Annotated in this window: 57 protein-coding genes and 1 tRNA gene (2 of these 58 running past the window's edge); 29 read left to right on the top strand and 29 right to left on the bottom strand. The window is 63.4% G+C overall.

What is annotated here, in order from left to right:
* From BMI89_RS08510 to tsaD, 5 genes are all read right to left on the bottom strand, one after another.
* A protein-coding gene (locus tag BMI89_RS08510) for a CbiX/SirB N-terminal domain-containing protein (RefSeq protein ID WP_078570596.1) crosses the window boundary here: on the bottom strand, window positions 1-470 show its 5' portion. It extends 238 nt beyond the left edge of the window; the window shows 470 of its 708 coding nt (coding positions 1-470); the start codon lies at window positions 468-470; its stop codon lies off the left edge, out of view.
* 249 nt (window positions 471-719) lie between these two features.
* Window positions 720-1142, bottom strand: coding sequence for an EVE domain-containing protein (locus tag BMI89_RS08505; RefSeq protein WP_078570595.1), 423 nt, complete (start codon window positions 1140-1142; stop codon window positions 720-722).
* Window positions 1142-1411 (bottom strand): YciI family protein, encoded by a 270-nt coding sequence (locus BMI89_RS08500; RefSeq protein WP_078541482.1) that lies wholly within the window; start codon window positions 1409-1411, stop codon window positions 1142-1144. Before BMI89_RS08500 ends, BMI89_RS08505 begins: the two co-directional genes overlap by 1 nt.
* Window position 1412: 1 nt before the next feature.
* Window positions 1413-2369 carry an NAD(P)H-dependent glycerol-3-phosphate dehydrogenase gene (locus BMI89_RS08495; protein ID WP_078570594.1) on the bottom strand — a complete coding sequence of 319 codons (957 nt, stop codon included), beginning with the start codon at window positions 2367-2369 and terminating at the stop codon, window positions 1413-1415.
* A complete protein-coding gene (gene tsaD / locus BMI89_RS08490) occupies window positions 2366-3460 on the bottom strand; it encodes a tRNA (adenosine(37)-N6)-threonylcarbamoyltransferase complex transferase subunit TsaD (RefSeq protein WP_078570593.1) in 1095 nt (364 codons plus the stop codon). The genes BMI89_RS08495 and tsaD overlap by 4 nt, the downstream gene beginning before the upstream one ends.
* Window positions 3461-3533: 73 nt before the next feature.
* Between tsaD and BMI89_RS08485 the strand changes: the two genes are divergently transcribed.
* The 4 genes from BMI89_RS08485 (at window position 3534) to BMI89_RS08470 (ending at window position 7483) form a co-directional block, all read left to right on the top strand.
* On the top strand, window positions 3534-4259 hold the full coding sequence (locus BMI89_RS08485; RefSeq protein ID WP_078570592.1) for a uroporphyrinogen-III synthase: 726 nt from the start codon (window positions 3534-3536) through the stop codon (window positions 4257-4259).
* 68 nt (window positions 4260-4327) lie between these two features.
* Window positions 4328-5827, top strand: a complete 1500-nt coding sequence (locus BMI89_RS08480; protein ID WP_078570591.1) for a hypothetical protein — start codon at window positions 4328-4330, stop codon at window positions 5825-5827.
* A gap of 10 nt (window positions 5828-5837) precedes the next feature.
* Window positions 5838-7355, top strand: coding sequence for a heme biosynthesis HemY N-terminal domain-containing protein (locus tag BMI89_RS08475; RefSeq protein ID WP_078541476.1), 1518 nt, complete (start codon window positions 5838-5840; stop codon window positions 7353-7355).
* A gap of 52 nt (window positions 7356-7407) precedes the next feature.
* Window positions 7408-7483 (top strand) — tRNA-Thr (locus BMI89_RS08470).
* 82 nt (window positions 7484-7565) lie between these two features.
* Here BMI89_RS08470 and BMI89_RS08465 read toward each other — a convergent pair.
* The 5 genes from BMI89_RS08465 to BMI89_RS08445 form a co-directional block, all read right to left on the bottom strand.
* Window positions 7566-8663: a flagellar basal body P-ring protein FlgI gene (locus BMI89_RS08465; protein WP_078570590.1), complete on the bottom strand. Its 1098-nt coding sequence runs from the start codon at window positions 8661-8663 to the stop codon at window positions 7566-7568.
* The gene (locus BMI89_RS08460) at window positions 8663-9664 is read right to left on the bottom strand and encodes a flagellin (protein ID WP_078570589.1); all 1002 of its coding nucleotides are present in this window, start codon (window positions 9662-9664) and stop codon (window positions 8663-8665) included. The genes BMI89_RS08465 and BMI89_RS08460 overlap by 1 nt, the downstream gene beginning before the upstream one ends.
* 1 nt (window position 9665) lies before the next feature.
* Entirely contained in the window at window positions 9666-11120 is a 1455-nt protein-coding gene (flgK, locus tag BMI89_RS08455) for a flagellar hook-associated protein FlgK (protein WP_078570588.1), read from the bottom strand.
* Between the two features lie 30 nt (window positions 11121-11150).
* Window positions 11151-12485, bottom strand: a complete 1335-nt coding sequence (locus BMI89_RS08450; RefSeq protein ID WP_078570587.1) for a flagellar hook-basal body complex protein — start codon at window positions 12483-12485, stop codon at window positions 11151-11153.
* A 119-nt stretch (window positions 12486-12604) separates the two neighbouring features.
* On the bottom strand, window positions 12605-13453 hold the full coding sequence (locus BMI89_RS08445; RefSeq protein WP_078570586.1) for a flagellar motor protein MotB: 849 nt from the start codon (window positions 13451-13453) through the stop codon (window positions 12605-12607).
* A 144-nt stretch (window positions 13454-13597) separates the two neighbouring features.
* Between BMI89_RS08445 and BMI89_RS08440 the strand changes: the two genes are divergently transcribed.
* From BMI89_RS08440 to BMI89_RS08425, 4 genes are read left to right on the top strand one after another with little or no spacing between them, the layout of a single operon-like run.
* Complete coding sequence (locus BMI89_RS08440; RefSeq protein ID WP_246831995.1) at window positions 13598-14212, top strand: paraquat-inducible protein A; 615 nt, start codon at window positions 13598-13600, stop codon at window positions 14210-14212.
* A complete protein-coding gene (locus BMI89_RS08435; RefSeq protein WP_244176661.1) occupies window positions 14209-14823 on the top strand; it encodes a paraquat-inducible protein A in 615 nt (204 codons plus the stop codon). The genes BMI89_RS08440 and BMI89_RS08435 overlap by 4 nt, the downstream gene beginning before the upstream one ends.
* Window positions 14820-16844: an MlaD family protein gene (locus tag BMI89_RS08430; RefSeq protein ID WP_078570584.1), complete on the top strand. Its 2025-nt coding sequence runs from the start codon at window positions 14820-14822 to the stop codon at window positions 16842-16844. The genes BMI89_RS08435 and BMI89_RS08430 overlap by 4 nt, the downstream gene beginning before the upstream one ends.
* Window positions 16845-16856: 12 nt before the next feature.
* The gene (locus BMI89_RS08425) at window positions 16857-17420 is read left to right on the top strand and encodes a PqiC family protein (protein ID WP_168173847.1); all 564 of its coding nucleotides are present in this window, start codon (window positions 16857-16859) and stop codon (window positions 17418-17420) included.
* 16 nt (window positions 17421-17436) lie between these two features.
* On the opposite strand, the gene BMI89_RS08420 is transcribed toward BMI89_RS08425, so the two are convergent.
* The 5 genes from BMI89_RS08420 to BMI89_RS08400 all read right to left on the bottom strand — a co-directional run bounded on the left by BMI89_RS08420 (window position 17437) and on the right by BMI89_RS08400 (window position 20444).
* Window positions 17437-17970: a flavin reductase family protein gene (locus BMI89_RS08420; RefSeq protein WP_246832009.1), complete on the bottom strand. Its 534-nt coding sequence runs from the start codon at window positions 17968-17970 to the stop codon at window positions 17437-17439.
* A gap of 80 nt (window positions 17971-18050) precedes the next feature.
* Window positions 18051-18518 (bottom strand): DoxX family protein, encoded by a 468-nt coding sequence (locus BMI89_RS08415; protein ID WP_078570582.1) that lies wholly within the window; start codon window positions 18516-18518, stop codon window positions 18051-18053.
* On the bottom strand, window positions 18515-19288 hold the full coding sequence (locus tag BMI89_RS08410; RefSeq protein ID WP_078522703.1) for a DNA-binding domain-containing protein: 774 nt from the start codon (window positions 19286-19288) through the stop codon (window positions 18515-18517). The genes BMI89_RS08415 and BMI89_RS08410 overlap by 4 nt, the downstream gene beginning before the upstream one ends.
* Window positions 19272-20114: a DUF692 domain-containing protein gene (locus tag BMI89_RS08405; RefSeq protein WP_143593864.1), complete on the bottom strand. Its 843-nt coding sequence runs from the start codon at window positions 20112-20114 to the stop codon at window positions 19272-19274. Before BMI89_RS08405 ends, BMI89_RS08410 begins: the two co-directional genes overlap by 17 nt.
* Before the next feature lie 57 nt (window positions 20115-20171).
* On the bottom strand, window positions 20172-20444 hold the full coding sequence (locus BMI89_RS08400; RefSeq protein WP_078522705.1) for a DUF2282 domain-containing protein: 273 nt from the start codon (window positions 20442-20444) through the stop codon (window positions 20172-20174).
* A gap of 126 nt (window positions 20445-20570) precedes the next feature.
* On the opposite strand from BMI89_RS08400, the gene BMI89_RS08395 reads away from it, so the two are divergent.
* Window positions 20571-21146: a sigma-70 family RNA polymerase sigma factor gene (locus BMI89_RS08395; protein ID WP_232621676.1), complete on the top strand. Its 576-nt coding sequence runs from the start codon at window positions 20571-20573 to the stop codon at window positions 21144-21146.
* Window positions 21143-21772 carry a DUF1109 domain-containing protein gene (locus BMI89_RS08390; protein WP_078570581.1) on the top strand — a complete coding sequence of 210 codons (630 nt, stop codon included), beginning with the start codon at window positions 21143-21145 and terminating at the stop codon, window positions 21770-21772. Before BMI89_RS08395 ends, BMI89_RS08390 begins: the two co-directional genes overlap by 4 nt.
* Before the next feature lie 3 nt (window positions 21773-21775).
* On the opposite strand, the gene BMI89_RS08385 is transcribed toward BMI89_RS08390, so the two are convergent.
* The 3 genes from BMI89_RS08385 to BMI89_RS08375 all read right to left on the bottom strand — a co-directional run bounded on the left by BMI89_RS08385 (window position 21776) and on the right by BMI89_RS08375 (window position 25457).
* The gene (locus BMI89_RS08385; protein WP_078570580.1) at window positions 21776-22561 is read right to left on the bottom strand and encodes a 3'(2'),5'-bisphosphate nucleotidase CysQ; all 786 of its coding nucleotides are present in this window, start codon (window positions 22559-22561) and stop codon (window positions 21776-21778) included.
* Entirely contained in the window at window positions 22548-23897 is a 1350-nt protein-coding gene (locus BMI89_RS08380; RefSeq protein ID WP_078570579.1) for a metallopeptidase TldD-related protein, read from the bottom strand. Before BMI89_RS08380 ends, BMI89_RS08385 begins: the two co-directional genes overlap by 14 nt.
* A gap of 69 nt (window positions 23898-23966) precedes the next feature.
* A complete protein-coding gene (locus BMI89_RS08375) occupies window positions 23967-25457 on the bottom strand; it encodes a DUF2125 domain-containing protein (RefSeq protein WP_168176785.1) in 1491 nt (496 codons plus the stop codon).
* A gap of 118 nt (window positions 25458-25575) precedes the next feature.
* Between BMI89_RS08375 and BMI89_RS08370 the strand changes: the two genes are divergently transcribed.
* A complete protein-coding gene (locus tag BMI89_RS08370; protein ID WP_078570577.1) occupies window positions 25576-26193 on the top strand; it encodes an enoyl-CoA hydratase/isomerase family protein in 618 nt (205 codons plus the stop codon).
* Between the two features lie 60 nt (window positions 26194-26253).
* On the opposite strand, the gene BMI89_RS08365 is transcribed toward BMI89_RS08370, so the two are convergent.
* The 4 genes from BMI89_RS08365 to BMI89_RS08350 all read right to left on the bottom strand — a co-directional run bounded on the left by BMI89_RS08365 (window position 26254) and on the right by BMI89_RS08350 (window position 29114).
* Window positions 26254-26595 (bottom strand): DUF2853 family protein, encoded by a 342-nt coding sequence (locus tag BMI89_RS08365; protein ID WP_078522711.1) that lies wholly within the window; start codon window positions 26593-26595, stop codon window positions 26254-26256.
* Between the two features lie 100 nt (window positions 26596-26695).
* On the bottom strand, window positions 26696-27040 hold the full coding sequence (locus BMI89_RS08360) for a TraR/DksA family transcriptional regulator (RefSeq protein ID WP_078570576.1): 345 nt from the start codon (window positions 27038-27040) through the stop codon (window positions 26696-26698).
* A gap of 99 nt (window positions 27041-27139) precedes the next feature.
* On the bottom strand, window positions 27140-28531 hold the full coding sequence (gene ahcY / locus BMI89_RS08355; RefSeq protein WP_078570575.1) for an adenosylhomocysteinase: 1392 nt from the start codon (window positions 28529-28531) through the stop codon (window positions 27140-27142).
* Between the two features lie 73 nt (window positions 28532-28604).
* Entirely contained in the window at window positions 28605-29114 is a 510-nt protein-coding gene (locus BMI89_RS08350; RefSeq protein ID WP_078541456.1) for a hypothetical protein, read from the bottom strand.
* Window positions 29115-29244: 130 nt separating this feature from the next.
* On the opposite strand from BMI89_RS08350, the gene BMI89_RS08345 reads away from it, so the two are divergent.
* Window positions 29245-30201 (top strand): glycosyltransferase family 8 protein, encoded by a 957-nt coding sequence (locus BMI89_RS08345; RefSeq protein ID WP_078570574.1) that lies wholly within the window; start codon window positions 29245-29247, stop codon window positions 30199-30201.
* Window positions 30198-30782, top strand: a complete 585-nt coding sequence (locus tag BMI89_RS08340; RefSeq protein ID WP_078541454.1) for a hypothetical protein — start codon at window positions 30198-30200, stop codon at window positions 30780-30782. The genes BMI89_RS08345 and BMI89_RS08340 overlap by 4 nt, the downstream gene beginning before the upstream one ends.
* A 55-nt stretch (window positions 30783-30837) precedes the next feature.
* Here the strand turns inward: BMI89_RS08340 and BMI89_RS08335 are convergent, their stop codons facing one another.
* The 3 genes from BMI89_RS08335 to BMI89_RS08325 all read right to left on the bottom strand — a co-directional run bounded on the left by BMI89_RS08335 (window position 30838) and on the right by BMI89_RS08325 (window position 32499).
* Window positions 30838-31146, bottom strand: a complete 309-nt coding sequence (locus tag BMI89_RS08335; protein WP_078541453.1) for an H-NS histone family protein — start codon at window positions 31144-31146, stop codon at window positions 30838-30840.
* A gap of 71 nt (window positions 31147-31217) precedes the next feature.
* On the bottom strand, window positions 31218-31772 hold the full coding sequence (locus BMI89_RS08330) for an ActR/PrrA/RegA family redox response regulator transcription factor (protein WP_078522717.1): 555 nt from the start codon (window positions 31770-31772) through the stop codon (window positions 31218-31220).
* Window positions 31773-31836: 64 nt separating this feature from the next.
* Entirely contained in the window at window positions 31837-32499 is a 663-nt protein-coding gene (locus BMI89_RS08325; protein WP_078570573.1) for an SCO family protein, read from the bottom strand.
* A 105-nt stretch (window positions 32500-32604) separates the two neighbouring features.
* Here BMI89_RS08325 and BMI89_RS08320 point away from each other — a divergent pair, with 105 nt between their 5' ends.
* The 8 genes from BMI89_RS08320 to trxA all read left to right on the top strand — a co-directional run bounded on the left by BMI89_RS08320 (window position 32605) and on the right by trxA (window position 44574).
* The gene (locus tag BMI89_RS08320) at window positions 32605-33987 is read left to right on the top strand and encodes a sensor histidine kinase RegB (RefSeq protein ID WP_078570572.1); all 1383 of its coding nucleotides are present in this window, start codon (window positions 32605-32607) and stop codon (window positions 33985-33987) included.
* 100 nt (window positions 33988-34087) lie between these two features.
* Entirely contained in the window at window positions 34088-35692 is a 1605-nt protein-coding gene (locus BMI89_RS08315) for a PAS-domain containing protein (RefSeq protein ID WP_078570571.1), read from the top strand.
* 40 nt (window positions 35693-35732) lie between these two features.
* Window positions 35733-36227, top strand: a complete 495-nt coding sequence (gene tsaE, locus BMI89_RS08310; RefSeq protein ID WP_078570570.1) for a tRNA (adenosine(37)-N6)-threonylcarbamoyltransferase complex ATPase subunit type 1 TsaE — start codon at window positions 35733-35735, stop codon at window positions 36225-36227.
* The gene (locus BMI89_RS08305; protein ID WP_078570569.1) at window positions 36220-37215 is read left to right on the top strand and encodes a phosphotransferase; all 996 of its coding nucleotides are present in this window, start codon (window positions 36220-36222) and stop codon (window positions 37213-37215) included. The genes tsaE and BMI89_RS08305 overlap by 8 nt, the downstream gene beginning before the upstream one ends.
* Complete coding sequence (locus BMI89_RS08300) at window positions 37191-37874, top strand: nucleotidyltransferase family protein (RefSeq protein ID WP_078570568.1); 684 nt, start codon at window positions 37191-37193, stop codon at window positions 37872-37874. The genes BMI89_RS08305 and BMI89_RS08300 overlap by 25 nt, the downstream gene beginning before the upstream one ends.
* Window positions 37867-40818, top strand: a complete 2952-nt coding sequence (addB, locus tag BMI89_RS08295) for a double-strand break repair protein AddB (RefSeq protein ID WP_078570567.1) — start codon at window positions 37867-37869, stop codon at window positions 40816-40818. The genes BMI89_RS08300 and addB overlap by 8 nt, the downstream gene beginning before the upstream one ends.
* Window positions 40815-44198: a double-strand break repair helicase AddA gene (gene addA / locus BMI89_RS08290; protein WP_078570566.1), complete on the top strand. Its 3384-nt coding sequence runs from the start codon at window positions 40815-40817 to the stop codon at window positions 44196-44198. Before addB ends, addA begins: the two co-directional genes overlap by 4 nt.
* Before the next feature lie 55 nt (window positions 44199-44253).
* Window positions 44254-44574, top strand: coding sequence for a thioredoxin (gene trxA, locus BMI89_RS08285; protein WP_078522726.1), 321 nt, complete (start codon window positions 44254-44256; stop codon window positions 44572-44574).
* 47 nt (window positions 44575-44621) lie between these two features.
* Here trxA and BMI89_RS08280 read toward each other — a convergent pair whose 3' ends face one another.
* Window positions 44622-45527 carry a hypothetical protein gene (locus tag BMI89_RS08280; RefSeq protein ID WP_078570565.1) on the bottom strand — a complete coding sequence of 302 codons (906 nt, stop codon included), beginning with the start codon at window positions 45525-45527 and terminating at the stop codon, window positions 44622-44624.
* A 93-nt stretch (window positions 45528-45620) separates the two neighbouring features.
* Between BMI89_RS08280 and hslV the strand changes: the two genes are divergently transcribed.
* The 4 genes from hslV (at window position 45621) to BMI89_RS08260 (ending at window position 49696) form a co-directional block, all read left to right on the top strand.
* Window positions 45621-46178, top strand: a complete 558-nt coding sequence (gene hslV / locus BMI89_RS08275) for an ATP-dependent protease subunit HslV (protein ID WP_078522728.1) — start codon at window positions 45621-45623, stop codon at window positions 46176-46178.
* Window positions 46171-47232 (top strand): hypothetical protein, encoded by a 1062-nt coding sequence (locus BMI89_RS08270; RefSeq protein WP_078570564.1) that lies wholly within the window; start codon window positions 46171-46173, stop codon window positions 47230-47232. The genes hslV and BMI89_RS08270 overlap by 8 nt, the downstream gene beginning before the upstream one ends.
* A gap of 3 nt (window positions 47233-47235) precedes the next feature.
* Window positions 47236-48543 (top strand): ATP-dependent protease ATPase subunit HslU, encoded by a 1308-nt coding sequence (hslU, locus tag BMI89_RS08265; protein WP_078570563.1) that lies wholly within the window; start codon window positions 47236-47238, stop codon window positions 48541-48543.
* Between the two features lie 61 nt (window positions 48544-48604).
* Complete coding sequence (locus BMI89_RS08260) at window positions 48605-49696, top strand: alpha/beta fold hydrolase (RefSeq protein ID WP_078570562.1); 1092 nt, start codon at window positions 48605-48607, stop codon at window positions 49694-49696.
* On the opposite strand, the gene BMI89_RS08255 is transcribed toward BMI89_RS08260, so the two are convergent.
* Genes BMI89_RS08255 through BMI89_RS08245 form a run of 3 tightly spaced genes read right to left on the bottom strand, consistent with a single transcriptional unit; the run spans window position 49693 to window position 51835 of the window.
* Entirely contained in the window at window positions 49693-50286 is a 594-nt protein-coding gene (locus BMI89_RS08255; protein ID WP_078570561.1) for a Smr/MutS family protein, read from the bottom strand. The genes BMI89_RS08260 and BMI89_RS08255 overlap by 4 nt on opposite strands.
* On the bottom strand, window positions 50283-51170 hold the full coding sequence (locus tag BMI89_RS08250) for an MltA domain-containing protein (RefSeq protein WP_246831994.1): 888 nt from the start codon (window positions 51168-51170) through the stop codon (window positions 50283-50285). The genes BMI89_RS08255 and BMI89_RS08250 overlap by 4 nt, the downstream gene beginning before the upstream one ends.
* Before the next feature lie 5 nt (window positions 51171-51175).
* The gene (locus BMI89_RS08245) at window positions 51176-51835 is read right to left on the bottom strand and encodes a Tim44/TimA family putative adaptor protein (RefSeq protein WP_078570827.1); all 660 of its coding nucleotides are present in this window, start codon (window positions 51833-51835) and stop codon (window positions 51176-51178) included.
* A 118-nt stretch (window positions 51836-51953) separates the two neighbouring features.
* Here BMI89_RS08245 and BMI89_RS08240 point away from each other — a divergent pair, with 118 nt between their 5' ends.
* The 4 genes from BMI89_RS08240 to BMI89_RS08225 all read left to right on the top strand — a co-directional run.
* Window positions 51954-52481 (top strand): FxsA family protein, encoded by a 528-nt coding sequence (locus BMI89_RS08240; protein WP_078570560.1) that lies wholly within the window; start codon window positions 51954-51956, stop codon window positions 52479-52481.
* A 59-nt stretch (window positions 52482-52540) separates the two neighbouring features.
* Window positions 52541-53053, top strand: a complete 513-nt coding sequence (gene secB, locus BMI89_RS08235) for a protein-export chaperone SecB (protein WP_078522734.1) — start codon at window positions 52541-52543, stop codon at window positions 53051-53053.
* Window positions 53054-53188: 135 nt separating this feature from the next.
* Window positions 53189-53716, top strand: coding sequence for an NUDIX domain-containing protein (locus BMI89_RS08230; RefSeq protein ID WP_143593863.1), 528 nt, complete (start codon window positions 53189-53191; stop codon window positions 53714-53716).
* A gap of 227 nt (window positions 53717-53943) precedes the next feature.
* Window positions 53944-54479 carry the beginning of an autotransporter assembly complex family protein gene (locus BMI89_RS08225; RefSeq protein ID WP_246831993.1) on the top strand. It continues 1144 nt past the right edge of the window, so 536 of the gene's 1680 nt are visible here — the first part of the coding sequence; its start codon is at window positions 53944-53946; its stop codon lies beyond the right edge, outside the window.

Below are 54479 nucleotides of genomic sequence, written 5' to 3'. Positions count from 1 at the left end.
ACATGAATCTCCGGCATCGCGGGATTGCGGCCCAAGGTCTCGGCCATGTCATAGACCGAATTGCGCGATTTTCGCGATATTTTCGACCCGTGTGCCACGAGAATCAGGGGCGAGTCGGCGGGGATGTCCTCCGAGGCGCGCGCCTCGAAGATCACTCTGGTCAGCAGATCGGGCAGCGCAGGGTCGACGCCAAACGGCTCCAACTGGCGCGCTTGCGAGCGCGCCGCCTCCAGCCGCCGCGGAAGTTCGGTCTTGGTGAACCAGCCCTGCGCCATGAAATAGGGATAGATCACCGGATCTTCGTGCCGCGCCAAGGCGGCCTCCAACGATCCCGGTTTTGCAAGGGTCGCGGCGTCTATCTTGCGGCCCGGCATCTCCTCCGAGACCTTATTGGCCAAGGAAAACAGAGCCTTCTCCTGAATTTCAGGCTCGGACGGGGATCCATGGGCGACGAGAATGACCGGCTGCATGCCCCTAGATTAGCGCGGCGGCGCGCTATGGCAATCACGCGTTTTCGACGTGAGTTTTCGGTTAACGCCCTGAATTTTAGGAATATTGTCCGTAGATGCCATTTGCGCGACCGCATCTTTGCATATACGCATAAGGCAGAGGCCAGGATGGCCAGACCCGAGATTTAGTTTCACGTGTGGTGCGTAGGGGTGCACGTGGGTGAAGGAGGGTTCTGGCTGGGGTGCCGGAACCCTCCTGTTTTATCCGGTTCAGGTCGGATCGGTCTCGCCCATCTCGCAGACGATCTTCCATTCCTCTTCGGTGACCGGCTGAACCGACAGCCGCATCGAGGTCACAAGCGACATCTCCGAAAGGCGCGGCTCGCCTTTCACATCGGCCAGCGTGACCGGCTTCGTGAAGGACCGCACCGCCTTGAGGTCCACGCAATCCCAGCGCGGATCGTCGGTGGTGGAATCCGGGTGGCTCTCGGCCACGACCTCGCAGATGCCGACGACCTCCTTGCCGATATTCGAATGGTAGAACAGGCCGCGATCGCCGATCTTCATCTCGCGCATGTTGTTACGCGCGAGATAGTTGCGGATGCCGTCCCATTCCTCGCCCGCATCGCCCTTGGCGACCAGATCGTCCCAGGAAAACTTGTTGGGTTCCGATTTGAACAGCCAGTACCGCATCAGCCGATCACCTTTTTCCACGCCTTGACCTGCACATCCTCGAACAGCCCCGCCTTGGCATAGGGATCGTTCGCGGCCCAGTCCTGCGCGGCTTCGAGGTTGTCGACCTCCACGATCACGAGCGAGCCGACCATCTGGTCATTCTCGATAAACGGGCCCGCCATGAAGACCACGCCGGTTTCTTCGATATAGGCGAGGTGCTTCTCGCGGTTGTCCATCCGGGTTTGCAGAGCGCCGGGCTTGTCGCGGCAGATCACGGCAAAATACATCTCATTCCTCCTTCAAGGGGCGGGCGAGCAGAGCCTGCATCGCCTCATCCACGCTGATTGACTGTTCGGTAAGCGCCATAACCATCGCGGCGACCGGAATTTCCAGACCGCGCGTATGGGCCAGCTTGTTCAGGGCCTGCGCGGTCGCGGCCCCCTCGACGGTGATCGAGGGATCGAAGACCTCGCCCGAGCCAATCGCGCAGCCCAGCCGAAAATTGCGCGATTGCGCCGAGGTGCAGGTCAGCACCAGATCGCCGAAGCCGGACAGGCCCGACAGCGTCTCTGGCCGGGCGCCCAATTCCGTCGCGATCCGCAACATTTCGGCGAAACCGCGGGTCATCAGGGCGGCGCGCGCGGAATCCCCAAGCCCCGCGCCGATCACGGTACCCGCTGCGATCGCGTAGACGTTCTTCAGCGCGCCGCCGAGTTCCGCCCCCGTCGTGTCGGTCGTGCGATACAGCCGCAGCGTCGGCGTCGACAGTTCGGCCTGCAGTTCCTCGGAATGATCGGCGCAGGCAAGCGTCAGCGCAGTCGGAAGGCCGCGCGCGATATCGGCGGCAAAGCTCGGCCCGGTCAGCACGGCAGCCCGCGCGCCCGGCACTTTCGCGCGGATCAGGGCCGTCGGCCCCTGGCCGGTGGAGAGGTCGATGCCTTTCGAGCAGGAGACGAGGGTCTTACCCGCAAGCGTGTTGGAATGCGTATCGAGAAACCCGGCCATCTTCTGCATCGGCATCGCGAGAAGCAGCGTCTCAGCCTGCAGCGCATCCGCGATTTCCGCCGAAACAGTGACGTTTTCGGGCAGTTTTACACCCGGAAGGCGGCGCGAGTTTTCACGGCTCTCGCGCATGGCCTGCACTTGCTCGGCATCGCGCGCCCAAAGGGTCACCGGCCCGTTTTGCGACAGCGTCACCGCCATCGCCGTGCCGAAAGCGCCCGCGCCCAGAACCGAAATACTCATGCCTTGGCCCCCTTCTTTCCCGATCCAAGAAGCGGGGCGGCGCTGCGATCCAGCGGCCAGCGGGGGCGGGCGGTCAGGTCCATCCCGTCTTGCGCGCCACTGCGGAACCGCTCGATCCCGGCCCATGCAATCATCGCCGCGTTATCGGTGCAAAGCTTTAATGGCGGGGCTACGAATTCGGCGCCCATTTCACGTGAAACAGTCTCTAATCCAGCCCGAATAGCCTGATTTGCCGCGACACCGCCTGCGACCGCGAAGCCGGGGTTGGCGGGTGCAAGTTTCAGGTATTCCGCCAAGGCACGCCGTGATTTCTCGATCAGGACATCCGCGATCGCCTGCTGGAAACCGGCGCAAAGATCGGCACGGATCTGGCGCGGCAGCCCGCCATGCTCTGCCACCACCTGATCGCGGGCGCGCAGCAGCGCGGTCTTCAACCCGGAGAAGGACATATCGCAACCCGGCCGATCCAGAAGGGGCCGCGGAAAGGCAAAAGCTTTGGGGTCGCCCTTGCGCGCCTCGGCCTCGACGGAGGGTCCGCCGGGTTGGGGCAGAGCCATCAGCTTCGCCGCCTTGTCGAAGGCCTCACCCGGCGCGTCGTCGATCGTGCCGCCGAGCCGCGAGAAATCTTCCGGCCCTTTCGCGATCAGGAACTGACAATGCCCGCCGGAGACCAGCAGCATCAGATAGGGAAAAGCGAGCCCATCGGTCAGGCGCGGGGTCAGAGCATGGCCCGCCAAGTGGTTCACACCGACCAGCGGCAGACCCGCCCCGGCGGCGAGGCCCTTGGCGCACATCACGCCCGACATCACCCCGCCGATCAGCCCCGGACCCGCCGTCACCGCAATGCCATCCAGCGCGTCGAGCCCAAGCCCGGCCTCTTCCAGCGCCTCTTCGACGCAGAGATCGAGCTTTTCGGCATGAGCGCGCGCGGCGATTTCGGGGACCACGCCGCCGAAGGCCGCATGCAGATCGGTCTGCCCGGCGACGACGCTCGAGAGGATCTCCGGCTTGCCATCCGTCAGGCGTACGATCGCCGCTGCCGTATCGTCGCAGCTCGATTCCAGCCCGAGAAAGGTCAGCGTATCGGTCATCGGGGCGCCTGTTGCGTGGGTTATCCAACGCAGGTAACACCGGGGAAGCGTTCGCACAATCCCGGGGCGGTGGATGGACAGCCAGCCTGAGAGACCGATTCTCCTCGTCACGCGGCCCGCCGTCGCGGCAGAAGGATTCGTCGCGGCATTCCGCACCAGGTTTGGGCATGATTGGCCTGTCATCGTCTCTCCGCTCACGGAGATCGAGCCTTTAGACACGCCGATACCCGAGTTTCAGACCGCAGTCTTCACCTCGCAAAATGCCGTGGCCGCGTACCGACGACTGGCTCAGGGACAAGGCCGCCGCGCCTATTGCGTGGGGCAGCGCACGGCGCAGGCGGCGCGCGAGGCCGGGTTCGACGCCATCGCCGGGCCGGGCGATGCGGAGGCGTTGAGCGAAATGATCGCGCAGCGGGAGCTCGGCGGAAAACTGCTGTTTCTGAGGGGAGAGCAGGTCGCCTTCGATCTCGAAGACCGGCTGAATTCCGCCGGAATAGAGACTGAATCTGCGATCATTTACCGCCAGGTCTCACGCCCGTTGAGCGATGAGGCGCAGGCGATACTGCGCGCATCGCACCCTGTTTTAGTGCCGATTTTCTCGCCAAACGCGGCGGATCGCTTCCTAAATTCCATGCCTGACGCGCCGAAGCCGCCGCTCTTTGTCGCAGCCATGAGCGAGGCAGTGGCGTCTCGCCTCAAAAGCGCTAGCTTGTGCCATCTGGAAGTTGCCCCGCATCCCGATGCGCAAGGGATGCTCGATGCGCTTGCCGTCTTGCTGCAAAGGCAAAAGGCGGGTTGAGCAGTCGCGGACTGACTTCTAAGTTGATGTGAACGCGCAATTTGGTGCGGCAGTGGAGGGCTTTGACGATGGCGAAACGGACAACCGGGAAATCTTCCGATACGAGCAAGCCGGAAGACGCGAAATCGACGACCGAGTCCGAGACCAAATCCGACGCAACCTCTTCGCAAACCCCGAAGGATAGCAAGGCCGCCACGACTCCCGAGGCGACGGATAAGTCGAGCGCGGCCGCGTCCAGCAAGCCCGCTACGGCATCGAAGTCGAGCACGCCTGCGAAGTCGTCCCCCACGTCTACGCCTGCGACCAAAGCGGATACGTCCAAGAGCACGACCGAGACCGCCAAGCCGACCTCCACGCCGGCAACCAAGGCGGAGATCCCTGCGAAATCCGATGCGGCGCCGAAGTACGGCGCCACGCCTGAGAAGACCGAGACGACCTCGACCCCGGCCACGACCAGTGCAAAACCGGAGGCCGAGCCGGAGAAGTCGACCGCAAGCGGCACATCGGAAGATAAAGCGCAGGCCACGAAGCCAGCGAGTGCGGCAACGACCAGCAGCGCCACGACCACCGACAAGACCCCGCCGAAAAGCGATACGGCAAAGGCGAGCACCTCGTCCCAGCCGGTGATCGAAAAGCGCGGCGGGTTCGGGTCCGCTTTCCTGGGCGGTGTGATCGCGGCTGTGATCGGCGCAGGCGTCGCGATCTGGGCGATCCCCAATCTGCCGCCGCAGCTTGCGGGATTGCTGCCGACCGCGCCGGCCCCGGTGGACGAGGCGGCCATTCAAGCCAAGCTCGATGACCAATCGAAGCAAATCGGCCAACTCTCCGAAGAGATTGCGACCCTGAAATCGTCGCAGCCGCCTGCGCCGGACCTGTCTGGTGTGCAAAGCGCGCTCGATCAGGTCAATGCGGAGATCCGGGCGAATAAATCTGCGCTGGAAGATCTGAAAACGCAGATCGCGTCGCTGCAGACCGACACTGGCGGCAGCGCGGCGCAAGCCGAGATCGAAGCGGCCGCGAAAGCCGCCGAAGCCCGGATCAAAGAGGCTGAAGCGCAGGCGCAGAGCCTGAAATCGCAAAGCGAAGCGGCCGCCAAGGCGGCGATGACGCAGGCTGCGGCGGCGCGCGTGAAAGCGGCGCTGGATGCGGGCACCTCGCTCGATGCACCGCTGGCCGATCTGCGCGACGCGGGTGTCGAAATCCCTGCGGCGCTCAGTGGTGACATTCCGAGCCTGCAGTCGCTGCAATCGAGTTTCCCGGATGCCGCGCGGGCAGCGCTTCAGGCAGCGCGCCGCACCGAGACGGGCGGCTCGATCGGCGATCGCGTCGGCGCCTTCCTTCTAGCTCAGACAGGGGCGCGCTCGGTCGCGCCGAAAGAGGGCGATAGCGCAGATGCGGTCCTGTCGCGTGCGCAGGCCGATGTCGACCGGGGGGCTTTGTCCGAGGCGCTCGACGAGATCGCGAAACTGTCCGACCCCGCGCAGGAGGCGATGTCCGACTGGGTGAACCAGGCGAAAGCACGGGTGGCTGCGATCGACGCGGCCAACCAGCTTGGCGCGACGCAATAAGGAGACAGACATGATCTGGTCATTCATCAAAATCGCGCTGTTTCTGATTGTCGTCGCCGCGGCGACCCTAGGCCTCGCGCATCTCGCCGAGATGACGGGCGGTCTGCGGATCACGACGCTCGGCATGGAATTCACCTTGGGCCCGCTGCAGGCGGTGATCGCGGCGATCATCCTTTTCATCGCGATCTGGATTGTGATCCGGGTCGTCGGTCTGGTGGTCGCCTTCCTGCGCTTCCTTGCGGGCGACGAAACCGCGATCACCCGCTATTTCGACCGGCATCGCGAGCGCAAAGGCTATCAGGCTTTGTCCGAAGGGCTGCTCGCGGCCGCATCCGGCGAGGGCAAGCTCGCCATGTCGAAAGCGGCGAAGGCCGAGCGCTATCTACAACGGCCGGAGCTGACCAACCTTCTCACTGCGCAGGCGGCGGAAGCCTCGGGCGACTCGAAGAAAGCGACCGAAGTTTACAAACGGCTCCTCGCCGATGACCGCACGCGGTTCGTGGGGATTCGCGGGCTGCTGCGCCAGAAGCTCGAAGAGGGCGATACCGAAACGGCGCTGAAGCTCGCGCAGAAAGCTTACGCGATCAAACCGCGCCACCGTGAAGTTCAGGATACGCTTCTGGGGCTGCAGACTGAGACGGGCGACTGGAAAGGCGCGCGGGAGATTTTGCAGGCGAAGATGCGTCAGGGCGAATTGCCGCGTGACGTCCATAAGCGCCGCGATGCTGTCCTCGCGCTGCAAGAGGCCAAGGGCGTCTGGCAGGAAGGCGCGAGCGTCGAGGCGCGTGAAGCTGCGATTTCGGCCGCCAAAGCGTCGCCCGATCTGGTGCCTGCCGTCGTCATGGCGGCGCGCGCCTATATCGACAAGGGCAAGAAAGGCGCGGCGGAGCGCATCCTGCGCAAGGCTTGGGAAGTGCGGCCGCATCCGGATCTTGCGACCGCTTTCGCGGAGATTACCCCGGATGAAACGCCGGAAGCACGGCTGAAGCGATTCTCGAAGCTGCTTTCGAGCCGTCCCGATCATGAGGAAACCCGCCTTCTGAAAGCGGAACTGAACATCGCGGCCGAAGATTTCCCTGCGGCGCGCCGGGCGCTGGGCGATCTCGTCGAGACACATCCGACGGCCCGATCGCTGACGATCATGGCGGCGGTCGAGCGCGGTGAAGGGGCGGAGGATGTCGTCGTGCGCGGGTGGTTGGCCCGGGCCCTGACTGCACCGCGCGGTCCGCAATGGTGCTGCGACAAATGTCAGAACATTCAGTCCGAATGGACGCCGATCTGTGACAATTGCGGTGGCTTCGACACGCTCAGCTGGCGCGAGCCGCAACAGGCGCAGTCGCCGCTGCCGCATGGGGCGGAGATGCTGCCCTTGATCGTGGGCAAGCCGAGTGCCGAACCCTCGCCCAAGAAAGAAGATGAAGCCGAAGACGCCCCCATTCAGGACGCGGAAATCGTCGATCCGCCGAAGGAGGAAGGCGAGGCTGCAAGTGCATCGAAGGAGACGCAAAGCGGAACTGCGACAGCTTGATCATTTTGGGGCTACACATCCCCGAAAGAGCATGGTAATCGCCCGCCACAGTGCCGGTGTAGCTCAGCTGGTAGAGCACGTCATTCGTAATGATGGGGTCGTAGGTTCGAGTCCTATCACCGGCACCACTTCCTGAAAGTTCAGGCGCAGAGGCGGAACCGCAAGGTTCCGCTTCGCTTGTTTCAGGGCAGTCGTTCTCGAGGCTTCAGGTCAATTCACGACAAATTCTGCATGCAACGCGCCCGCGGCATTGATGCTCTTGAGGATGTCGATCATGTCGCGCGGGCTAACGCCGAGCGCGTTGAGCCCCGCGACCAATTCCGCTAGCGAGCTGCCCTGGGGGACTTCGGCCATGCGAATGCCTGGCTCTTCTGTGAGAGTCGCCTGCGATCTGGGGACGACAACCGTATCTCCTTGCGAAAACGGGTTGGGTTGCACCACGAGGGGGCTTTCCTCCACTTTGAGGGTCAGGTTCCCCTGGCTGACGGCAACGCGCGAAATCCGCACGTCTTCCCCCATGACGATCGTACCCGAACGCTGGTCGACCACGACCCGGGCGCGCTGTTCTGGTTCGACACTGAGATTCTCTACCCGGCCGATCGCATGCGCGACCGAGCGCGCGCGGGTCTCGCGAATGTTCAAAGCGACAGTGCCGCCGTCGAGCATTTCCGCGACGCGCCGGCCGTATTCGCGGTTAATGGCGGTTTCAATTCGGCTTGCAGTGGTGAAGTCGGGCGTGCGCAGCGCGAGGCGCACCGTATTGAGGTCGTTAATATCGAAGGCGATTTCGCGCTCGACGCGCGCGCCCGACGGAATATTTCCCGAGGTCGGAACGCCTTGAGTCACCGAAGCGGCGTTTCCCTGTGCCACAGCGCCGCCGGCAATGATCGCTCCCTGCGCGACCGCATAGATCTCGCCATCTGCCGCTTTCAAAGGGGTCATCACGAGGGTGCCGCCAAGAAGGCTTTTGGCGTCACCAATTGCAGAGACGGTGATGTCGATTTGGCTTCCGGCACGCGCGAAGGGTGGCAGGCTTGCGGTGATCATCACGGCGGCGACGTTCTTCGGTCGAAACTGTTCCCCGGTAACGTTAACGCCGAGCCGTTCGAGCATGTTCGACATGATCTCTTCGGTAAAGGGAGCGTTACGTAATCCGTCGCCCGTGCCGTTCAATCCAACCACCAGACCATAGCCGACGAGATCGTTCCCGCGCACTCCGTCGAATTCGACCAGATCCTTAATGCGGATCGGGGCGCAAAGAGCGATCTGCGGAAGGAAAACGAGGGCAACTAGCAACCAGCGCCACATCACATGTAATCCGTCATCGAGAGGTTGGCGAGCCGGCTTGTCAGAAGATAGAGCGTCTCGATCTGGGAGCGTACCGCTTCGAGCGCGGTTGCCGAGGCGTACGGGTCGGCGCCGATGAGTTTCGTCCGTGCAATTTCAAGGCTGACGCGTTCAGTATCGTTTCGCGTGGCTGCTGAGGCGACTTTGCCTTCGAACGAACCGACTTCCGCGGCGAGTTCGACAGTTGCGAGAGATCCCGAGTGAATTCTCTCGCCCGCTTCCTTCGCAAGCGCACTTCGCTGGGCCAAGTCACCGTCGAACAAACCTCGGTCCAAAAGCGTGCCTATGGCGTAGCCCTTGATCGCATCTTTGACGCGTGGGTCATTTGCGGTGACATTGATCGCGGCGGTTTCGCCCTCTGCGATGTAGAATTTGCCCCTGGCTTCGCCACCTTGATAGGAGGTTGCGCTGAAACCGCTTGGGTCGGCGAACCACGTATCGAGGGTCGCGAGTACATCCGTCGCATTCGTCGCCCCTGAAATCTCCGCAGACAGGGACGTGATGATCGTTTCGGTATCGGACAGCGGGGCCGTATCTCCTTGATCGCCCGAAAATATGTAGCGTCCGACAGAATTCGTGTTCAGCGTTGCGATCAGCGCGTCGAACTTTTCGGCTGTCGACGCGACGGTCGCGTCGATCATTATCTTGCTGGAGGTGGTCGCCGCGGACATGAGGGCCGTACTGATGCCGTCGTCGAGGTTGCCGATCCGCTCGAGGCTGCGTTGCATCGCGTCTGCATATTGGCTCGCCTCGGTAGTGGCGAGGTCGAATGCGTCGAACAATCTCAGGCTCCGATCGATCGCGGAGAGCGCGCCGAAGTCGCCTGATACGGCGGCGCCGAGATCGGATTTTATGCCAGACGTCACTTCCTGGGTAAGGGTCGCCAATTTCGTATCCAGCGCTGCATTGTGGCGTCGCATCTGGAAATTCAGCGCCATGTCTCCAACAGAGAGATAGTTCATCTTAAATCTCCAGAAGCTGTTTGATCAGTGCGTCGACTGTTTGAATGACGCGTGCATTGGCGCTGTAGAGTTCTTCAATTTGTAGAAGTTTCTGCATTTCATGATCAGTATCGACGCCCTCGGCGAGCGCTTGCTCTTTCAATGTGTCGTAGCGGGTCGTCGCATAGGTTTGAGTCGCCTCGTTGCTTTGACGATCGCTCGTGACTTGGGACAAGAAGTTTGCGAAAAGCTCTGCGCTTGAATGAAGCGACGGGCCAAAATTTCCGGACGCGGGTGCGGACGCGGTTGTTAACGCTGAGGCGAGTGACAAAAGATTTTCTGCGTTGCTCACGGGGCCAGGGGTAGATGCGCCGAACCCGTCACGCAGCAGCGAGAGCGAGCCTCCTTGTGCAGGGTCCGCGAGCGGGTTGATGACGATCCGACCGGCGAGGCCTGTTTCGTTGAGCGGGTCGAGCGGGCCCCCGCCATCTGTAAAGAGACCGGCTGCGCCGCCACTGAGTGTTGGGTCGACCGCCGGGTCGCTGACTCTCTCGATCAGGTTGCGGGAGAGTGCGTCGATCTGAACCTGCAAGTTTGGAGCGAGCGTATCACGGATGGCGAAAAGGGCGCCAAGCGTGCCGCCGCCGAAGAACCCGTCATCGTCACTTGAGACGGCGTTTCCGTTGAGCGTCAGGCCTGAGAGGACCCCTCCGTCGTGGGTCATGTCCGGCGTAATGATTCCGCGCGCCGTGAACCCGATCTCCACTGGGTTGCCTTCGAGAAGGACGGCACCGCTTGTGGTGAAGAGTGCAATTTGATCGTTTTCGCGCGGGACTTGGCGGGTTGGGGCGATGCTGGAAATCCGGTCGACCAGCGTTTGACGTTGGTCCTTGAGCGCATTGGTGTCATGGCCTGCGGCCTTTCCGGCCAAGATCGATGCGTTGAGTTCATCGACCTGCGCGAGTGCGCTGTTTAGGGCGTCGACCTGCGTCGCGATTTTCCGGTCTGCGTCCATCCGGCTGTCCTGCAATTCTGCGGAGAGCGTATTCAAGTGTCCGGTAACCTCGCGGGCGGCGCTCAGCACTGTGGACAGGCGGGCTTCGCTTTCTGGGCGGCTACCAGCTTCGACGAGCGAGGCTTCGAGCTCTGCGAATTTGGAGGATAGGGAGTTCGCATCCTCTGGCGTGCCGATGCGAGCTTCGAAGGTTGAAAGAAAGTCGCCGCGCAGCGATGCGTTTTGGGCCGCAGCATCGGAGAGGCGGAGATCGCTGCGGAGGGTTTCGTTGACGATGCGGTCGACGCTCAGCACGCGAACACCGGCACCTTGCTGGCCGACGACCTGCGCGCCGAGTGAAATCTTGCGCCGGACGTAGCCGTCGGTGAGCGCGTTGGCGGTATTGGAGGCGACGACCTCGGCCATGCGAGAGGCCGCAGTGAGGCCCGACAAGGCATTGGATAGCGTTTGCGAGATTCCCATTGCGACCTCCCGTCGCCGATCCGATCAGGATCAGCGTTTGATATTGGTGGTTTCCTGCAGCATCTCGTCGACCGTCTGGATTACCTTGGCGTTGGACGAGTAGGCGCGCTGCGTCTGGATGAGATTGGTCAGTTCTTCTGCAACATCGACCGTCGAGCCTTCGCGAGCGTAGCCTTCGATCGACCCGGTCGGACCGTCACCGGCATTCCACAGGAAGAAAGAGCCGGAGTTCGAGGAGACTTCGAAAATCTGATTGTCGAGCGCGATCAGGCCGTTCTGATTGGGAACATCCACGAGGGGGATTTGATAGACGGTGCGGATGAACCCGGTGTCGTAGGTCGCTTTGATGTAGCCATCCTCATCGATTTCGACGGCCGTGAGATTGCCGACGGGCGAGCCGTCCTTCGTGATCGATGTCGGCGAGAAACTGTCGGAGAGCTGCGTCAAACCATTGGTGTCGCCGATCTTGCCGATGGTGACGCTCAGCGGACCGCCGGCGACGGAGAGATCGAGCGTGCCGGTCGAGGCATCGTAGGCGCCACCCGCGATGACGTTGACCGAGGCGAGCGTGCCGCCGCTGCTGCGGCTGTCGTCGAAGGTCAGGACATAGCGACCGATGACGCTTTCATCGGTCGCGGGGGTGCCCGGGTCATCCACCGTGGCGCTGTCGCGAATGACCATGGCCCATTCGTTCGATGCGCCGGTGGCCGGGACCGTGGGATGGAACGTGATGTCCAGGGTTTCGGATGTTCCGAGATTTCCGAAATATTCGACGGAAAGTGGTAGCGTATCACCCGCAGATCCGGCTTCGGTATCTGTTGCGGGCAGATTGACCCCGAGATTAAGCGTGGTCGTGGGGTCGCCGGCCGTCTGGTTGGCGTTGATCACCACCGGTTCCATTCCGGACATGGTGTCGCGCGCGAAGGTCGGAATGGTGCCATCGGCACTGGCGGGCCAACCGAGCAGAACAAGCCCGGATTCGGTCATTAATGTCCCGTCGACATCAGTGCGAAACGCGCCGGTCGTGGTCATCTTCAAAGGTTCGTCGCCAGTCGAATTATCGAGCGCCACGGCCGTCATGACGGGCAGCATACCGCGTCCGGAAACCGCGATGTCGAGTGCGTTCGAGGTGGAGACCAGCGAGCCTCTCTCTTCGATGAGGCGACTCGTGGAGGCACGGACACCGCCAGCCGAATAGGAGCCAGTCTTCGCCGCCTGATTGATCACCATGCTTTCGAATTCGGTGACGGCGCGCTTGTAGCCGTATGTACTCGAATTCGCGATATTGTCCGAGATCGTGGCAAGACGTGTGGCATTCGCGGCCAAGCCGGCCACGCCCGCATTGAGCGAGGAAGAAATGGACATGGATGCGCCTTTCTGCTGCTGCGTCCGAAGTTCTTCCTACCTTTGCGCCCGGGTGTTTAAGATCGCCCTAACAGGTCTGCCTTTTTCGACCCGTGGTTACCATTTCGCTAAGACGCGCCTCACCGGCCATTGCGTAGCACGATCACTTCTAGACGGTTGTTGCGCAGGTCCATCGCACGCTCGACCTTGGGCTTGCGATCGGCGAAGCCGCTGACGCGCTGCATCCGATCGGGGGGGAAGCCGGCCTCGTCCAGCAATGTCCGCATCGCTTGCGCGCGTGCGGCGGAAAGCTCCCAGACCGGGTCATGGGCCAGCATTTTCGGGTAGGATCTCGTGTAGCCGTTGATCGCGACGTTGTTTGAGACGAGCGAGAAGACCCGCGTCAGGATTTTCGCCAGATCGGGGAGAACCGGCTGCGGCTTGGCGGTGTCGCCGACGAAAAGCGGCGCGTCGGGCAGGTCGGAAATCTCGATGATCAGACCCTCGTCGGTCACGCGGGTCACGATGTGGCGTGCGAGCTGCTCGCTGATCATCGACTCGCCACCCACGCCCATCAGAGCTTGCTCGATCGCGCGCGCCATCTCTTTCAAGCTGGCCGTGTCGCTGTCCTGTGTGTCGTCCGCGGAGTTTTCGCCGCGGGCCTGACGCTCTTCGGTCGGGCGTTGCGAGACGGCACCGGTGCCGCTCTGTGCAATCTGGTCCTCTGAGAAGACGGAATCCCCGCCGAAAGCGCCTTCTCCGCCACCGGAGATGCGATTGATCGGGATCGTCGGATTGAAGTAATCCGCGATGCCCTTGCGTTGTTTCTCGGTTGTCGCGTTCAGCAACCACATCAGCATGAAGAAGGCCATCATCGCAGTGACGAAATCGGCATAGGCCACTTTCCACGCCCCACCGTGGTGCCCGTCGCCTGCGACAACCTTCTTACGCTTGATGATGATTGGCGCCGCGTTGTCGCGGTTGCTCATTCCACCACCTCTTTTCACCCGCGTCCGGTATAGTAGGTGCGTGTTAACAGGCGATTGACGGATAAAATGCGAGCCATCGGCCTCTTCCCTTGTCGTGGCGCGGCCAATCGCTAGATTTGGCAGATGAATGGGCACCCGAACACAATGATAGCTGACCCGGCCGACCTGATTGCCTGTCCGCAATGCGACGCGCTCTATCGCGCGACGCATCTGCCCGATGGCAAGCGGGCGACCTGTGTTCGCTGTGGAACGGTGCTGATCTCGCCGCGCGAGAGATCGTTTCTGCATGTCATCGCCTTTTCCTTCACCGGGATGATCCTGATGATCGGGGCGATCTTCTTCCCCTTCCTTGAGATTTCGACTCGCGGGCTGAGCCATGAGAGCTCTATCTTCGGCGTTGCGATGGCATTTTCCGACGGATGGATCGCGCCTCTGGCCTTCTTCGTGCTGTCGATGATCGTGGCGCTGCCGATCTTCCGGTTTGCTGCGCTGATCTACACGCTCTGGCCGCTCGCCAATGGCAAACCCGCATGGAAACATGCCGCGACGATGTTTCGCCTCGCCGAGGAAAGCCAGCCCTGGGCGATGGCGGAGATCTTCATCATCGGCACGGCGGTGGCGCTGGTGAAACTTGGCGGTCTCGCCAAGGTGTCGCTCGGCCCCGCCTTCTGGGCTTTCTGCGTTCTCATCATCGTGATCGCGCTCAAGAACTCCTTTGTCAGCAAATGGACGATATGGGACGCAATCGAACGAAAATGAATGTGCTGACCGCCACCGATGCCGGATTGATCGGCTGCACCCGATGCGGTCGGGTCTGGACCCCGGATCATGCGCATTGCGAACGCTGCGGCGCGACGTTGCACAAGGTCGACAAGAGCGGGCTGCAGCGCGTCTGGGCGTGGTGGATCGCGGGGCTGATTTTCTACATTCCCGCCAATCTCTACCCGATGCTGGTCACGGCGACGCTTGGTCATGAGCAGAAAAACACCATCGTCGGCGGCGCGATGGAGCTGTGGCGGCATCACAATTACGGCGTGGCGCTGATCATCTTCGGCGCCTCGGTGATGATCCCGATCGGGAAATTCATCGCCATTGCCTATCTCGCCCTCGCGGTCGGAAACGAGCGCCGCAAAGGCGGCCCTCCGCACCTGCATCTCTACGAGGTGGTGGAATTCATCGGCCGCTGGTCGATGATCGACGTCTTCGTCGTGGCGATCCTCTCCGCACTGGTGCAGCTTGGTTTCGTGGCCTCGATTCATCCCGGCCCTGCCGCCGCGTCTTTCGCCCTCTCGGTTGCATTCACCATGCTATCCGCCCAAAGCTTCGACCCGCGCCTGATCTGGCGCGGCCCTGACAGAGTGAGTTCATGAACGACACCCCCGAGACCGGCCCGGCCGAGCTGGAAACCTCCAACGCTCCGCGCCCGATCTGGACGCGGCTTTCCGTCGTCTGGATCGTGCCGTTGATCGCCTTGCTGATCACGCTCGGCGTCGCATGGAAGACGGTCTCGGATCGCGGGATGCTCATCCATATCAACTTCAAGGATGCGACCGGGGTCGAGATCGGCACGCCGCTCAAGTTCCGCGATGTCGATGTCGGCAAGGTGGAGAGCGTCTCGTTCACCCCCGATCTCGAGCAGGTGCAACTCGGCGTGCGCATCGACAACGAGGTTGCGCCGTTCGTCGATCAGGATGCGAAATTCTGGCTGGTCCGCCCCGAAGTGTCGGCGCGGGGCATTCAGAACCTCGGGACGGTGCTGTCGGGGACCTATATCGAGGGCTTCTGGAACAATAAGCCCAACGGCCAGCAGAGCATGTTCCAGGGTCTCGACAAGCCGCCGATCTCTCCGGATCCGACCAAGGGCACCATCATCGAGCTGCGCGCAAAGGATGCGGGCGGGATCGTCGATGGGGCGCCGGTGCTCTATCACGGGCTGACGGTGGGCCATCTGCAGAACCTGCGGCTCGACGATGACGGGTCCGGCGTGATCGTGGATGCGTTCATCGAAGCCCCGTATAACAAACAGCTGACGACCCAGACCCGGTTCTGGGACACGTCGGGCTTCTCCGTGAAATTCGACACCTCCGGTCTCAGCCTCGACGTGCGCTCGCTCGCGACGCTGGTGCAGGGCGGGGTGGAATTCGACACGTTCACCAGCGGCGGCGGGATCGTCGAGAATGAACACGCCTTCCGTCTCTATGACGGCAAGGACACGGCGGAAAACTCGGTCTTCCAATCCGACGTGGTCGATCCGCCGAAATACACGCTGCTCTTCGACGACCCCGTGCAAGGGCTTGAAGTCGGCTCGAAAGTGCAGTTCCGGGGCGTCGAGGCGGGCGAAGTTACCGGGCTTGCGATCAAGATCCGTAAGGACAGCACCGGCCAGAGCTTTGCGCAGCAACAGCTCACGATCGCGCTGTCGCCGGACCGGCTAGGTCTGTCCCGCGACGCCGGGGAAGAGGCCGTGACCCAGTTCCTGCAGGGCGAGATTCAAAGCGGACTGAGAGCGCGGATCGCGAATATCGGGCTTCTCGGTGGAACGACGGTGATCGAACTCACCGATGTGCCAGATCTGCCAGACGCCGAGATGAATCTCGACGCCAAACCCTATCCGACGCTCCCGACCGCGCCTGCGGCCGAGAATGATCTCTCGAAATCGGCGCAGGGCGTCTTCAAGCGGATCGAAGGGTTGCCGATCGAGGAGGTGATGAGCTCCGCGATCCGCACATTGGATTCGATTTCGGCCGTGGCCGAGAGCGAGGAAACCCGAAAAGTTCCGGGCGAGTTGTCCGGCCTGCTGGAGCAGCTCAAGACCTTCACGACCGAGCTGAACAAGAAGGATGCCGCGGATAAGACCGTGGCTGCACTCGACCGGGTGACGGAAGCTGCGTCCTCCGTTCTCGAGGAAATCTCGGGGCTCGACGAGACGCTCTCTTCCGCAGATCGCGCCGCGACGGCCATCGCAGATATGCCGCTCAAGGATGTGGGCGACAAGCTAGATACGATCCTCGCCAGTATCGACCAGCTTCTGAACAAGCCCGGCACGCAGGACCTGCCGCAATCGCTCAACGATACGCTCGAGCAGACCGCGGCGATCCTGACCCAGCTGAAGGAGGCGAATGCGGCCGACAAGCTGAACCAGACGCTCGATGCGGCGCAGAACGCGGCGGATTCGGTGTCGAAAGCCTCGGATCAGCTGCCGGAACTGACGCAGAAGCTGCAATCGCTTGTCGATCAGGCGGGGGCTCTGGTGGCGACCTATGGCCGTGGCTCCAACTTCTCGAACGAAACCCTTAGCACCTTGCGCGAGTTGCGTCGGGCGATCTCGAATATCGGCTCGCTCGCGCGTATGATCGAACGCAATCCGCAGTCCTTCATTCTGGGCCGCTGACAGGAGATGACGATGAAAGCTCTAAGCCTGATCCCGCTATGCCTCCTGGGCCTCGCGGCGTGTTCCGATCCCGAGAAGATCGCGCGCTATCCGATCGACCCGCCCACCGCAGAAAAGGCGCTGCCGAACCGGCTGGGCCGGGCCGAGCTGCGGGAGGTCTCGCTGCCTGACTATGCGGGCGGGCAGGAGATCGCGTTCCAGACTGCGGACGGGGCGCTGCGGTCGAACCCGGACAATCTCTGGGCCGATGACCCTGCGCGGTCCGTGACGTTGGCGCTGGCGCGGCAAATCTCGTCCCTCTCTGGGGCCACCGTGATTTCCGAGCCTTGGCCGCTCGCCGATCCGCCCTCGCGCAGGATCGAGGTCCGGATCGAGCAGATGCTGCCGGGCGCCGACGGGCTGCTGCATGTCGCAGGTGTCTATTTCGTCTCGGCGAATGGCTATGAGCGCAGCGGAGACACGGTGCGGCGGTTCGACTTCACGGTGCCGATCGGCTCTCAGGAACCGCAGGCCATCGCAAAAGCGAATAGCGCGGCGGTGACGGTGCTCGCGCGGCAGATCGCTCAGCTACGCTGAAACATCGAGAGCTTGATCAGCCGCGCTGATCGGGAAGGAAGCGCCCGAACTGACCGCCCGCGAAAAGCAGCGGATCGGTCCCGGCGCCTTTCACGAAGCGGGTGACGCGACCGATGATGATCGTGTGATCGCCGCCATCGTGGCGCGCCTCGGTCACGCATTCGAACCGGGCGAGCGTGTCGTCGATCAGCGGCACGCCAGCCGCATTCAGCCGGTAGGACAGACCATCGAACCCTTCGCCGCGCTTTGTGAACCGCTTGGCCAGCGCCTCCTGATCGTAGCACAGCACATGCACCGCGAAGGCGGGCGTTGCCATGAAATGCGCGTGTCGGAACGAGGACCGCGCCGCCGACCACAGGATCAGCGCCGGATCGAGCGAGACCGAGGCGAAGCTGTTCACCGTCATCCCGACAGGCTCTGCCGCGTCTTCATGCGCACAGGCGGTCACCACGGTCACGCCGGTCGCGAATTGCGCGAGCGCATCGCGCAAAAGCCGCGTATTCGCCGGGTCAGGCTGGTGGCCGTGGCCCTCGCTCTCGGCGCGGCCCATTGCGGCTTCGATATCATCGCTTTCGCGCATCGGCTCTCCTTTGCGCTCACACATAATCGTGCAGGCGGGGAGAGCAAGGCTCAGCGTTCCAATCCGATGAGCTTATCGAGAGAAAGCCGCCCGGGGCCCTTCATCAGAACCGTCAAAAGCGCGATTGCCCAAAGCCCATGCGTGACCCATGCGCCGGGATAGACGAAGATCTGAATCACCAGCGTCATCGTCAGAAGCGCCAGCGCCGCGAGGCGGCTGCCAAGGCCGAAGATCAGCAGCAATGGGAAGAAATGCTCCGCGAAGGTTGCGAGTACAGCCGCCCATTCATGCGGAATGACGGGCAGGTCGTATTCGTATTGAAAGAGGGTGAAGGTGGAATCCTTGATCATGAGCCCCTCCACCTTGGTCCGCCCGGACATCCAGAACACCGTCGCCGGAAAGAGCCGCGCTCCGATCAGAACAATCTCCTCCGGGAAGCGTTGGGCTACATCGGAAAACCGATGATACAGCCGGAATAGACCCTGTTTTGGCGTTTTCATCTCGATCGTATCGGTCATGACTCGTCTCCTGTTTCGATGCCTGCGCCGACGATCAGCGCATTTTCCACCAGCAGCAGAAGCGCTGCGTTGAGGTCAAAATCCGCTCCCGCCCGGTCTTGTGCGCGGGCGACGGTTTCGCCCGCACAGAGGGCGGAGACGAAGCGGCCGGTCGAGCTGCGAACGACGGACGTGATCACATGAGAAACCCCGCGCCGCGCAATCAGCAGCGTCTCCGGTCTCCACTCCTTCGCCCGCGGTGGAGCGGGGCCGCCCGGTTGTTGCGAGGCCCAGATCGAACCGGCGGGCGTCAGCAGCTGCAAAACCTGCACCGACGGATGCAGATCGAGACACAGGTGGGTACCCGCGCGAGTCGCGGTTTCTTGCAGGCGTTCCGGCGCAATAGGCTCTGAATCCGCGGCGTGATATGCCCGGCTGCGCGCCCATTCGATGCGGGCGACGTCGGGCAGATAGCTCAGCGATTGCAGCGAAGGTTCATCCGCCAGATAGGCCGGAAACGCGCCGCCCCATTCGGTCAGGACGGGCGTGCGCGGCGGGTGCTCGGCGATATAGGCCCGGGCTAGACCCCTGAAGCAATCCGCGCCAAGAAGCCGCTCGATCGCCGGGAAATGCCGCGCGAGGGCTTGCGCCAGCCCATGCGCCACGTTGTTGCGATAAACATCGAAGCGGCGCTCGATCTCGGCCGGATCTTGGGCGGTTGCGTTTTGCGGCGCGGGCCCTCCGGCGAGACCCTCGCGGAAACCGCGGGCGAAGTCACGATGCGAGGGCATGGTGGTCACCCGACAAGATCATCGACGCGCGCTCGGCCTCGGCAATCAAACTGGCGAAGTCCGGCACGTCATTGTCCCATTCGATAAGGCTCGGCAGCGGCCCGGTTTTAGAGACTGTATCCGCATAAAGCGCCCAAACCGGCTCCGCGACTTCGCGCCCGTGACTATCGATCAGCAGGGGGCCGGAGGGCAGCTCTTCCTCTTCATGACCAGCCAGATGGATCTCGCCGACACGGTTCAGCGGGAACGCCTCCAGGTAAGCGCGCGGGTCCTGTCGGTGGTTCACGCAGGACACGAAGACATTGTTCACATCGAGCAGCAATCCACAGCCGGTCCGCGTGCTGATCTCGGTCAAAAACTCGGTCTCGGGAATGTCGGAATTGTCGAAGAGCACATAGGTCGCCGGATTTTCCAGCAGCATCCGGCGGCCGAGATGCTCCTGCACCTCATCGACGTGATTGCAGATCAGCGACAGCGTTTCCGACGTGTAGGGCAGGGGCAGCAGATCGTGCATCCAGACGCCGCCATGGCTCGCCCAGGCAAGGTGCTCCGAGAAGCTCTCGGGGTCGTATCGGTCGCACAGCAGCTTGAGCCGCGCGAGGTGGTCGCGATCCAGCGGATCGGGCCCGCCGATCGAGAGGCCCACGCCATGCACCGAAAGCGCAAAATCCGCGCGCAGCCGTTCCAGCATCGCATGCGGCATTCCGCCCGCGCCCATATAGTTTTCCGCGTGGATCTCGAAGAAACCGAGATCCGGTTTCGTCTCTGTTATGGCGGGAAAATGCTCTGGCTTGAAGCCGAGGCCCGCTTTGCGTGGCAGTGTCATGGCAGCCTCCATCTGTGAGAAAACGGGGCGCACGCCGTCCGCACGCCCCGCTTGGGATCACATCTCCTTGGGTTCGAGCGAGCCCATACCGTGCGGCGTCTCGATCTCGGTGCAGGTGCCTGCCGGGACGAGTTTCCAGGCGTTGCCCTGATAATCCATCGTCGCGGTGCCGGCGCAGGTGGTGCCGGGCCCGGCGGCGCAATCGTTCTGCCCCGCCATCGCGACGCCGTAGCATTTCTCCATCGCCTGATCTTCGGCATGGGCGGCGCTGGCCAGCCCCATCGCGCAGGTCAGAGCAGTTGCAAAGCCAAGGGTGGTTTCGGTCTTCATGGTAGTCTCCCTGATTGGTTGGGACCGTTGCGGTCCTGATCACCTTTCGCGAGAGGTCACGCTGGCGTTACGCACCTCACGCCAGCGTGAACGAAAAAAGTTTTTCTATCGGGCTGTAACGAAGGCATGATCGCGAACGAAGGGATGGCGATGATGCATGATCGGCGGGCAGATTGGTCGCAGCTCCTGCGGGCTGCGAATGCGGGCGACAAGCGCGCCTACGGTCTGTTCCTGCAGGCCGTGACTCCGGTGTTGCGGTCTGTTGTGCGGGCGCGCGGTGCCGGGCTGTCCGAGGCCGATTGCGAGGATGTCGTGCAGGAGGTGTTGCTCGCCATCCATCTGAAGCGTCACACGTGGCGCGAGGATGAGCCGGCGGCGCCGTGGTGCTACGCGATCGCCCGGCACAAGGTGGTCGACGCATTTCGCAAACGGGGGCGACGTATCCATCTTCCGGTGGAGGATTTCGCCGAGATGCTGCCCGCCGCTCCAGAGGCCGATCCCACGGAAAAGGCCGATATAGAGACGTTTTTGACCCATCTCGAGCCCCGCGCCGCGCAGTTGGTGCGCGCTATCGGGCTCGAAGGGAAGAGCATCGCGGAAACCGGCGATGCGTTAGATATGAGTGAGGGAGCGGTGCGCGTGATGCTGCATCGCTCGTTGAAAAAACTGGCCGCGCTTCGCGAGAGGCTGATCGAGATATGAAAACCGAAGACCTGATATCCGTATTGCAACAAGACACGTTGCCCGATCCGCGCCCGAAGCAGGTGCTTGGCCGCTGGCTTGTGCCGGCGCTTCTGCTGTCGGCGCTGTTCGTGATTTCGGTCTATGGCCTGCGTTTTCCGCTGCAACAGACCCTTTTGACGCCGGAAATCGCCCCGAAATTCTACCTGCCGCTGGTCTTGGCCGTGCTCGTGACCCCGATGGCGGTGCGCCTGGGGCGGCCCACGGCGAAGGTTTCGACCGGGTGGCTCTGGATCTTCCCGGCGATCGGGGCAGCGCTTTTGGCCTATGCCTTCGTGACCACGCCCGACGGCCAGCGCATGGCGGATTTCGAGGGCGAAACGATCCTGCCCTGTCTGATCTCCGTGCCGATGCTGTCCCTCCCGGCGCTGGGTGCGCTTCTCATCAGCTTGCGCAAAGGGGCGGTGACGCGGCCGGCTCAGGCCGGTGCGCTGGCGGGGCTTGCCGCCGGGGGTATGGGCACCGCGATCTACGCCCTGCACTGCACCGAGGACAGCCCGCTGTTCTACGTCACTTGGTACGGTATCGGGATCGTCGTCGTGATGCTCGTGGGTGCTCTGCTCGGGAAGCGCGTGCTGCGCTGGTAGACCCTAATCCGGCCAAAACGCCAGATTTTCGATGAATTTCTCATGCAGGGTCGGGTTGGCGACGACCAGTCCGCTCGATTGCGGCGGCGACCGGTTGAACCGCAGCGCGCGACCGTTGCGATCCGTCGCGAGCAGCCCGGCGCGTTGCGCGATCAGGCTCGCCGCGGCGATGTCCCATTCCCATGCCGGACGCAGCGAAATCGTCGCATCGAACCGCCCTTCTGCCACCAGACACAGCCGCCACGCCAGCGACGAGCGGAAATGGCGTTGGTAATCCGGCTGGGCGTGCCGCCAGAAGCTCGGATTGTCGGAGAGTTTCGACGTCAGGACCGTCGCGCCCGTCAGCGCTTCTTGCGTGCCGGGCCGCAGCGGCTCCCCGTTCAGGCAGGCCGGACCGTCGATCGTTGCGGAATAGGTGAGATCGTGAACCGGCAGATGCACCACGCCCGCAACGACCGCGCCATCGCGCACCACGGCGAGCGCATGGGCGAAGCCGCCATCATGGGCGAGAAAGGCGCGCGTGCCGTCGATCGGATCGACAATGAAGGTCGAGCGCGCCTCGAGACGCGCCGGATCGTCGGTGCTTTCCTCCGACAGCCAGCCGTAATCGGGCCGGGCGCCGCGCAGGCGCTCTTCCAGCAGCGCGTTCACCGCCAGATCGGCCTCCGAGACCGGACCGGCCCCGTCGCCTTTGTCCCAGGCTTCGGGTGCCTTTTTCCAGTATTTCAGGGCAAGCGCACCGGCCTCTTTCGCGGTCTCGATCAGAAGGGGAAGATCAGTCTCCGGCAAGCGTCATTCCTTCGAGGAGAAGCGAGGGCACGATATGGCTCAGATGCATCCGCGCGTCATTCGCGGGCCGGATGCTGCGGAGCATATCGCGCAGGTTGCCCGCGATGGTGCATTCATTGACCGGATAGACCGGCTCGCCGTTTTCGACCCAATAACCCGAGGCCCCGCGCGAATAATCGCCCGTGTTGGGGTTGATCGTGGCCCCGATGAAAGAGGTCACGAGAAGCCCGGTGCCCATCTCGGCCATCAGCTCCTCGCGCGTCTTGTCGCCCTGCGTCAGGGTGACGTTGCCGATGCCGGGCGAGGGCGGCGAAGAGGTGCCGCGGCTGGCATTCGCGGTCGATTGCAGCCCTAGTTTCCGCGCGCAGGCGAGGTCGAGCGTCCAGCTTTTGAGCACACCGTTCTCGACGATGGCGCGGCGCGCGGTGGCCAGACCCTCGGCGTCGAAGGGGCGCGAGCCGGAGACGCGCTTGCGATGCGGCTCCTCGATCAGCGAGAGGCCTTCGGGCAGAACTTGCTCGTCCAACGCGTCGCGCAGCCACGAGGCGCCGCGGCAGATCGCCTGCCCGTTCACCGCCGACAGAAGATGCCCGATCAGGCTGCCCGAGACGCGTTCGTCGATCAGCACCGGATAGGCACCGGTTTTCGGGCGGCGCGGATTGGCGCGGGCCGCGGCGCGTTCGCCCGCCAGACGCCCGATTTCTTGCGCGCTCGGCAGATCGGACTGGAAGATGCGGCTCTCGGCGGCCCAGTCCCGCTCCATCCCCAGCCCCTCGCCGGAAATCGCGACGGCTGAGACGACGCGCGAGCTGCGATCATAGCCGCCCGCGAAACCGTTGGAGGCCGCGACATGGACGCGCCGATAGGAATAGGCGGCGGAGGCGGATTGCACCTGGGTGACGCCGTCGACGCCAAGCGCTGCGGCCTCGGCCTCTAGCGCGTCACTTTGCAGCGCCTCGGCGGAGGGCTCGGCGCTCGGATCGGCCAATTCCATGCCGTCCGCATCTCGGCGGTCGGTCAGTTGCGACGGATCGGCGAGCCCGATGAACGGATCTTCCGGCGCTTCGCGGGCCATCGCGATCGCGCGCTGCGCCATTTCCTCGAAGGTGCGGGTGGAAATATCGGAGGCGGACACACAGGCCTGTTTGCCGCCGAGAAGGACACGCAGCCCGATCTCGACGCCCTCCGATCGCTCGGCCTGTTCGAGACGGCCTTCGCGGACATCGATCGCAACCGAGCGCCCATCGACCGCAATGGCATCGGCGGCAGACGCACCTGCGCGCTTCGCAGCCTCGAGCAGCGACTGGGTCAGATCGGAGAGGGAGGGCTTGGTCAATTTACACCTCGTGAGAAAAACGAAAGCCGCCCGGAGACCCGGACGGCTTCTCGCCGTGGGTTTCAGTCTTTACTGGACGCGTTGGCCGTTGACGAGGATTTCCCCGCCATCCTGGAACTCGACCTGCGACTCGTAGGCATCGTCGCCCGTGGGCTTGGCGTAGAGGCCGAGCATCATCCGCCCGAACATGATCTGATCCTGCGGCACGAGACCCATCGCGACCAGCTTGTCCATCAGCGCATTCGCGCCGGTCAGCGTCAGGTCGATCTTGCCGGTGGGCATCGGCATCGGCCCGCCATTTTTCAGCTCGAGCGCGCCCTTGCCATTCAGATCGGCGCCGACCATCGACAGCTTGATGTTGTTGATGTCGACCGTGTCGACCTGCATCGGCGGCGAGTCCATCGCAGCGGCGGCCGGGCTGAACAGGTCCTCGGAGAGCTTCATCTTGCCCGAGAGATCGACCTGCAGCGTTGCCGGGTCATGCGGAAGATCGCCGTTCGGATCAAACATGGCCCAGATATTGTCGGAGACCGTGACGCCGTTGAAGCCAAGCTTTGCCTTGTAGTCCTGCGCCTCGTCGGCTTTCGCGACCGGCATCGCGAAATTCATGTCCGCCGACTGGATATCCGCGGTGATCGGGAAGGGCAGCTCGGGCGTCGTCATCTCGATATGGCTGGAATTGCTCTGGCCACCGAAGGACAGGCCGTCCTTCGACATCGCGATATCGAGCTTGCCGCCCTGATCGGTAGACTTCTGATCGACCTTGCCGTCGGGACCGTCGGCACTCACCGTCCAGTTCGAGCTGGCATAGGTCATGCCCAGATCGAGGTTCGCCCCGGCGTTGAGCGCCTCGTCGAGCTTCTCGGAGTCGATGCCCTTGGGCATCGCGAAACTTCCCTCATAGGCGAGGTCGTTCATCTGGCCGTTCATGTTGAACGTGCCGCTGCCCTCGGGATCGGCACCCGATGCGGTCAGGTCGAGCGTTCCGATGGACATCTTGGAATCGACCGAATGCATGTCGCCATCGACGACGTGGTAATTGCCCTTGGTGTTCTCCAGCGAGAAGTACATTTTGACCGGCACGTCCTGCCCCTCGGCGGTGACGGTCTGGTCGAGATCCATCGTCATCTTCGGCGCGTCGATATCGTAGGTCAGGTCGCCCGGCGAGCCGGAGACGATGACTTTGCTGTCCGTCTGGGTCATCGTCATCTTCATGGCGATGTCCGAGGTGTCGGTGCCCGGCTTGCCGGTCATGTCGCCGGTCATGGTTTCGGGGAAGACGGTCTCCACCGTGCCGTCGCCAAGATCGCGCAGTTTTAGTTCGGGCACGTCGAGCGTGAGGCTCATGTTGTCGACATTGCGCACCATCTTCACGTCGGAGACGGTGAGCGTGTCGCCCTCGCGGTTCTGGCTCCCGACCATCACCTCATAGCCGTAGGTCTGGTATTCGGATTGCCACGCCTGCCAGACCTGCTCCGCGGTCACATCCGCAAAAGAGGCCGTGGTGGACAGCAGCGAAACCACAACGGCGCCGGAACCGACGGTTTTGAGCCATGCCATAAGAGGGGTACCTTTCCACTGAGAACCAAGTCGCGCCATCCTCCTTTGGGTCAGGCCGATGGTCAAGCCTTCCCGGGGCTGCTAGACGGGTTTCACGGGAGTTGTGAGGAGGCTGGGAATGATCCGCCACGAGATCGAGAACGGGCTGTGGCGCGTGACCATAGACCGGCCTGAAAAAGCCAATTCGCTGACCGGCGCGATGCTGGGAGAGATCGCCGATCTGGCCGAGCGCGCGGGACGGGAAGAGGCGCGGGCTTTCGTGCTCAGCGGGAATGGCAAGGTCTTCTCCGCCGGGGCCGATCTGGACGAGGCGAAATCCGGCACGCTCGCGACGGATCCGGTCTGGGAGCGGCTTTCGGGCGCGATCGCTTCGCTGCCCTGCCTTACGATCGCGGCGCTCAACGGCACGCTGGCCGGGGGCGCGATGGGCATGGCGCTGGCCTGCGATCTGCGGATCGCCGTGCCGGGCGCGAAGTTCTTCTATCCGGTGATGAAGCTCGGTTTCCTGCCACAGCCCTCGGACCCGGTGCGCATGGTCGCGCTGGTGGGGCCTGCGCGGGCGAAGATGATCCTGATGGCGGGGCAGAAGATCGAGGCCGAAGAGGCGCTGAGCTGGGGGCTGATCGACCGGATCGTGCCGCGCGAGGCGCTGGACGAGACGATCGAGACGCTGACCGCCGATGCGCTGGGCGCGCGGGCTTCGCATGTCGCCGGGATCAAGGCGCTGATCCGCTAAAGCGAACGGCCCGGACAGGCCGGGCCGTGGGTCGTCATAAACTGCGCGAGGTGCTCGCGATCAGGCGTAGACGCTTTCTTTGCCGAAATGCTTGGTGAGCATGTAATAAATCACGGCGCGATACTTGTTGCGCTCGGACCGGCCATAGGTCTCGATCACGCTGTCGATCGCATCCATCAGCGCCGGGCTGTCCGAGAGGCCAAGCTTTTTGACGAGGAAGTTGTCCTTTACGGTCTCAAGCTCTGCCTTGTCCGTCGCCGCGACGGTCGAAGAATCCGCATTGTAGATCGAGGGCCCGCAGCCGATCGTTACCTTGGTCAGAAGATCCATGTCCGGGGTCATGCCGCATTTGGATTTCAGATCCTCGGCGTATTTCTCAATCAGCTCGTCTCTTTTACCCATGTGTCCCACCTATCAGGTTGCTCTGCCCAGAAATGAAGGCAGGCGCAGGGTAAGCCGAGATAGTGAAATTACAAAGCGTAAATCCCGGGACGCGCGCGCCTCAGCCTCCGCTGCGACAGGAGACGCATTGCGTGAAGGTCGGGTCGAGTTCGAGACGCTTCTCGGGGATCGGCTCGCCGCAGCTGTCGCAATAGCCGAATTCGTCTTCCGCGATGCGCTGGAGCGCGGCCTCGATCGCGGTGATCCGGTGCTGACGGCGTCCATCCACCGCATTGGCCATCGCCTGGTTCTGCAGCGCATCCATGCGCGACAGCCGCCCGACGCTTTGCTGGTCAAGCTCGACGGGTTTGCGGGTCTGCGCGGTGTCCTGCGATGCGCTGCGCAGTTCGGTCAGCTCCGCCTCCAATTGCGGTTTGAACCGCGCGGCAAGGTCTTCGGGTGTCATCGCTCTCCTCCTATCACGAGGAAAACCGATCATCGCCTGCGTTGCACGTAAAAAGGCCGCACCCTGCGGCGCGGCCTTTGAAATCGCGATGCGATCGGGTCAGTAGCGGTAATGCTCGGGCTTGAAGGGGCCTTCCACCGTGACGCCGATATAGTCGGCCTGATCGGGCTTGAGCTGGGTCAGTTTCACGCCGATCCGCTCCAGATGCAGGCGGGCGACCTTTTCGTCGAGATGCTTGGGCAGGATGTAGACGCCCGGCGCATAGTCCTCGCCCTTGGTCCACAGCTCGATCTGCGCCAGAACCTGGTTGGTGAAGCTCGCCGACATCACGAAGCTCGGGTGGCCGGTCGCATTGCCGAGGTTCAGCAGGCGGCCTTCCGACAGCAGGATGATGCGCGAGCCCGAGGGCATCTCGATCATGTCCACCTGGTCCTTGATGTTGGTCCACTTGTGGTTCTTCAGGTTCGCGACCTGAATTTCATTGTCGAAATGGCCGATATTGCCGACGATCGCCATGTCCTTCATCTCGCGCATATGCTCGATCCGGATGACGTCCTTGTTGCCGGTGGTTGTGATGAAGATGTCGGCGCTGTCGACGACGTCTTCCAGCACGACGACCTCAAACCCGTCCATCGCCGCTTGCAGCGCGCAGATCGGATCGACCTCGGTGACCTTCACGCGAGCGCCCGCGCCGCGCAGCGACGCGGCGGAGCCTTTGCCCACATCGCCATAGCCGCAGACGACGGCGACCTTGCCGGCCATCATCGTGTCGGTGGCGCGGCGGATGCCGTCGACGAGGCTCTCTTTACAGCCGTATTTGTTGTCGAATTTCGACTTGGTGACGGAGTCGTTCACGTTGATCGCGGGGAAGGGCAGCAGGCCCTTCTTGTGCAGATCGTAAAGACGGTGCACGCCGGTCGTGGTCTCTTCCGAGACGCCCTTGATCGCGTCGCGCTGCTTGGTGAACCAGCCGGGGCTCGCCGCGAGCCGCTTCTTGATCTGGGCGAACAGCGCCTCTTCCTCTTCCGAGGTGGGCACTTCGATCAGGTCGGGCTCGCCATTCTCGACGCGCGCGCCGAGCAGGATGTAGAGCGTCGCATCCCCGCCATCGTCGAGGATCATGTTGCAGGTGCCTTCCTCGAACTGGAAGATCTGGTCGGTATAGGACCAGTATTCCGCGAGCGTCTCGCCCTTGATCGCGAAAACGGGCGTGCCGCCAGCGGCGATCGCCGCGGCCGCGTGATCCTGCGTCGAGAAGATGTTGCACGAGGCCCAACGCACATCGGCGCCAAGCACCTTGAGCGTTTCGATCAGCACCGCGGTCTGCACGGTCATGTGCAGCGACCCCGCGATGCGTGCGCCTTTGAGCGGTTTGCTTTCCCCGAATTCCGCGCGGCAGGCCATCAGGCCCGGCATTTCGGTTTCGGCGATGTCGAGCTCCTTCCGGCCGTAGTCGGCCAGAGCGATATCCTTGATGACGTAATCGGCCATGTGCGGCTCCCAATCTGAATTTGGAAGCTATGTAGCACTGGGACCGTAAAGCGGCAATGAAGGCCGATCACGATCAGGTTGCGGGAAGAATCCCTTCGCGATGCAGGAGCGCCACCGGGTTGTTGCCACGCTTCCAGTCCGTGCCCGAGGACACGATGCAGGAGACGTTGTCGGCACGGGTATAGACCGCAGTCCAGGTGCCCATGATGCTCGAAGCGTAAAGCTCGACCTTACGGTGATCGCCAAGCTGTTTCGTCATCGCGGGCTTTTCCGCGAAGTCGTGATTGAGCGAGTCCACGAGCTTCGCGCGGTTGTCGCAATAGGGCTGATCGGGGCTTTGCGCCTCGCCGATCGCAGTGACGTTGTCGAAGGCCGACAGATCGCCATAAGGAATTTCGGACGGAATATCTTCCATTGGGCGACCGTCGCCCTCATAGCCATCCAGCATGACCTGCCGCGCCGATTCAGCTTGCGGGGCGGGCGTCACAGCCTCGTCGCTGCGTACGGCGGCGAGGGCAATGGTAGCGGGGATCGAGATAATCGCGATCCCGGCGGCAAAGAACGTAGTTTTCGAGGTCTGCATTTTGGCGTCCCCTTTTTCTCTCCGTGTCAACCCAAGAACACACGGCGCGCGAAAATGTTCCTCAATCTGTGGCGTTTACAGCTGCAATGGCTTTGGCTAGTCACAGATACGCGCTGCATGAGAGGGGCGAATGGAGATCAATCTGGCCTGTTCGAAACCTGCGCAGCACCGCTCTGCGATCGCGTTTTGCTGCGATGACGCTTACCTGCCTTATGCCGCGCATGCGGCGGGACAGATCGCGCAGCTTCACCCGGATCGGGATTTCGACATCTGCATCGTCAGCGCCGAGCCGGTGACGCTTCCGGCGTCGCTCGACGGGTTGAATCTGCGGCTGTGCAGTTTCGATCCCGACCTGATATTTTCGGGGTTCTCGACCGATCGGGGACGCAGTTCGGCCATGTATATGCGCCTCATGCTGCCCAAGATTTTCGCGGATGATTATGACCACATTCTCTATCTGGATGCCGATATTCATGTGGAGAGCGGCGATCTCTCGCGGCTGCTGACGGTCGACCTCGGGGAAAAGCCGGTCGCGGCGGTGCGGGATAATCCGCAATGGCGGACGCCGTCGCGGAAGCCGGAAGATTTCAAGGATTTCGATCTCGCCAACGCCGCTTATTTCAATTCCGGCGTGCTGCTGATCGATGTGGCAAACTGGAATGCCCAAGGCATTCTCGAGGCGGCGCTGAGCTTTGGAGAAAAGAACGGTGCCCGCCTGCGCCGGAACGATCAGACGCTTCTCAATTGCGTTCTGTACCGCAACTGGGCGGAGCTCAGCCCGATGTGGAACTGGCAATATACCCCGGCCTCGCGACTGCATGAGGCGATGGTCAGCGCGCATATCGTGCATTTCATCGGTCCGTCGAAACCGTGGAAAGCGCGACCGGAAACTTTGCCGCCGCGCTTTGGGCGGGGTTTGCGCCATTTCTGCGCCGCGCATTTCCCGGAACGGCGCTTCGATATTCCCGACGGTCCCGGACCGGGCAGCAAGCTGATGACGAAAATGCTGGTCCGGCATCTCATCAATCGAAACAAAATGGCGCGCTATCTCGCGCACTTTCCCGACGACTATACGGTGATCACATGAAACGCGCTTGGCAAAGGATGCTGTCGGGGCGCAGGCTCGACCTGCTGGACCCGACGCCCGTCGATATCGAGATCGAGGATATCGCGCATGGTCTGGCTTTCGTGGCGCGCTGGAACGGACAGACTTTCGGTGACTGGCCCTATTCCGTGGCCGAGCATTCGCTGCTGGTAGAGCAGATTTTCTGCCATCAGAATCCGAAAATCGCCGCGAAATGGAAATTGGCGGCGCTTTTGCATGACGCGCCGGAATATGTGCTGGGCGATATGATCAGCCCGGTGAAGGCGGCGATTGGCGAAGGCTATGGCACGCTCGATGATCGGCTGATCGCGGCGGTGCATATACGCTTTGGTCTACCCGCTGCGCTTCCGGTGCGAATCAAGCGTGCGATCAAAAAGGCGGATATCGTCTCGGCGCGGTTGGAAGCGGAACAGATTGCCGGGTTTTCCAAGGTTGAGGCGGACAAGGTTTTCGGAAAGCTCGCGCCCGAATATGCCGAAACCTTTAAAATCCATCTGCGGCCGCCCTCGGAAGTGCGCACGGATTATACCGCACGCCACGAAGCGCTTTTGTCAGAGCTGTAATACGAGCGCCTGCCATTTCGGCAGGCACTCGTATTCAAAAATACTTATTTGTTTCTCAGATCTTCAGATCGTCGAGAGATTTGCCATTATCAAGCGCGGCTTGCACCCAACGCGGCTTACGGCCACGACCGGTCCAGGTTTCGCTGGCATCGTCCGGATTGGCATATTTCGGCGGCACGGTGCGGCGCGGCTTGGCCGAACCCGATCCGGTCAGTTCCGCCAGCGAATAGCCCATATCACGGGCCGCGCGCTCAAGCTGATCGATCGCTTCTTTCTTCTTGCGATCCTCGTAGCCGGAGATCGCCTTGTCGACTTGCTTACGAAGAGCTTTCAGCTCGTCGAGGGACATATCATCTAGATTCATTTTAAAGCTCCGAATTGGATATCCGGAGCATTAAATAGAAACCTTAAATATTTAACAACCTAACCAAAACGTCAGCGAGGGCTTCTCTTAGCCAAAATCCGCTGAAGGGTCCGGCGATGCATATTCAGGCGGCGCGCGGTTTCCGAAACATTTCGGTCGCAAAGTTCGTACACCCGTTGAATATGTTCCCAGCGCACGCGATCCGCGCTCATCGGATTTTCCGGCGGCGGCGGGGCGACCTCGCCTTTCGCCAATAGCGCATTTGTGACGTCGGTGGCATCGGCGGGTTTCGCGATATAATCGGTCGCGCCCATTTTTACGGCAGCCACTGCGGTCGCGATGGCTCCATATCCGGTCAGCACCACGATCCGCGCATCGGCGCGCTTTTCGCGCAGCGCCTCGACCACGTCGAGCCCGTTGCCATCCTCGAGCCGCAGGTCGATCACCGCATAGGCGGGCGGGTTCGATTGCACGATGGCGCGCCCTGCGGCGACGGTTTCGGCGGTCTGGGTCTCGAAGCCGCGTTTCTCCATCGCGCGGGCCAGCCGCGTGAGAAACGGCAGATCATCATCGACGATCAGAAGCGATTTGTCCGACCCGATATCGGCGCTGATGTCTTCAGCCATTATCGTAACTCCCTCTCGCCGAGTTTGACGCTTGGATTTGTTTTAAGCTGTTGCGCCTGCTCGGTCAATTTCCGGCTGCGCGGTCGGGATTGGCCTTTTTCCACGCATCGACAAAACAGAAGACGCTGTCGGCCATCTGCTCGGGCGTGGTGTCGCGGTTGTAGTATTCCGCGAAGCCTGTGTCCGGGAAGACCAGATAGCTTTGGGTCGAGTGATCGATCAGGGTGTAGGGGTCGCCCGGATCCTGCACTTTGAAATAGGTGCGGTATTCCTGCGAGACCTTCTTGATCTGCTCCGGCGTGCCGGTCAGCCCGATCATTTTCGGATGCATGAGATCGGTGAATTCCTTCAGCAGCTCGGGGGTGTCGCGTGCGGAATCGACCGAAATGAAGACCGGCGTCACCGAATAGCCGCGCTTTTCGAGAAGGCTTACGGCTTCGGCATTACGCGCGCTGTCGAGCGGGCAGACATCCGGGCAATAGGTATAGCCGAAATAGAGAATGCTCGGCTCGGTGATGACATCCGTATTCGTCACTTCCTTGCCGTTCTCATCGGTCAGAGTGAATGGACCGCCGATTTCGCCCGCGCCGCCTGCGACGACGCTTTGCCGGCACTGCGCGAAAATATCATTGTCATTGCTGCGGGTCGCGGCGAACCAGGTGACGCCCAGGCCGATGACCACGATCGCGGTCGCGGCGGCAGCGGAAATTTTCGCAATACGGTTCATATTGTCACTCCTCTCACGGCTGCATTGATCGCGCGGCGGGCGCCGATTATCAATGCTTTCATGCCGCCAATTCCGGCGATGTGCGCTTTGGACGCGGGAGACGACATGGCTCAACGCCTCGAGGCCCAACCCGGCCCGGCCGAGATTCACCACGACTGGGTGCGCCTCCGGACGCTGATCTTCCTGCGCTGGACCGCGATTGTCGGTCAGCTCGGCGCGATCTTCGTCGCCTATTTCGTCTATGATATCGCGCTGGATCTGGCGCTGTGCCTTGCCACGGTCGCGGCGGCGATTGCGGCCAATCTCGTGGCGATCTTTCTCTTTCCCGACACCAAGCGCCTGACCCAGCCCGAGGCGGCGGCGACGCTGATGTTCGACATGGCGCAGCTCGCGCTGCTGCTGTCGATCACGGGTGGGATGAACAACCCCTTCGCGCTGCTCATTCTCGTGCCGGTCACGATAGCTGCCACCGCGCTGGAGCGGTCTGCGACGATCCTGCTGGGGCTTTCGACGATGGTGATGATCTCGATCGTCGCGGTGGTCTATCTGCCACTGGTCAGCAAGACCGGCGAGGTGATCGCCGTGCCCGACGTGTTCGAATTCGGCTACTGGCTGTCGATCATCATCGGCGTCGCTTTCCTCGGCGCCTATGCACATAAGGTCGCGAGCGAAGTGCGCTCGATGGGCGATGCGTTGCGCGCGACTCAGCTGGCGCTGACGCGCGAGCAGAAGCTTACCGATCTGGGCGGCGTCGTCGCGGCGGCGGCGCATGAGTTGGGCACGCCTCTGGCGACGATCAAACTGGTGAGCTCGGAGCTGGCCGACGAGCTCGAAGACAGCCCCGATCTGCGCGACGATGCGCTCTTGATCCGCGAGCAGGCCAATCGGTGCCGCGACATTCTCCATTCGATGGGCCGGGTCGGGAAAGACGATCTGCATATGCGGAACGCGCCCATCGTCGCCGTTCTGCGCGAAGCGGCGGACCCGCATATGGAGCGTGGGATCGAAATTCACTTCGATGCCCATCCCATCGTCGAGGGGTTGGAGCGTCAGCCGACGATCTACCGCTATCCCGAACTGATCCACGCCCTGCGCAATTTCATCCAGAACGCCGTCGATTTCGCGCAATCCACGGTTTGGGTCGAAGCGGAATGGGACGATGAAGAGATCACTGTGCGGATCAGCGATGACGGCAAAGGCTATCCGACGAGCGTGCTCAACCGGATCGGCGATCCCTTCCTGCAACCGCGTGCGAATGCGGCGGAGCGCAAGGGCTATGAGGGGATGGGGCTTGGCGTTTTCATCGCGAAGACCCTGATCGAGCGGACGGGCGGGCGGCTCACCTTCTCAAATGGCGACGCGCCCTTCGCGCCCGGCGCCGCGACGCCTGCGCGCTCCGGTGCGGTTGTGGAAGTCGTCTGGCCTGCGTCGCGCCTTCTGGCGCGGGACGATGCGGGGCTTGGTTTGAATCAGCCGATCGCGGTCTGATCGCCTTCACCTCTCTTGCCGCTCCCCGAGCGAAGTTAACGCTGAGTTAACGAATCTTTCGCACCCTCGGCCTGGGGACAGGTTTGAGAGGCCGAAAGACATGGAGACTGCATGGCTTGAGGCGGCGATGATTGCGCTTACTTCGGTGGGCGCGGCCTTGGTCGCGTTGCTGCTGACTTGGCTCGCCGTGGGCCGCGCGCCCAAGCGCAGGCTGCCCCCCGCTGCGCGAGAGGACATCGAGGAGGTGGCCTTTCTGTTCGACGACGAGGCGCTTGTGGATGCAACGCCTCCCGCGCGGCGCTTGCTGGAATCGATGCCCATCGGGGCGAGCGATTGGACGCGCTTCACCGCGTTCGCCGCGCCGCGCTTTCCCGAATTTCAGTCCCGCATCGGCCAGCTCGCCGATCTTGGGCGGCTTGAGATGACCGAGGTTGCGAGCGCTACCGACAAGCCCCGGCTCCGCCTCACCGTCGAGAATTTCAACGGTCTGGCGCGGATCACCCTCGTCGATCCCGAAGGGGAGGGGCAGGGCCAGCGCGTCGACAGTCTCTCTTTCCGCGCGATGGAAGACGAATTGGAGATGATGCGCACGACGCTCGACCGCTCGCCGGTTCTGATCTGGCGGACCGAGAAAGGCGGTGAGCTGAGTTGGGCAAACAGAGCCTATCTCGTGCGCGCAGGGGCTTTCGATGCGGGGGAAGAAGGGTTTGGATGGCCGCTGCCGAGCCTGTTCACGCTGCCGCCCGACGCATTCGACGGGGGCGGGCCGCATCGTCTGGAGATTGGCTCCGCCGCGCGGAGCGACACCGAGGCCGCGACATGGTTCGACTGTCACTCCGTCATTCTCGAACGCGGCACGCTGCATTTCGCCCTCCCCGCCGACGCCGCCGTGCGGGCCGAGAAGGCGTTGCGCGATTTTGTCCAGACCCTGACCAAGACCTTCGCCGACCTGCCGATCGGGCTCGCGATTTTCGACCGGGACAGGCAGCTGCGCCTGTTCAATCCCGCCCTGAGCGACCTTCTGCAGCTCGGGCCGGAATTCCTCGCCACGCGCCCGACGCTCTACGCCTTTCTCGACAGGCTGCGCGAAACCAAGATGATGCCCGAGCCGAAGGATTACCGAAGCTGGCGGCAGGAAATGACCGAGCTGGAGCAGGCCGCCGCCTCCGGGTTCCACGCCGAGACCTGGAGCCTGCCCGGCGGGCAGACCTATCGCGTCACCGGACGTCCGCATCCCGATGGCGCGGTGGCGTTCCTGTTCGAGGATATTTCGTCGGAAACGTCTCTAACCCGGCAATTTCGTGGTGAAATCGAGATGTCTCAGGAGGTGTTCGACCGGGTGGGCGACGCAATCGCGGTGTTCCGCCCCTCGGGCGAATTGGCGATGGCGAATGCCGCCTATGGCGCGCTCTGGGGGGTCGAGCCGGAGGCGACGCTGGGCCGGGTGACCCTGCTCGACGCGGTGAAGCAATGGCAGGCGCGCGCCGAACCCAGCGCCTTCTGGTCGTGGCTGCAAAATCTCGCCCGGGAAATCGGCGCGCGCGAGAACCTGACCGAAGAGATCACCCTGCTCGACGGGCGGCATGTGACCTGCCAGCTCGAGACGCTTTCGGGCGGGGCGTTTCTCCTGCGTTTCCGTGTCGACGCAGCTTCCGGCAAGCCGCCGCCACGTCAGACGGGCACCACCGTCGCGCAGCAAGGCTAGCCGCTTGGCAAAGGGGCGATCGGCGCGCTAGAACCGAGCCATGCCCGCGCCGACGCACGCCCCCGTTTCCAGCGAAATGCCCTGCCTCGATCTCCCCGATCCCGAGGCGACGGAGCGGCTTGGCGCGCTCTTTGCCGAATTCGCCGGGCCGGGCGATGTGCTGCTGCTCGATGGTCAGATCGGCGCCGGAAAGACCCATTTCGCGCGCGCCCTGATCCAGACGCGGCTCGGCGTGGCCGAGCATGTGCCCTCGCCGACCTTCACGCTGGTCCAGACCTACGAGGCCGATTGCGAAATCTGGCATGCCGACCTCTATCGGCTCACCGACCCCGACGAGGTTCTCGAACTCGGGCTGGATGCCGCCTTCGACAGCGCGATCTGCCTGATCGAATGGCCCGACCGGCTCGGCTCGGCCGCGCCGAAAGGGGCGCTTCGGCTGCGCTTTGAGCAAACCGAAGAAGGCGCATCGCGAAGGGTTTGTTTCGAGACGAATACGCCTCTTTCGCAGCAGGTTTTGGGGGCGTGGAATGGCTGACGAAGTCGAGATTCGAAGCTTCCTCACCGCCGCCGGGTGGCAGGACGCCAGCCGCCGCCCGCTCGCCGGAGATGCCTCCGCCCGCAGCTACGAACGCCTGACCCGCGGCGCAGATCGTGCCGTGTTGATGAAAGCGCCGGACGGGGCCGAGATCGCCCGCTTCACCCGCATTGGCGATTGGCTCGCCGAGGCCGGTTTTTCCACGCCGAACGTGCTCGCGCGCGACGATACATCTGGCCTGTTGCTGCTCGAAGATTTCGGCGATGCGCTCGCGGCCCGTCACCTCGACGCGACGCCCGAGGACGAGCCTGCGCTTTATGCTCTGATCACCGAATTCCTCGCCGATCTGCCCCGCCATGCGCCGCCGGAGGATCTGCCGCTGCTGGATGGCCCCGCGCTCGCCGACCTGCTGGATTTGGTGCCCGAGTTCTACCCCTGCACGGATCGTGCCGCCGCAGATGCGCTCCAACAGGCGATTGCCGAGAAATTCGACACTCTTCCCGCGTGGAAGCCGGTCCTCTGCCTGCGCGATTTCCATGCGGAGAACATCATTCTGCTGGATCGCCCGAGCCTGCGCCGCCTCGGGCTTCTCGACTATCAGGACGCGCTGCGCGCCCATCCCGCCTATGATCTGGTCTCCGCGCTGCAGGACGCGCGCCGCGATGTGAGCCCGCAGGTCGAGCAGGCTGAGATTGCCCATTACTGCGCGCTGACCAAGACCGATCCGACCGCGTTCCGCCTCGCCTACGGCCTGCTTGGCTTGCAACGCGCGCTGCGGATCCTCGGGATCTTCGCGCGATTGACTATTCGTGACGGAAAGCCGCAATATCTTGAGTATATGCCCCGCGTTTACGCCTATATCTCGCGTAACCTCGCCGATCCGGCTCTTGCCGATCTGGCAGAACTGTTCCACGGCGCCTATCCTGCGCCCGACCCGAATTTGATTGCTGATTTGAGACGAAAATGCCCGACCAGCCCGACGCCTTGATGCTCTTCGCCGCCGGTTTCGGCACGCGCATGGGCGCGCTGACGCAAACCCGGCCCAAACCGATGATCGAGGTCGCGGGGCGTCCTCTGATCGATCACGCGCTCGACCTTGCGCGGGCGGGCGGGGCGCGGCGGCTCGTGGCCAATGTGCATTACCTCGCCGATCAGGTGGTCGCGCATCTCGCCGGGCAGGACGTCGCGATCTCGGATGAGCGCGACGAAATTCTGGAAACCGGCGGCGGGCTGCGCAAGGCGCTGCCGCTGCTGGGCGAGGGGCCGGTGATGACGCTCAACACCGATGCCGTCTGGCGCGGCGAGAACCCCGTGGCCCGGCTGCGCGCGGCGTGGCGGCCCAACGAAATGTCGGCGCTTCTGATGCTGGTGCGGCCCGAAAATGCACGCGGACATGCGGGCGCGGGCGATTTCACGATGGACGAGACCGGCCGCCTGACGCGCGGGCCGGGCTATGTCTATACCGGTGCGCAAATGCTAAATCCCGCTGGAATAGGGTCTATTTCTGAGCGGAGCTTCTCGCTGAACATCCTATGGGATGAGATGATCGCGGCGGGGCGTGTCTTCGGCCTCGTGCATGACGGGGGGTGGTGCGATGTCGGACGACCCGAGTCTATTTCGCTGGCCGAGGCGATGCTCGATGAGTGATGGCGCCGCCTCCGTCTACGCCCTCCCGCCGGGCGTCGATTTTCCCCGCGCCCTGGTTGCTGGCCTGCGCGCGCGCTTTGCCGATCAGCCGCCCGAGGCGCTGGCCCGGGTCACCCTCTATCTGAACTCCGGGCGGATGCGTCGCCGCGTGCGGGAGGTCTTTCTCGAAAGCGGCGCGCTCTATCTGCCGCGGCTCCTGCTGGTGAGCGATCTCGGGGCCGATCCGCTCGCGGGTCTGCCTCTGCCCGTGCCCCCGCTGCGCCGCAAGCTCGAATTGGCCCAGTTCGTGGAGCAACTCACCCGCGCCATGCCCGAATTCGAGGCGGGCGCGAGCCAATTCGCGCTGGCCGAGAGCCTGTATTCCCTCCTCGCCGAGATGCAGAGCGAGGGCGTCCATATCGACGATCTCGACCAGCTCGAGCTGACCGAGACCCACGCCCGCCACTGGCAGGAGAGCCTGCGCTTCATCCGCATTATCGCGCGTTATTTCGACAACGACGCCGAGCTGGACCGCGAGAGCCGCCAGCGGATGGTCGTGGAAGCGGTGATCGAGCGTTGGCGCGAAAACCCGCCCGCCGATCCGGTGATCGTCGCGGGCTCGACCGGTTCGCACGGGGCGACCTCGTTGTTCATGCAGGCTGTCGCGCGGTTGGAAAACGGGTCGATCGTTCTTCCCGGCTTCGACCGCGACATGACGCAGGCGGCCTGGGATAGTCTCTATTCCGGCCCATTTCCGCTCGAAGACCACCCGCAGTTCCGCTATCGCAGCTTGCTCGATAAGCTCGGGCTCTCGGCGGAGGACGTCGTCGATTGGGATGAGATCTCCGCGCCGGACCCGGGCCGCAACCGCCTCCTTTCGCTGGCACTGCGGCCGGCGCCGGTTACCGATCAATGGCGGCGCGAAGGCGCTGGGCTGGGGCCGCTCGTTCCGGCCTGTCACGGGCTGTCGCTGATCGAAGCGCGCGATCCGCGCCATGAGGCGCTGTCGATTGCGCTCGCGCTGCGCGAAGCGGTCGAGCGGGGCGTCAGTTCGGCTCTGATCACGCCCGACCGCCTTCTGGCGCGCCGCGTGGCGGCGGCGCTCGACCGGTGGGGGATCGTGCCGGATGACAGTGCGGGGCAGCCGCTGCAGCAGACTGCGCCGGGCCGGTTCCTGCGGCAGATCGCGGCGATGCGGGCGCGTCCGGTCGGGATCGCCGATCTGATCGCGCTGCTGAAACATCCGCTGACCGCGACCGGCGACGCGGAACGTGGGCCGCATCTGCGCAACACGCGCGAGCTGGAGCTGCGCCTGCGCCGCTATGGGCCCGCGTTCCCGGATCGCGAGAGTCTCACGAAATGGGCAGAAAAAGACCCTGATTCACGGGAATCTTGGGCGCAGTGGCTCTGCGATATTCTCGAAGATTTCGCGGCACCTCCCGCGGCCGCGCTGACAGATCACGTGGAACAGCACTTCCGGCTCGCCGAACGGGTCGCCGCCGGACCGAGTGCCGCGACCGAGACCAGCGAGCTGTGGCGCGAGGCGGCGGGCCGTGAAGCGCGCCGCTTGATGGAGGACCTGCGCAGCCAGTCCGGCTTCGGCGGGCATCTTGGCGCGCTCGATTACGCCGATCTGGTCAATCGACACCTTCAGAGCGGGCTCGTGCGCCAGACACTCGCCGCGCATCCATTGATCGCGATCTGGGGGACGCTGGAAGCGCGCGCGCAGGGGGCCGAGCTGGTGATCTGTGGCGGGTTGAACGAGGGAAGCTGGCCCGAAGCGCCCGCGCCCGACCCGTGGTTCAGCCGTCAAATGCGGCTGGAATCGGGTCTATTACTGCCCGAACGGCAGGTCGGCCTCTCGGCGCATGACTTCCAGCAGGCGGTTGCCGGGCCGCAGGTGATCCTGTCGCGTTGCGCACGCGACGCGGAGGCGCAGACGATCCCGTCGCGCTGGCTCAATCGTCTTTTGAATCTCGTCGACGGCCTGCCCGACCAGGGTGGCACCGAGGCGTTGGCCGAGATGCGCGGGCGCGGCAAGCGCTGGCTCGATCTGGCGGATGCGCTCGAGACGCCGCGGATCACGCTTGAGCCCGCCATACGCCCGTCGCCGCGCCCGCCGGTCGATGTGCGCCCGCGCGAATTGCCGGTCACCGCGATCGAGACCCTGATCCGCGACCCCTATGACATCTACGCGAAGCGCATCCTGAAGCTGCGCGCCCTCGATCCGCTGCGCCCCGAACCCGACGCTTTGCTGCGTGGGCAGGTGCTGCACCAGATCGTCGAAACCTTCGTGAAGACCTATGACGAGACCGCGACCATCGAGGCGGCGCAGGCACGTCTGATGGAGATCGCCGAGGAGGTAATGCTCCGGGAAATTCCGTGGCCAAGTGCGCAGCGCATCTGGCTCGCGCGGGTCCGAGGGATCGCCGAGACATTCTGCCGGGCCGAGGCCGAGCGTCGCGCGCAGGGTGCGCCCATGGTGGTGGAGAAAAAAGGCTCTGTTTCACTGGAAAACCCGCTTTTCACGCTGACTGCGAAGCCCGACCGGATCGACATTCTCGAGGACGGGCGCGCATGGATCTACGACTACAAGACCGGCACGCCGCCTTCCGAGCGGGAGGTGATGGCCTTCAACAAGCAGATGCTTCTGGAGGCCGCGATGGTCGGGCGCGGGGCCTTCGAGGCGATCGGGCCGCGCGAGGTCGCGGGCATGTCCTATGTGCGGCTCGGCGGCGACGGCGCCACCACGCAGATCAAGGGTAAATCCGGTGATCGCAGCGAGACGCCCGAGGAGAGTTGGGAGAAATTCCGCAAGCTGATCGCGCGCTATTTCGAGCCTACGCAGGGCTTCACCGCGCGCCGCGCTCCGCAAAAAGCGCGCGCCCGGACGGATTACGATCAGGTCTCGCGCTTCGGGGAATGGGATGTCACCGATGAAGCCGAGGGGGAGGACGTGTCATGACCCATCCGGCCAGCCTCAGACAGCATCAGGCCTCGCAACCGGACAGCTCGGTCTGGCTCGCCGCGAATGCGGGCTCGGGCAAGACCAAGGTGCTGACCGACCGCGTCGCGCGCATGCTTTTGGCGGGAACAGAGCCTCAACGCATCCTGTGCCTGACCTACACCAAGGCCGCCGCGGCGGAGATGCAGAACCGACTGCTTGGGCTGCTGGGCGGCTGGGCGATGATGGACGAGGCGAAGCTGCGCGAGAAGCTAAGGGCGCTGGGTGCCGATGAGGCGCTCTCTGCCGAGGATCTGGCGAAAGCGCGGCGGCTGTTCGCCAAGGCGATCGAGACGCCGGGCGGGCTGAAGATCCAGACGATCCACGCCTTCTGTGCGGAGTTGCTGCGCCGCTTCCCGCTCGAGGCGAAAGTCTCGCCCGGTTTTTCCGAGATGGACGACCGCGCCGGCGAATTGATGCGCGAGGATATCCTCGAGGAGATCGCGACGGGCCCGGATTGCGAGCGGCTCGATGCGTTGCTCGGCGTCTATTCCGGTGAGGACCTGACGGCCCTCGCAGCCGATATAAGCCGGAATAGGGTCGGTTTTGCGGGCGATCTCGGCTTCGCCGATCTGCTGGGAGCCTATGATCTGCCGCGGGACATGACCGAAGAGGCGCTGCTCTCCCAAGTCTTCGCTACAGGCGATTTTCGGATGGTTCAGGATCTGGTTCCAATCCTCGCGGGAGGTAAGGACACCGATAAGAAGCTCTCAAGGGTTTTCGCTTCGATTGATGATCTGGATCTGAGTGCGCTGAAAGAGCTTGAAGGCAAACTTCTCAACAAATCAGGCAAGAACGAAGGTGGTCCTAAAGTTGGCAGTGTGCCTACAAAGGATATCCGCGAAGGTCCGGCCGCTGAGTATATGGACGCGTTCAATGATCTCATGGAACGGATTGCTGATGCGCGCCCCCGCCGCCTCGCTTTCGTCGCGGCCAAGCGCGCCCATGCGTTGCACCGCTTTGCGCAGGTCTTCCTGCCGCGGCTCGACGCCTATAAAGCCGCGCGCGGCTGGCTCGATTTCGACGATCTGATCGACCGCGCTGCGGCGCTCTTGGATGAGCCATCGGTGGCGCAATGGGTGCTGTTCCGCCTCGATGGCGGGATCGATCACATCCTCGTCGACGAGGCGCAGGACACCAGCCCCCGACAGTGGCGGGTGATCGAGCGGATCGCCGAGGAATTCACCTCCGGCGAAGGCGCGCATAAGGGCGAGCGCACGCTGTTTGTGGTCGGCGACCGCAAGCAGTCGATCTATTCCTTCCAGGGGGCCGATCTTCAGCAATTCGAGGAAATGCGGGCCCATTTCGCCCGAAAATTCGCGGATATCGGTCGCGCGCTCTCTCCGCTGGAACTGGAGCATTCCTTCCGATCGTCCGCCGCCGTGCTGCGTTCCGTGGACCTCGCTTTTGCGCGCGGGGCCGAACAAGGCCTCGGCGGGGCGCCCTCGCATATTGCCTTCCACGAGGCGCTGCCGGGCCGCGTCGATCTGTGGCCTGCGATCGAGTCGGTGAAGACGGAGGACGAGGACGATTGGGAGAGCCCGGTTGATCTGACGAGCGCTGAATCGGCGATTTCGCAGCTGTCTCGCATGATCGCCGCCGAGATTTCCGCGATGATCTCGCAGGGTGTGCAGATCCCCGATCACGAGGCGCCCGGCGGCGCGCGCCCGGTGCATGAGGGCGATTTCCTGATCCTCGTGCGGCGTCGCTCTGAGTTGTTTTCCGAGATCATCCGCGCCTGCAAGTCGATCGGTCTCGCGGTGGCGGGGGCGGATCGCCTGAAGCTCGGGGCGGAGCTTGCGGTGCGTGACATCCGCTCGCTTCTCAGCTTCCTTGCGACGCCGGAGGACGATCTGTCGCTGGCGGAGGCGTTGCGCTCGCCGCTTCTGAACTGGTCCGAGCAGGAGCTCTATCAGCTCGCGCAGCCCCGGAAGGGCTATCTCTGGGAGGCGCTCCGGCGCGGTGAGATGCGGCCCGACACGCAAGAGATGCTGAAAGATCTGCGCGACAATTCCGATTTCCTGCGGCCCTTCGAGCTGATCGAACGCCTGCTGACCCGGCATGGCGGGCGCGAGCGGCTTCTGGCGCGGCTTGGCCCCGAGGCGGAGGACGGGATCGACGAGTTGATCTCGCAGGCGCTGGCGTTCGAGCGCAATGAAGTGCCGAGCCTGACCGGCTTCCTCGGCTGGCTCGATGCGGATGATGTGCAGGTGAAGCGGCAGCTGGACGGGGCAGGGCGCGCGATCCGGGTGATGACGGTCCACGGCTCGAAAGGGTTGGAAGCGCCGATCGTGATATTGCCCGATACGGCGAAGAAAAAAGAGCCTAATCCGCCTAAAATCCTGCGTTTGGACAATGGTGTCGCTGGGCTGCGGCAACCCGCGCCGGACGCGCCGGAGGCCCAGCTTTCCGCCGCAGGAAAAGAGACGACGGCCCGGGCGGAGGAGGCGCAACGGCTTCTCTACGTCGCGATGACGCGGGCGGAGAAATGGCTGATCGTGGCCGCAGCTGGCGAGGTCGGCGAGGGCGACGAGACCTGGTATAGCCGGATGAAATCGGGCCTCGAAGCTGCCGGGACCGAGGACGTCACGGGCCTTTCCAATCCGTTGCAGGAGCTGGGTGCGTTCCCCCGCCACGCGACCGGCGCATGGCCGGTGAACGCAGTTGCGCCAGCGGCTGCGCTGGAAGTCACGCGACTGGATCTGCCCGCGTGGAGCCTCACGCCCGCCGCTGCCGTCGAGCCGCCGCCGCGCCCGCTTTCGCCCTCTGATCTGGGCGGGGCGAAGGCTCTGTTCGGTGATGGCGAGATGATGGACGAAGACGAGGTGCTGCGTCACGGGCGCAACCTGCACCGGCTCCTCGAGCATCTGCCGGAACGGCCGCGCGACCGGTGGAAAGGCCTTGCCGAACTGTTGCTGTCCGAGGGCGAGGATGCGCTGCTTCCGGGTGAAATAGAGCCTGTTTTGGCCGAAGCGACCCGCGTTCTCGAAGCGCCGGGCATGGCGGCGTGGCTGGGTCCGGACTGTCTGGCGGAGGTCGAGATCACAGCCGCGCTGGAGGAATTCGGCGGCCAGCGGATTCACGGTTTCATCGACCGTCTGCGGATCGATGCCGAAGGCGTTCACATTCTCGATTACAAATCCAACCGCATCGTCCCTGCCTCGCCCGATCGGGTGCCCGAAGGGATCGTGCGACAGATGGCCGCCTATCGCGCGGCACTGCGGCAAATTCACCCCGGACGCAGCATCACCTGCGCGATCCTGTGGACACAGGACGGAACGATCATGCCGCTCGCAGATGCACAGCTAGACGGGAGCTTGCGCACGCCCACTGTATCTTGACGCCGACGGGGGCGGAACTTACCTTCCTTGCCGACCCAATATTCAGGAGGCTGACATGGCTACCGTTGCTGTTACCGACGCCACTTTCGACGAAGAAGTGCGCAAGTCCGACGTTCCCGTCGTGGTGGATTTCTGGGCTGAATGGTGCGGCCCCTGCCGCATGATCGGCCCGTCGCTCGAAGAGATTGCCCAGGAAATGTCGGGCAAGATCAAGGTCGTGAAAGTGAACGTCGACGAGAACCCCGACAGCCCGGCGACGCTGGGCGTGCGCGGCATCCCCGCCCTGTTCCTGTTCAAGGATGGCGAGGTCGTCTCGAACAAGATCGGCGCAGCCCCGAAAGCGGCGCTGCAAAGCTGGATCAACGAATCGATCTGATCTGCGGATCAGGTTTGACGGAAAAGGGCGCCTGCGGGCGCCTTTTTTCATATCGGCCAGCCGAAATGGCGCAGTCTTGCGCGCAGGCGGTCTTCGAATTCGGGGCGGCCTGCGTTGAGCGATTGAAGCTGCAGGAACCAATAGAGGTAGCGAGCGACCGGCGGCGTATCGCGCAGTTTGGCGAAAGCGGCCTCGATCCCGTCGCGCGGCACCGATCCGGCGATGTGGTGGAAATCCGACAGGCCGAACAGGATCGCCGGTTTGCGCAGGAAGAACCCTTCGAGCGCCATCGCGCTGTTTTGCGTGGCAACGAAGCTGCAGCGGCGGAGCAGCTCGGGCGAGCCGCCGGACTGGAAGCGAAAGCGCGGGTGACGGGCCGCGATCGCCTCCAACGCCTCGATTTCGCGCGCTGTGTAATCTTCGTTCGGGTGCAGCGTGGCCACGACCGGGCCGGAATGTCGGGCCAGCACCTCCTCGATCATCTGCACCGGGCTCACCGACTGAAACGAGCGGTGATCCAGCAGCCGCCCCTGTAGCGGAACGAAGGCCAAATCCTCCTCATCGGACGGTTTTACGCCGGGATAGAGCCTGTTTCGCGTGGAAAAGAAGAATTGCGCGGCGGCCTCCCCGTCCACTTCCTCGGCATCGAACGCCGCCTGAGCGACCGGCCAATCCCACCGCTCCGCCTCCGCCTCCACATGCCAGAACGCCCCGACATAGGTCCGTCGGCAGGTCAGCGCCCGCGCATGGGTCGGCGGCTCCATCCGGTAAAGCGCATAGCCCTCGCGGGCAGGTGCAACCGCGCGCGCCTCGGGGCCTGTCCGATGCAGGCTGACGGTCCAATCCGCCGCCGCCACCGCCCCGATCAGCCGCTTGAAGAAATTGTGTTCGCCGGCCCGGACCTGCTCCAGAATCCAGTCATCGAGATAGATCGAAAGGTGCTGCGCGCTCATGCGGTGACGCTAGCCGCAGGCTCACGCACCGGCAAGCGGGGTTGCAGCCCCGGCCTGCGGGTTACATATCTTTGGCGCAAACGGAGGACTAACATGGCCGAAGAGAAATTCCCGGGCTGGCACGGCACGACGATCATCGGCATCCGCAAGGGTGGTAAAGTGGTGGTCGCGGGCGACGGACAGGTCAGCCTTGGCCAAACCGTCATCAAGGGTTCGGCGCGCAAGGTGCGCCGCCTGAGCCCCGGCGGTCACGACATCGTGGCGGGCTTTGCGGGCTCGACCGCGGATGCGTTCACCCTGCTGGAGCGGCTCGAGAAGAAGCTCGAGGCCTCGCCCGGTCAGCTGATGCGCGGCTGCGTGGAGCTGGCGAAGGATTGGCGCATGGACAAATACCTGCGCAATCTCGAAGCGATGCTGATCGTGACCGATGGCAAGGATCTCTATGTCCTGACCGGCGCGGGTGACGTGTTGGAGCCGGAACATGGCATCGCCGCGATCGGCTCGGGCGGCAACTTCGCCCTCGCTGCGGCCCGTGGGCTGATGGAAACCGATCTCGACGCCGAGGCGGTCGCGCGAAAGGCGATGGCGATCGCTTCGGACATCTGCGTCTACACCAATGGCAACCTGACGGTGGAGAGCATCGGTGGCTGAGCTGACGCGCGACGATCTGCGCGCGGCGGTCGCGGCTGGCCATATCAACGAGGCGCAGGCCGCGTCCGTGATGGCGCTGGCGAGCAACCGCCTCGCCGGTCGCGCGGCCCTTCCGGCCGAGGACGAACCGTTCGAACTGTTTAAAGGCTTCGCCGAAATCTTCGTGACGGTGGGTCTTGGCATCCTGATCACGGGGTCGTTCGGCTTCCTACTCTTCGCGGGCGGCAAGCTGGGTTACGCGATGCTGATCCCGCTGATCGCGCTGCTGGGGGAATATTTCACCCGCAAGCGCCGCATGGTGCTGCCCTCGATCCTGCTGACGCTCACGCTGGGCGGGGCGATGCTGGCGAGCTTCCTCGGCATTCCGATCCTCGGGATGCGCTTCATCACCGAAGCCCCGAATTTCGATCTCGCGCTGGTCGCGACCGCCGTCGCGCTGATCGCATGGTTCCTGCGCTACCGGGTGCCGTTCTCGATGTTCCTCGTGGGGCTGTGCGGGCTGGGCCTGCTTCTGTCCTTCGCGAAAGGCTTCGACCCTGAAGCGCCGATTTCGCAAACGGTCGATCTGTTCGATCTGTCGAACGGTTCTGCGCTGTCGCTCGCGATGCTGGTCTTTGGGCTTCTGGCGCTCGCAGGTGGAATCTGGTTCGACATGCGCGACCCGCATCGGCTGGGCCGGCAATCGGCCTCGGGCTTCTGGCTGCACGTTCTGGCAGCCCCTGCGCTGGTCAACACGCTCGCGCTGACCTTCTACAAGATGGGGCCGGGGACGGGCTATGTGCTGCTGCTCGCCACGCTTGCCGTTTTTGCCGCGCTGGCGCTGATCATCGACCGGCGCTCCTTCTTCACGGCCGGGATCGGCTACATGATCTTTCTCAGCTTCTACGCTTTCGGTGACGCTGCCGATCCGCGTAGCTGGTGGATCACGCTGATCCTGATCGGCCTCTTTCTCACCGCGCTCGGCTCGTTCTGGACCGAGCTGCGCACGCGCCTGATGCGCGCGCTTCCCAATTTTCCCGGCAAGCACCGCCTGCCGCCCTATGCCACGGAGTAATCCATGACCGATCTGACCCCCCGCGAAATCGTCTCGGAACTCGACCGTTTCATCATCGGCCAGAAGGACGCCAAACGCGCCGTCGCCGTTGCGCTGCGCAACCGTTGGCGCCGTCAGCAGCTGCCCGACGATCTGCGCGAAGAGGTTTATCCGAAGAATATCCTGATGATCGGCCCGACCGGCGTCGGCAAGACCGAGATCTCGCGCCGTCTGGCGAAACTGGCCCGCGCGCCTTTCCTGAAGGTCGAGGCCACGAAATTCACCGAAGTGGGCTATGTCGGTCGTGACGTGGAGCAGATCATCCGCGATCTGGCCGATGTCGCGATGGTTCAGACCCGCGACTACATGCGCGAAGAGGTGAAGGCGAAGGCGCATCAGGCCGCCGAGGATCGCGTGATCGCCGCGCTCGCCGGCACCGATGCGCGCGAAAGCACCCGCGAGATGTTCCGCAAGAAGCTGCGCGACGGCGAGCTCGACGACAAGATCATCGAGCTGGACGTGGCCGATCAGTCCGGCGGCATGCCGCTCGGGATGATGGGCGGTCAGCCGGGCATGGAACAGCAGATGCAGGGTCTTCAGGACCTGTTCAAAGCCTTCGGCGGCAACCGCACCACGCGGCGCAAGATGACCGTCTCGGAAAGCTATGAGACGCTGATCTCGGAAGAGGCCGACAAGCTTCTGGACGACGAGACGGTGAAGACTGCAGCGCTCGAAGCCGTGCAGCATTCCGGCATGGTCTTCATCGACGAGATCGACAAGGTCACGGCGCGCTCGGATGCGCGCGGGGCCGATATCTCGCGCGAGGGCGTGCAGCGCGACCTGCTGCCGCTGATCGAAGGCACGACGGTCTCGACCAAGCTCGGCCCGGTGAAGACCGACCATATCCTCTTCATCGCCTCGGGCGCGTTCCACATCGCGAAACCCTCGGACCTGCTGCCCGAACTGCAGGGCCGTCTGCCGATCCGCGTGGAGCTGCAGGCGCTGACCGAGCAGGACTTCACCCGCATCCTGTCGGAGACCGACAACGCGCTGACCCGGCAATATCAGGCGCTGATGAAGACCGAAGAGGTCGAGGTCGCCTTCACCGAGGACGGCATCGCGGCGCTCGCCCGGATCGCGGCAGAGGTCAACCAATCGGTCGAGAATATCGGCGCACGACGGCTCTATACCGTCATGGAACGGGTGTTCGAGGAGCTGTCCTTCACCGCGCCCGACCGTGGCGGACAAAGCGTCACCGTCGATGCGGAATTCGTCGAGAACGAACTGGGCGATCTGACGCGCGACACCGATCTGAGCCGCTACGTCCTCTAGGGCACTGGCACCTCGCGCGCGCTCTGTTATCCTCCTGCGGGAGGGATGCAAGGCACGGGCGATGGCGCGGTTTCTGATCGTAATCTTGATGCTGAGCTTGGCCGCCTGCGCACCGCGTGGGCGGCTTGCCTATCTCGATCACCCGGTCGCCGATGCGCGCTCGATATTCGTGGGCTCGACCCGGGCACCCGATCCGCAGACCGGCCAGCCCTTCGGCACCGCGCGCAGCCAGCAGCTGCGGCTCGCGCGCTTCGATGTCGCCACGCCGCCGGATCGCGAGGTGGCCGAGATCGCCTACCCGATGACCGACACGGCGCCGGTCGACCCGGACAAGCAGTTTCTCGTCTCGCAATCCGAGATCGACATGAAGCGCCCCGCGTTCCAGTCGGAGCTGCGCGCGGCGCTGCGCAAACATGACGGGCAGGCGGTGCTGTTCGTCCACGGCTTCAACAACTCCTTCGCCGAAGGGCTGTACCGGATGGCGCAGATGGGCGCGGATTTCGATCTGCCCGGCGTGCTGGTGCATTATTCCTGGCCGTCGCGGGCGAATGTGCTGGGCTATGCCTACGACCGGGATTCGGTGCTCTTCGCGCGCGACGGGCTAGAGAAATTGATCGACGATCTAAACGCGGCCGGGGCGAAACGCATCCTGATCGTGGGGCATTCGCTGGGCGCGGAACTGGTGATGGAGGTGCTGCGTCAGGAGGCGATTGCGCGGAAACAGGGTCGATTTTCGACGATTTCCGGGGTGGTCCTGATCTCGCCGGATATCGCGGTGGACGTGTTCAAGACGCAGGCCGACGCGATCGGTGCGTTGCCGCAGCCCTTCATTATCTTCACCTCCGCGAAGGATCGCGCGCTGCAACTCTCGGCGCGGCTGTCGGGCAAGCGCGACCGGCTGGGCAACCTGGAAGACGTCTCCAGCATCGCGCATTACAAGGTGACGCTGATCAATGTCTCGGCCTTCAACACAGGCGACGGGCATTTCAACGTCGTCACCTCGCCTGCGCTGATCCGGCTTCTCGACAGCGCGCAGAAAGTGGCCGAGGTGCTCGAGGTCGAACAGTTCGGGCGCACAGGGCTGGGCGATGCTGTGGTGCTGACGGTCGAGAATACGACGCAGATCATCCTCGCGCCGATCTCGGGCGGTTAGCGGATCCGGCGCAGATAGACGTAATAGGCGCCCGCGCCGCCATGTTTCAGATGCGCCTCGTTGATCTGCATGACGGCGGGCGCGAGCGGCATCATCCGCAGCCATTGCGGCACCTGATGACGCAGAACCCCCACCCGCCGCGGGATCGGACCGTCATCGTCGCCGCGCTTGCCCTTGCCTGTGATCACAAGCACCAGCCGCTTGCCATGGCTTTGCGAATTCAGGATGAAGCGGATCAGTTCGGGATGCGCCTCGGCCAGAGTCAGCCCGTGCAGATCGAGCACGCCTTCGGGCTTCAGCTTGCCGCGCGTCATCGCCTTATGCGCCTTGCGGTCCATCGTGACGGGCTGACGTGCGAGATGCTCGCCCGGCTCCGCGGCAAGATCGTGACGGCCCGGCGAGGGTTTCGCGTGCTGGCCCATCTCGAAACTGCGCAGCCCCTCGGCCTTCGGTTTCGGCTTGGGTTTCGGCGTCAGAAAAGACTCTAATTCGGCGGGATCGGCCTTTTTCGGGCGGTAATTCTCCGTGGTCGACGCTACGCGATCCCACAGCGCGCGTTCCTCGGGGCTGAGTTTGCGTTTGCGGCTCATGCGCGCCTCCGCAAGCCGATCATCCGGCCCTTGGCGTTGATCGCGCCCGCGATGCGCCCGGCCCCATCGCCGGTGCCAATGAAGAGGTCACCGCGCCCCGCGCCCTTGATCGCAGAGCCCACATCCTGCGCCACCATCAGCCGCTGCCCGAAGCCGGGGCAGTCGATCCAGACCGGGCTGCCCAGCGGCACGACCTCTGGGTCCACGGCTAGGCTGCGTCCCGCGCTCACCGGACGCCCCATCGCGCCCAGGGGGCCGGTATCGCCTGGGATATCCAGCACCCGGAAGAACACGAAAGAGGGGTTGTGATCGAGCAGTCCCTGCAACTGTTCTGGGTTCTCGGCGGCCCAGCGTCGGATGAACTCAGGCGTCATCTCCTCGGCCGGGGCTGCGCCGCGCGCGATCAGCTCCTTGCCGATGGAGCGGTAGGGATGCCCGTTCTTGCCGTCGAAGCCCAGCCGCAGGCTGCCGCCGTCCTCAAGCCGCACCCGTAGCGAGCCTTGCACCTGCGCGAGATAGGCCTCGATCGGGCTCTCCAGCCAGACCAGTTCATGCCCCGCCAGCAGATCGCCCGCCGCGATCTCGGCGCGGCTATACCACGGCGAATTAGACCCTAATTCGCCCGGTTTCGCGTAGAGCGGCCAGGCGAAGCGGTCGGATTTCTCCCGCGCACCGGGCAGTTCGGGTTCGTAATATCCGGTGAAATGCGCAGCCGCCTCGGGGGCGATTTCATAGGGGGTGAAATAGGTCTCGAAGGCGGCTCTGGCATCGCCCAGCCCGGCGGTGTCCATCCCATAGAGATCGGCCGTAACGCAAAACGCCGCCCAAGCGGCGGCGTGATCGTCCCGGGTCCATCCGGGAATATCGGCGAAGGACAGCGCCACCGGCTTCAGCCGCCCGTGGCGACGAGCTGCCAGTTCGGGTCATTCGCACCCATCGTGCGGGCGAAGGTCCAGATATCACGCTGCTTGCGCGGCGATTTGGGATCGCCCTCGACCACCTCTCCGGCGGCATCGCGCGCAACCGAGATGATCTCGGCCCCGAAGCGCACGGTCACTTCGGCCTCTTTCGTGGAGTGGTCGAAATCGGCATTGCTCAGCACCAACTCGCGCAGGCCGAGGAATTCCGCCTGAACATCGAGACCCTTCTCCTTGCGCGCTTCCACGGCGCCCTCGAAGGCCTCGTAGACCTCGGCGGACAGGAAGGGTCGGACCTTTTCCAGATCGCCGGTCTCGAAAGCCATCAGGATCATCTCATAGGCACCGCGCGCGCCTTGCAGGAATTCCGACACCGAGAAGCTCGGCTCGACCCGTTTCATCGCGGCCAGCGCGACGGCGGCGGTCGAGCCTTCGGGTACATTGTCGATGATATCGTGATCGGGACCGCCTTCGATCACGTCGAAATCGCGCTTCGGCGCGGGTGTGTCCGGCGTTTCGGGCGCGATCGGCTTTTCATAGCCCTCACGGGTCCCGAGCACGCTTTTCAGCTTGAAAATCAGGAAGATCGCAATCGCCGCGAGGACGATAAGCTGAATGACGGCACCGGACATCGAGACCCCTGTGTTTGGCTTCATGTTTGTTTCTAGGTCAATGGCTACTTATGTAAGGCGTCAACTAGTTCAAGTCCACCGGCGCAGCTTGCCCGGAGACGCGATAAAAGAGGATGCCATGTGGATCTTTCTGGCCTTTCTGGCCGTGCCGCTGATCGAGATCGGTCTGTTCATTCAAGTGGGCGGGCTCATCGGCCTGTGGCCGACGCTGGGGATCGTGTTGCTGACCGCGATCGTCGGCACGTCGCTGGTCCGCCGGGAAGGGGCGCGGGCGCTCAACGATCTGCGTAGCTCTCTCAATGAATTGAGCGACCCGTCGCGGCCGCTTGCGCATGGCGCGATGATCCTCGTAGCCGGGGTGCTGCTGCTGACGCCGGGCTTCTTCACCGATACGGTCGGGATCCTGCTACTGATCCCCGGGGTTCGCGACTGGGTGATGAAAGCCGCGGCGAGCCGGGTGAAGGTGCAGCGATTCGAGATGGGCGGCGCGTATCGGACGACGACCCAATACGATCCGCGCCGCGACCCTCCGCACCGTCCGCGCGATCCGGAGATCCTCGACGCCGAAGAGGTCGAGGAGATGACCCATCGCGACGATCCCAACGGCAAGCCCTCCGGCGGGCCATCCGGCTGGACGCGTCATTGAGAATTGAGGCTTCTCCCAGCCGGTGCTAAACCTCGCACAAATAATTTTGGGAGAGGTCGATGACTGACGAAGCAAATGGCGAGACCAACGGCGCCGCGGATCCGCAGCAAGAGCAACAAGGGCTGCGTATGAACATCCTCGCGCAATTCACGCGCGACATGTCCTTCGAGAACAATGTCGCCACGAAAGGCGTGCAGACCAGCGACATCCAGCCCGAGATGCAGGTGCAGGTGTCGCTCGATGCCAAGAAGCGCAACGCCGAGCATCAATACGAGGTGATCACCAAGTTCAAGATCACCGCGAACAACAAGTCGGACGGCGCGACGCTCTATCTGCTCGAGCTCGATTACGGCGGCATCTTCCACGTCGAAGGCGTGCCGGAAGATCAGCTTCATCCCTTTCTGCTGATCGAATGTCCGCGCCAGCTGTTCCCCTTCGTGCGCCGCATCGTCTCGGATGTGACCCGCGACGGTGGCTTCCCGCCCTTTAACCTCGAGATCGTCGATTTCGTCGCGCTGTATCGCAACGAACTGGCGCGTCGTCAGCAGACCGAGGCGCCCACGACGGTCTGATTCGTCAAGCTGGCCTGAGGCGCGGCATCGTGCCTCAGGGACAAGCTGACACCGTGACTCTGGCCTGTCACGGACCCATTTTGTAACGGTGATCCCGTCCGCGACCCGGGCAGGATCATCGGATTCAAAAGAGGTATCATGGGCCAGATACAGGCATGGATCGAGGGCACGCTCGCCCCTGTCGACGTGATGGATGCGCATCGCGAAGGGATCCGCCACCGGGCGGTTTCCATTTTCGTCATGGATGGCGAAAAGCTCCTTCTGCAGAAGCGTTCGGAAAACTGCCTGCAATCTCCCGGTCTTTGGGCAAATACCTGCTGCAGTCATCCCGATTGGGGGGAGCGCCCCGAGACCTGCGCGCTGCGGCGGCTGCGTGAGGAGCTGGGCATCGAGGGGCTCTATCCTGCCCATGCCGACCGTATCGAATACCGGATGGATATCGGCGACGGGCTCGTTGAGCACGAAGTAACCGATATCTACATCGCCTATGCGCAGCGCGGCCTCACCGTGAACCCCGATCCCGAGCTGGTCTCGGAGACCCGCTGGATCGGTCTTTACGACCTCGGGGCCGAGGTGCGGCGCTATCCCGATCGCTTCTCGCGCTGGCTACGGTTTTACATGCAGGAGCATATCTCCCGCATCCTGCCCGCCCTGATCTGCTGAGCGGCGGGGATTTCTGCCGATTGCCTTAAATTGCTACGCGGAATTCCGCGCTTGCCCTAGCTTTCGCATCGCTTACCTGTAACTCTGCTCTCGATTGGGCGGGGGCATGAGTAATGGGACCGAAGACTATCCGAGTTTTTCATTTGAGCGTGGCGGCGCTTGCGATCCTCGCGACCCCGGCACTCGCATATTCGTTAAAGTTTAATACTCCCGGCGCGTCAGACGATTTGCGCAACGCGATCAAGGGCGCGTCGCTTCTGGTGCAATCTGCAGAAGACGACAGCAAGGACGCGCAGGACGTGCTCTCCGAGGCGCGCGCCGACTATAACCGCATCGTCTCGGCGCTGTTCGCCGAGGGGCGGTATTCCGGCACCGTGTCGATCAAGCTCGACGGGCGCGAGGCCGCCACGATCCCGCCGCTCGATGCACCTTCCACGGTGAACAATGTCACCGTGACCGTGACGCCGGGCCCCGAGTTTACCTTCTCGCGTGCCGATATCGCGCCGGTCGCGCCGAAAACCGATCTGCCCGAGGGCTACAAGGTCGGGGCGGTCGCGAAATCGGGCGTGATCGTCGATGCGGCGAGCGCGGCGACGACCGGCTGGCGCGATGCGGGCCATGCCAAGGCGGAAGTCTCCTATCAGAACATCGTCGCGGATCACCGCGCCAATCAGCTGGCCTCCGACGTGCGTCTGGCACCGGGGCCGCTGGTGACCTTCGGGCGGCTCGAGACCTCCGGCAACAAGCGCCTGCGCACGAAACG

Source organism: Thioclava sp. F36-7 (assembly GCF_002020075.1).
Lineage (GTDB): Bacteria > Pseudomonadota > Alphaproteobacteria > Rhodobacterales > Rhodobacteraceae > Thioclava > Thioclava sediminum.
This window is presented reverse-complemented; position numbering and strand designations above follow the sequence as displayed.

What these genes read in the sequence shown, in the direction of transcription:
- BMI89_RS08505 (WP_078570595.1), bottom strand. Translation starts at nt 1,142, where the DNA reads ATGCGGTACTGGCTGTTCAAATCGGAACCCAACAAGTTTTCCTGGGAC.
- BMI89_RS08500 (WP_078541482.1), bottom strand. Translation starts at nt 1,411, where the DNA reads ATGTATTTTGCCGTGATCTGCCGCGACAAGCCCGGCGCTCTGCAAACC.
- BMI89_RS08495 (WP_078570594.1), bottom strand. Translation starts at nt 2,369, where the DNA reads ATGAGTATTTCGGTTCTGGGCGCGGGCGCTTTCGGCACGGCGATGGCG.
- tsaD (WP_078570593.1), bottom strand. Translation starts at nt 3,460, where the DNA reads ATGACCGATACGCTGACCTTTCTCGGGCTGGAATCGAGCTGCGACGAT.
- BMI89_RS08485 (WP_078570592.1), top strand. Translation starts at nt 3,534, where the DNA reads ATGGACAGCCAGCCTGAGAGACCGATTCTCCTCGTCACGCGGCCCGCC.
- BMI89_RS08480 (WP_078570591.1), top strand. Translation starts at nt 4,328, where the DNA reads ATGGCGAAACGGACAACCGGGAAATCTTCCGATACGAGCAAGCCGGAA.
- BMI89_RS08475 (WP_078541476.1), top strand. Translation starts at nt 5,838, where the DNA reads ATGATCTGGTCATTCATCAAAATCGCGCTGTTTCTGATTGTCGTCGCC.
- BMI89_RS08465 (WP_078570590.1), bottom strand. Translation starts at nt 8,663, where the DNA reads ATGTGGCGCTGGTTGCTAGTTGCCCTCGTTTTCCTTCCGCAGATCGCT.
- BMI89_RS08460 (WP_078570589.1), bottom strand. Translation starts at nt 9,664, where the DNA reads ATGAACTATCTCTCTGTTGGAGACATGGCGCTGAATTTCCAGATGCGA.
- flgK (WP_078570588.1), bottom strand. Translation starts at nt 11,120, where the DNA reads ATGGGAATCTCGCAAACGCTATCCAATGCCTTGTCGGGCCTCACTGCG.
- BMI89_RS08450 (WP_078570587.1), bottom strand. Translation starts at nt 12,485, where the DNA reads ATGTCCATTTCTTCCTCGCTCAATGCGGGCGTGGCCGGCTTGGCCGCG.
- BMI89_RS08445 (WP_078570586.1), bottom strand. Translation starts at nt 13,453, where the DNA reads ATGAGCAACCGCGACAACGCGGCGCCAATCATCATCAAGCGTAAGAAG.
- BMI89_RS08440 (WP_246831995.1), top strand. Translation starts at nt 13,598, where the DNA reads ATGATAGCTGACCCGGCCGACCTGATTGCCTGTCCGCAATGCGACGCG.
- BMI89_RS08435 (WP_244176661.1), top strand. Translation starts at nt 14,209, where the DNA reads ATGAATGTGCTGACCGCCACCGATGCCGGATTGATCGGCTGCACCCGA.
- BMI89_RS08430 (WP_078570584.1), top strand. Translation starts at nt 14,820, where the DNA reads ATGAACGACACCCCCGAGACCGGCCCGGCCGAGCTGGAAACCTCCAAC.
- BMI89_RS08425 (WP_168173847.1), top strand. Translation starts at nt 16,857, where the DNA reads ATGAAAGCTCTAAGCCTGATCCCGCTATGCCTCCTGGGCCTCGCGGCG.
- BMI89_RS08420 (WP_246832009.1), bottom strand. Translation starts at nt 17,970, where the DNA reads ATGGGCCGCGCCGAGAGCGAGGGCCACGGCCACCAGCCTGACCCGGCG.
- BMI89_RS08415 (WP_078570582.1), bottom strand. Translation starts at nt 18,518, where the DNA reads ATGACCGATACGATCGAGATGAAAACGCCAAAACAGGGTCTATTCCGG.
- BMI89_RS08410 (WP_078522703.1), bottom strand. Translation starts at nt 19,288, where the DNA reads ATGCCCTCGCATCGTGACTTCGCCCGCGGTTTCCGCGAGGGTCTCGCC.
- BMI89_RS08405 (WP_143593864.1), bottom strand. Translation starts at nt 20,114, where the DNA reads ATGACACTGCCACGCAAAGCGGGCCTCGGCTTCAAGCCAGAGCATTTT.
- BMI89_RS08400 (WP_078522705.1), bottom strand. Translation starts at nt 20,444, where the DNA reads ATGAAGACCGAAACCACCCTTGGCTTTGCAACTGCTCTGACCTGCGCG.
- BMI89_RS08395 (WP_232621676.1), top strand. Translation starts at nt 20,571, where the DNA reads ATGATCGCGAACGAAGGGATGGCGATGATGCATGATCGGCGGGCAGAT.
- BMI89_RS08390 (WP_078570581.1), top strand. Translation starts at nt 21,143, where the DNA reads ATGAAAACCGAAGACCTGATATCCGTATTGCAACAAGACACGTTGCCC.
- BMI89_RS08375 (WP_168176785.1), bottom strand. Translation starts at nt 25,457, where the DNA reads ATGGCATGGCTCAAAACCGTCGGTTCCGGCGCCGTTGTGGTTTCGCTG.
- BMI89_RS08370 (WP_078570577.1), top strand. Translation starts at nt 25,576, where the DNA reads ATGATCCGCCACGAGATCGAGAACGGGCTGTGGCGCGTGACCATAGAC.
- BMI89_RS08365 (WP_078522711.1), bottom strand. Translation starts at nt 26,595, where the DNA reads ATGGGTAAAAGAGACGAGCTGATTGAGAAATACGCCGAGGATCTGAAA.
- BMI89_RS08360 (WP_078570576.1), bottom strand. Translation starts at nt 27,040, where the DNA reads ATGACACCCGAAGACCTTGCCGCGCGGTTCAAACCGCAATTGGAGGCG.
- ahcY (WP_078570575.1), bottom strand. Translation starts at nt 28,531, where the DNA reads ATGGCCGATTACGTCATCAAGGATATCGCTCTGGCCGACTACGGCCGG.
- BMI89_RS08350 (WP_078541456.1), bottom strand. Translation starts at nt 29,114, where the DNA reads ATGCAGACCTCGAAAACTACGTTCTTTGCCGCCGGGATCGCGATTATC.
- BMI89_RS08345 (WP_078570574.1), top strand. Translation starts at nt 29,245, where the DNA reads ATGGAGATCAATCTGGCCTGTTCGAAACCTGCGCAGCACCGCTCTGCG.
- BMI89_RS08340 (WP_078541454.1), top strand. Translation starts at nt 30,198, where the DNA reads ATGAAACGCGCTTGGCAAAGGATGCTGTCGGGGCGCAGGCTCGACCTG.
- BMI89_RS08335 (WP_078541453.1), bottom strand. Translation starts at nt 31,146, where the DNA reads ATGAATCTAGATGATATGTCCCTCGACGAGCTGAAAGCTCTTCGTAAG.
- BMI89_RS08330 (WP_078522717.1), bottom strand. Translation starts at nt 31,772, where the DNA reads ATGGCTGAAGACATCAGCGCCGATATCGGGTCGGACAAATCGCTTCTG.
- BMI89_RS08325 (WP_078570573.1), bottom strand. Translation starts at nt 32,499, where the DNA reads ATGAACCGTATTGCGAAAATTTCCGCTGCCGCCGCGACCGCGATCGTG.
- BMI89_RS08320 (WP_078570572.1), top strand. Translation starts at nt 32,605, where the DNA reads ATGGCTCAACGCCTCGAGGCCCAACCCGGCCCGGCCGAGATTCACCAC.
- BMI89_RS08315 (WP_078570571.1), top strand. Translation starts at nt 34,088, where the DNA reads ATGGAGACTGCATGGCTTGAGGCGGCGATGATTGCGCTTACTTCGGTG.
- tsaE (WP_078570570.1), top strand. Translation starts at nt 35,733, where the DNA reads ATGCCCGCGCCGACGCACGCCCCCGTTTCCAGCGAAATGCCCTGCCTC.
- BMI89_RS08305 (WP_078570569.1), top strand. Translation starts at nt 36,220, where the DNA reads ATGGCTGACGAAGTCGAGATTCGAAGCTTCCTCACCGCCGCCGGGTGG.
- BMI89_RS08300 (WP_078570568.1), top strand. Translation starts at nt 37,191, where the DNA reads ATGCCCGACCAGCCCGACGCCTTGATGCTCTTCGCCGCCGGTTTCGGC.
- addB (WP_078570567.1), top strand. Translation starts at nt 37,867, where the DNA reads ATGAGTGATGGCGCCGCCTCCGTCTACGCCCTCCCGCCGGGCGTCGAT.
- addA (WP_078570566.1), top strand. Translation starts at nt 40,815, where the DNA reads ATGACCCATCCGGCCAGCCTCAGACAGCATCAGGCCTCGCAACCGGAC.
- trxA (WP_078522726.1), top strand. Translation starts at nt 44,254, where the DNA reads ATGGCTACCGTTGCTGTTACCGACGCCACTTTCGACGAAGAAGTGCGC.
- BMI89_RS08280 (WP_078570565.1), bottom strand. Translation starts at nt 45,527, where the DNA reads ATGAGCGCGCAGCACCTTTCGATCTATCTCGATGACTGGATTCTGGAG.
- hslV (WP_078522728.1), top strand. Translation starts at nt 45,621, where the DNA reads ATGGCCGAAGAGAAATTCCCGGGCTGGCACGGCACGACGATCATCGGC.
- hslU (WP_078570563.1), top strand. Translation starts at nt 47,236, where the DNA reads ATGACCGATCTGACCCCCCGCGAAATCGTCTCGGAACTCGACCGTTTC.
- BMI89_RS08260 (WP_078570562.1), top strand. Translation starts at nt 48,605, where the DNA reads ATGGCGCGGTTTCTGATCGTAATCTTGATGCTGAGCTTGGCCGCCTGC.
- BMI89_RS08255 (WP_078570561.1), bottom strand. Translation starts at nt 50,286, where the DNA reads ATGAGCCGCAAACGCAAACTCAGCCCCGAGGAACGCGCGCTGTGGGAT.
- BMI89_RS08245 (WP_078570827.1), bottom strand. Translation starts at nt 51,835, where the DNA reads ATGTCCGGTGCCGTCATTCAGCTTATCGTCCTCGCGGCGATTGCGATC.
- BMI89_RS08240 (WP_078570560.1), top strand. Translation starts at nt 51,954, where the DNA reads ATGTGGATCTTTCTGGCCTTTCTGGCCGTGCCGCTGATCGAGATCGGT.
- secB (WP_078522734.1), top strand. Translation starts at nt 52,541, where the DNA reads ATGACTGACGAAGCAAATGGCGAGACCAACGGCGCCGCGGATCCGCAG.